The organism is Veillonella infantium, from assembly GCF_002959895.1.
Taxonomy (GTDB): domain Bacteria; phylum Bacillota; class Negativicutes; order Veillonellales; family Veillonellaceae; genus Veillonella; species Veillonella infantium.
Genome location: NZ_PPDD01000012.1, coordinates 57,672 through 115,342, shown reverse-complemented (window position 1 = coordinate 115,342; position 57,671 = coordinate 57,672). Strand labels below are relative to the sequence as shown.

The following is a 57,671-nucleotide window of genomic DNA, read 5'->3' as shown; positions in this document are numbered from 1 at the left end:
CCAATGAAGACTATTGGTACAAGACTCGCTAAAAGGCCGATACCAAAAGTCGAAAGACGTCCTTTTTCTATTTGACGTGCCATAAGTGTCAAACTCACCCAGAAACACCAAATATAGGCTACTACTTGGAGTATCCAATAAGAGAACCCAATAATATATAAGATAATATCAGGCGCATAAACATCTAAATTAAAGCCATAAACAATAAGGACCAAAATTGCTTCAACAATAGATAGAACAAGGGATATAACCATAGAATATGCACTTTGGTACCAACAAATCTTTAATATAGACTCATAATTGGTATGAGCCCCAAATTTATTAGCTATTAGACTAAAAATAACTGAGTAAATAGCTAATATAGCAAATGTTAATAATGCATATAATACTAATACAAAAAATCCGGCCCCAGCAAGAGCCCCCAACGCAGCTCCTAGCTGTGGAGCTGAAGCCCCTAAGGAATAAGCCATTCCAGCTTGTATAATCCAACTCACAAGCAGACTAATAGCAAGCATCCCCATGGCACATGCAAAACCGCGTTGAATTGTACCAAATTCAACAATCTCCGGAATACCACATTTAAAAGGCTCTCTAATAAGAGCCCAAAGATCAAAATACCATTTTCTTTCCATATGTTCCCCTCCAAAACATCTAAAGCACATATTTCTATCATTTTATCACAATATATATTTAAAATAAATATAAATTTATTTTAAATCAATTTGCAACCAGGTTTAACAAACAAAAAAGGTTGGCAGCTGCCTTAACAGAATCTACCAACCTTTCAATTACATATGTATTTAAGTTGTCATGAATAACATAATACCGCCAGCACCAAAGATGAAGGATACTATATAAAAGGAAATCCCCGTGATCCAAGGACTTACTCCAAATTGCTTAGACATAAGCTGGGCCATAACAAAGACATTAAAGAGCTCCATCGTACTTAATCCGCCCGTACCACCTCGAATACGTAAGTCTAACAAGAGATAAGTAGGCGCAGCAACAAGTGCAAATATCAAATGAATCCAGCTGGCAATACAGCTACTTAAAAGCAAGTCCGCCACTAGTTGCTTATAGGTAACTTGCCCCTTAAACACCTTAAAAACACCATATAAAATACAAGAGGTTACAAGAATAAAGACTGCAATTCCAAGTACATAGCCAATAATAGAAACTACCTCAAGTTCTACAGGACTGATAACCTCCCAAATAAGAGTTTTAAAAAATGGACTCTTTGGGAAAAGCAACATCAATATGTATAAACCCAAATCAGTTATAATTAGAGATCCAATAGCTAGTAATAACATGTTTTTAATGGTCACTAAATGCATCCATTTTTCTATATAAGCACCAAACAAACCCTTCATAATACTATACCTTATAAATCCTCACTCTTAAATAATTGATACCCCTCAAAGTAATAACTATGATCAAGCCCCTTCATAAATAGTTCCCGATTATTGATATCGTCAGTAAGCGCCGCTGCTAATACAGCTTTAATTTCTAAATCATTTACAGGGCTGCGCTCCATAGCAGATAAATATTTTTCCTTATCAATTTGACTCCAATCAATAGTTTTTTGTAGTTCAACACAAAGCATATGATCAAGCCACAAACGCATACTACGTCCATTACCCTCTCTAAAAGGATGAGCTACATTCATTTCTACATACTTCTCTACAATTTCATCAAATGAATTTTGTGGCATGCTTTCAATAGTTTTAATCGCTTCAGATAGATACATAACAGGAACAAAACGAAAGTTCCCTTTAGAAATATTTACAGTACGTAGCTCACCAGCAAAATCATATATATCTTGAAATAATACCTTATGGATGTCTTGTAATGTAGTCCAAGTACCACTAGACATGTTATTAAGTAGGTTCTGCTCAAATAATCTAGTCGCAGATTTTTTACTTATTCGTTCTTCTTCTCTAGCCAAAGTTGGAGAATCAGTAATGCCTAATTTATTAGTGATAACCATATTGGACCTCCTTTTTATTTTATCTCGTAATATATATTATACTATATTCATAAAACTTTAGTTGAAACTAACATGGCATACAAAATAAAAAGCAGCCCTTTGATTTGTACCCCCTTTACTGGTTGTCCAGTAAAGGGGATGCAGTTAATTTAGGGCTGCTTTTCGTTCATCTTACATCAAAGATGCTGCAATTTTTGTAAGGTTTTCATCCATACGTTCTAAGTATGTCTTGTTATCTTCATTGCTTTCGATTGTGTAAATAGTTTCTACCTTAGCACCAACTTCATTTGCCAATGTTTTAGAAACTTCTGGGCTAGCCATTTCTTCTGCAAAGATAGTAGTGATATTGTTTTCTTTACAATACTTAATGAGCTCTGCCAATTGTGCTGCGTTTGGTTCGCCTTCAGCAAATACATCTTCTACGCTATTTTGCTCTAAACCAAAGTCACGGCATAGGTACGCAAATGCGGCATGGCCTGTAACGAAGTTTTTATGAGGAGCTTTAGCGAATTGCTCTTCATATTTTTTAATCATAGCATCTAATTTTGCTACGTATTCAGTGTAGTTCTTTTCGTAGTAGTCCTTGTTAGCTGGGTCAGCTTTTACAAGAGCATCTTTAATGTTTTTCACTTCAATTTTAGCATTTTTCAAAGATAACCATGCGTGAGGATCTTCTGCGCCATGTTCCTTAATTTCTTCAGGATCAGTATTTTTAATAGGTTCTATACCATCTGTAGCAACAACAGTGATGAGTTTACTATTTTTAGCTGCATCAATCGCTTGTTGTGCCCAAGGCTCCATGCCAAAACCGTTATAAACAAATACTTGAGCTGTTGCCAATTGTTTCATATTTTCTGGTTTCAACTCGAAATCATGTGGCTCTACGCCATCTGGAATAATAGTAGACACCTCTACCTTGTCACCGCCAATAGCCTTTGCAAATTCAGCCATTGCATTAAAACTTGTTACCACTTGGATCTTCTTACTTGCTTGTTCCTTCGGTGCATCATTACCACAGCCTGCAAATAGAGCGGCCATCATGATGCCTACAACTAACAAAACCAGTTTCTTGACCATCGTAGTCCTCCTTTTGTTAATCCTGAACGCTATGCCTTCATAGAATACTGTTTATTCTTTTATTGCAGTTGCGACTCAGTTGCATTTGTAATATAGTTATAGTATAAACTTACTCAAGATTTTGTCAATTAGAAAAGTGGTTTTTTATATGTTATCTATTGAACATCTTTATTTTTCCTATCAAGGTCAGCCACCTTATGTGTTGAATGACCTTAACTTACATATTCACAGTGGTGATTATATATCCATCGTTGGAGACAATGGGTCTGGTAAAAGTACCCTTCTACGTCTCATCTTAGGGTTCTTGACACCTGTAAAAGGCTCTATCAAGCGAGATACAAACAACATTCGCTACGTATCTCAAAAGAATGATTTCTCTCATGCAGGCTTTCCTATTACAGTAAAAGAAATTCTTGATTCCTACCGTAAGCTATTAAAAATTAAAGATAAACATGAAGTAGATCGTGTCTTAGAACTCACCAATATGACGGAATTCAAAAACCGTTTAATTAGCAAACTATCTGGTGGTCAAGCACAACGCGTATCTATCGCTCGCGCCCTCATCGGTAATCCTGATCTTATCATCCTTGACGAGCCATCTACAGGTATCGATAGAAAGAGTCAAGAAGGTATTTATGGCCTCCTTCGAGAGTTAAATCAAGTACATCATATTACAATTATATCTGTAGAACATAACCTTGAAATGGCCCTTGCTAATTCAACCAATATCTACCACATCGCAAATGGCAAAGGCCACCTTTGTTCCCCTGAACAATACGCTAGTGAAATTATGCACAGCACAGGACGCAATCCTATGGATCACGAAAACTGTGCTTGCTTCACAGATGTAACAACTCAGGCTCAGGCTCAGGCTCAGGCTCAGGCTCAGGCTCAGGCTCAGGCTCAGGCTCAGGCTCAGGCTCAGGCCGATGATACTACAACCGAGGAGGTGCGCCATGTTTAGTTATGATTTTATGCAAAACGCCTTCTTCGTAGCCATCTGCATTTCCCTCTTATGCCCCTGTATCGGTATCTTTATGGTACTACGCCGTTCTAGTATGATTGGCGATACCATGAGCCATGCCTCACTAGCAGGTATTACATTAGGCTTATTAACAAATACGAATCCTATCTTAGGAGCATTCATCTTTACCGCTATCTGCGGTGCACTTATAGAGTTCTTGCGGAAATACTTCTCTCACCATCTCGATTTGATTCTTACTATTATTTTATCTCTTAGCATCGGTACAGCTATTACTCTTATTAGTTCAGGTAAATTAAAAGCTAATGCCAATGTATTCTTCTTTGGCAGTATCTTAACTGTGAACGCTACGGATATGATTAGTATTGCAGTGCTAACAGTTTTATCTGTTCTTACATTGTATTTCTTGTACAATTCACTCCTTTACATCGCTTATGATGAAGAGGCGGCCCGCGTAGCAGGCGTTAAAGTAGACTTTATTAACTATATTTTTGCTATCTTAATGGCTGCTGCCGTATCTATTTCTATTAAGATTGTCGGTGTCCTCGTATTAAGTGCTATGATTGCCTTACCGGTAGCATCGGCATTGCAGTTGGAAAAAGGATTTAGAACAACATTACTCTGTTCTATTGGATTTAGTTTACTAGCCATGGTTATTGGCCTATTTGGATCCTACTATCTCAATGTAGCACCAGGTGGTTTTGTGTCTCTTACATCGGTGGCAATTCTCCTAGTAGTATTAATCATTAAAAACATCCGTACAATCCTACGTCGTATGCAATTTAGTAGATAAACCCCAATAATAATCAATATGTATCTAGATATTCAATTAGCACTATTAGTTACCTATATAAGTGTATAGCATATTAGTATTAACACAGAATCGAAAGAGAGTTATGAAAACAACAACTTGGCCTGAAGGCATAAAAAAGACCAAACAGCGCGAAGCCATTTGGTCCGTATTAACAACTACAGATAAACCCATTACCGCCATCGAAATTGCAGAGAGATTAGGCACCGGCAGCACTACATGGATGTCTACTATTTACCGCACTCTTGAGCTGTTAGAAACAAAGGAAATCGTTACCCGTACAACACTCATGGGTAGCGATATGGCATATTATGAAATTACACCACATACACACCGCCACTATGCAGTGTGTACAAAATGTGGAGCCATGATACCTCTGCACACCTGCCCTGTAGTAGAAATGCCACAGGAATTAATTGATGCAGGCTTTACGGTGACGGAGCATCATTTGGAAATTTCAGGAACATGTAAGGATTGTAAGAATAAAGGTTAATAAAAACTCTCTAAATAAATCAAACAAAAAGGACGTAACTTTTGAAAGTTACGTCCTTTTCTTATTTGAATATATTTGAATTAGCCTTATTTAGCTTTTACCAACTATAGCATCAATGGAGCCACAACGAAGCCAAGTGCTACTGCGATAGCGATGGCAAGCACACCAGGGATGAAGAACGGATGGTTAAATACGAGTTTACCGATTCGTGTAGATCCGGTGTCATCCATTTGTACAGCCCCCAAAAGTGTTGGGTATGTAGGCAATACGAAGAGTGCAGATACAGCTGCGAAGGATGCGATAATAATATATACGGATCCTGGGTTCTCTGGAGTAATACCAAGAGCTAAAATTACAGCAGGTACCAATGCCTGTGTAGTTGCCGCTTGGCTGTACAACAATGTACTTGCAAAGAAGAATGCTACGGCTAACAAGAACGGATATGCCGTTACCATGCTAGAAGCAAGCGCTTTGATTTCAGGAATATGACCTTTTACGAAAGTATCGCCCAACCATGCTACACCTAGTACGCAGACACATGCGGATAAACCGGATTTGAATGTGCTAGTATTAACAAGTTGTGCTGTATCAATCTTACAGAAGTAAGTGATTGCTGCTGCAATAATCATCATGAAGCCGATGATAGCGTCATTTCGACCAAAGATAACTGGTTTAACAAGACCAATGTTTTTGGAGATTGCAGTTGCATAGAATACAATACAAATAATACCAATTAAGAAAATCAATACAGAAGTTTTTGCGCCTGGTTTCAAATGGAAATCGGCATTTTTTTCACGAGGTGGTGCCACGTGACCTGCTGCCAAACGTTCTTGGTATACTGGATCAGAAGACAAATCATTATTCGCAAATGTAGACATAACAAAGGCAGTAATCATAACTGCTACAAATGTTGTAGAAATACAAATAGCGAGCAATGTTGGATAGTTTACGCCAAATGGTTCAAGAAAACCACTCATAGCAACAACTGCTGCAGATACTGGGCTCGCTGTAATAGCGATTTGGCTCGCTACAACGGCGATAGATAAAGGTACAGATGGCTTGATGTTTTCACTTTTTGCCACCTCTACGATTACCGGAATCATAGAGAATGCTGTATGACCAGTACCAGCCAATAGAGTTAAGAAATACGTTACTGTTGGTGCTAAATAGTTGATGTGTTTAGGGTTTTTACGTAAAATATTTTCCGCAATACGCACCAAATAATCAAGACCGCCGGCTAACTGTAAGGCACAGATGGCAGCGATAGCAGACATGATGATGAGAATTACATCCCAAGGAATCTGTCCAGGGAACATACCCATACCAAGGCTTAACAATACTACCCCAAGGCCGCCAGCGTAACCGATGCCCATACCACCGAGGCGAACACCAAGGAAGATGGCACCAAATAAAATAATAACTTGCATAATTACATAAATGTCCATACGATGACCTCCTTTATACATATATAGTATCATAGATATGCAGAAATATCATCGAATTTTCACAATGTATAGTCTATAGTTTAAAGACATAACTAAAACATCATAATAAATAAATATAAAAAGCTATATATGTCGACGACTCTACTCACGTAGCATCATGACATATATAGCTTTTCCTTTTAGCCTAACTCTTTATAAAATACTTAGGCATAAATCGTTATAGAATAATTGGCCGTAAATCTTCGAGAATCCCCTCTTCTTCGGTAGCTCGTTGGATACTTTCACCAACGATGCGAACCATATCCTCTAATTGTTCCACAGTAGACGCCAATGGAGGCATGAGAATTACTACATCGCCGATAGGACGGCAAATAAGGCCTTGTTCACGGGCAAGAATAGCCACCTTAGCCCCTACCGCATCATTTGGACGATATGCTTCATGAGTGGCCACGTCTTTTTCAAGTTCAATACCTACGATGAGGCCTCGTTGACGAACCTCTTTCACATGTTTTAATTTTTCAATAGGTTTTAATGCATTGGTGAAAGCCTCGATTTTTTTAGGCAATCCTTCGATGACCTTCTCTTCGCGGAAAACTTTCAACGAAGCCAATGCAACCGCACAAGCTAAGGCGTTACCTGTGTAGGAGTGACCATGATAGAATGTTTTCTTTTCTTCAAAGGTGCCAAGGAATGCATCAAATATACGTTGTGTAGTCAATGTTGCAGCAAGAGGCATGTAGCCGCCAGTAATTCCTTTAGACAAGGTCATAAAATCTGGGGCCACCCCTTCATGTTCGCAGGCAAAGAATTTACCAGTACGACCAAATCCTGTAGCAACTTCATCAACAATGAGGAATACATCGTGTTTTGCAGTTAATTCACGAACGCGTTTCAAGTATCCATGAGGCATGACGAGCATGCCTGCTGCAGCTTGTACTAGTGGTTCCATAACGAGAGCTGTGATTTCATCACCCTCTTCATTGAGGATGCGTTCTAGTTCAGCCAAAGACTCTTCAAAGGCCTTTTCTCGATCTGCTACGTCACGATATACGCCAGGGCTTGGCAATGTCAAAGGTTTAAATAATAGATTATGGAATACTTGGTGGAATAATTGAATACCACCTACAGATACAGTACCTAATGTATCCCCATGGTAGCCTGCATTAAGGGCGATAAATTTAGTTTTTTTCGTTTGTCCCACTAGTTGGCGGTATTGGTAGGCCATCTTAATAGCAACTTCAATAGCTGTACTACCATCATCAGACAAAAATACTTTATTTAAACCTTCTGGAGCGAGCTCTACTAATTCTTTACACAATTGTGCAGATGGCGGGCTTACAAGACCGAGCAATGTGCTATGAGCAATTTTATCCACTTGTTCCTTCAATGCTTGGTTTAATACAGGATGGTTATGACCATGAATGTTAACCCATAAGGAGGACACGCCGTCATAATACTTTTTACCGTTCTCATCGATGAGGTATACCCCCTCACCACGTTCGATTACGACTGGTTCTTGTGCCAACCAATCTTGCATTTGTGTAAATGGATGCCATACAAACTCATGATCCCATTGTGCTGCTTGTGAAAGCTGTTTCTCTGCCATTTCGTCACCTCATACGTACAATTTTACAAACTATAATTCCCTATCCCTATAATGCTCTACTACCATAACAATCTATTAATATAAATGATTAGGCCAGATTAAATTACAATATCTAACTACTATATGCCTAGTACTGTATTCCATACCTTCTTAGAATCCACAAAGGACCGAGCCCAACCTAGCTGAACCTTTTGGATATCTGGGCCTTGGTATGGCGGTACTACAGCCACTACAGGAATACCTGTATATCGTTCCATGTCTTCCACATTTGTTTTCAACAAGAACGGATCCACTGCAGTCGTATCATTAACAATGATAGCTTTCACTTCAATACCATGCATCTTCGCGTATTCACAAGTTAAAATAGCGCGGTTAATGGAGCCCAACCGTCCATCAGCTACAACGATGGCTGGTAATTTAATATCTTTCATTAAATCCGTGAATGTTTTATCACCGTAAAGAGGTGTTGTAATACCACCAGCACCTTCTACAAAGGTTAGATCATAGCGATTAACAACATCTAATGTATGAGCTACTACACCATCATAATCGATTTCTATACCAGCTAATTCTGCTGCTAGACGAGGAGAAAAATCTCCAGCAATAGCATATGGATTAACCTCGTGACGGCGCGACTCAGGAATGCCCGCGGAACGCATCAAATGTGTAGCATCCTTGCTTTCAAGATCCACATTATAATTATCCTCATCCATCGTTACACATTCAGGAAAAGGTACCGCACTAGAGGACACTGGTTTAACCATACCAACCGCAAAACCATCATCTACAGCCATGGCCCCTAACAGCCCTGTCACAAATGTCTTGCCTACATCTGTATCTGTACCAATTATAGAAATACCTAACTGCTTCATACATGTCTCCTCTCAGCGATACTTAACGCCGCATAGGTTAACTAATTTATGTGAGTAAGTTTACAATCTAATTACAATATACAGCTAAACGGAATATATAGTCAACCTATTATTCCGCTTAAGGTTTACCGTAATAGGACTATATGGGGCCCCCATACATTAGTGCAAGCCTTGTTAAAAATCACAGAACCTAGCTCATCGCTCCAAAGCGAGCTAAGTCGCTCTTTACTAGGTTCTGTGATTTTTATGGCTGTACTTATGTAACAGTCCCATATAGTCCTATCTACAACCATAAATGCGAGAATAGTAGGTTGGCTATATATGGAGAAAAGAGAAAAAGAGTGATGACTAACCGATTAGCGACTTAGCTCGCTTTGGAGCGTAGAGATTAGTCATCACTCTTTTTTATCTAAATGTAGCTATGTAGAGGGGCCCCATTAATTTCCCCTCTCTCGATACAGCGAAATTACGCTAACTCGTTAATGGCATTCAGATTTGATGGGACTAATTCATAGGTACAGTAGGAAAAAGGACGAGAACTTCTCCCTCTTACTTATTTGATACAGTGAATTTCGTTTTATTGATATATGAATAGACTCGATGGGACTAGTTCATAAATACAGTTATAAAAAGAGTGATGACTAACCGATTAGCGACTTAGCTCGCTTTGGAGCGTAGAGGTTAGTCATCACTCTTTTTTACCTAAATGTAGTTATGTAAAGGGGCCCCATCGAGGCCACTACTAAATCTCAATATAACGGAATTCGCCTGTATCAGGATCCATCATCCCTCCATAGAATCCCATTCCTTTTGGGAATAGTGGGTGGTTACGCAAGAAGTTAACGGTATAGATTACATTGTCTTCGGATATGTGGAAACGATCCATCCAATCAATAAGTCCTGGTTCGATCATGCGAATCGCATCTTCACTGATACCTTTTTCTTTCATGGACTCCATAAAAGTTGTAGCAGAGAAATCAATCATGCCGCAGTTCTCATGGCCGATGACTAATACATCTTCAATTTCCATACCATACGTAGCAACTAGCAAGCTTTGTACAATATTATCGATAGGTTGCGTTACACTATTACCAGCTGTTTTTATAACGATGATTTCACCACGGTTAAAACCTAATGCATCTTCTAGCATGCAGACTAAACGCGTATCCATACATGTGACAATACCTAGTTTTTTAGTAGGATGGCTTGTTAATCCTGCTTTTGGTAATTCTGGGTGGTTTTTCACATACTCTTTATTGGTTTCAATTATTTGTTTAATATCAATCATAAGGTACCTCTTTTACATTTCTATCTTTAAAATAGATGCTATTCATTATATACAATATATTCACTACAAAACAAGTGATTTTTATCACTCATAAATATTAGTTATGGTCCATAACTTTCACAAGAATCCGATAATTCTCATATTAATTCTATATTTATAATTAATATTCATTTATTATACTTTTCAACCTTATACATTCACAAAAATAAATATACCGTATTTTTCTTACATTACTAGTAGATTTTAATTCCCCCAATGTGGTACTATTAAAACCATAGAAAAAAACGCCACATGATACCAAATATGACGTGAACTGTATGTACAGTAAGGAGGTTTTTATAATGGGTATTAATCAAAAAACACTGCCAGGCATTTTGCTCTGTGCGGTCCTCGCTATTCCTTGTTGGCTATTAGGTCTTGAATTTCATCTAATCGGTAGTCCAATCTTTGCTATTATCCTAGGTATAATTATTGGCTCTGTATTCACATCTTGGAAGCGCGAAAAAACTGGTGCCGGCATTGGATTTACATCCAAGAAGATTTTACAATGGGCTGTTATTTTATTGGGCTTTGGCTTAAATATTACACAAATATTACATGTAGGTTGGATTTCATTACCTGTCATTATTTCAACCATCGCTACATCTTTAATCGTGTCCTATATTATTTATCGCCTTACTCATATGGACTCTAATACAGCCGTACTTATCGGCGTAGGTTCATCCATTTGTGGTGGTTCTGCTATCGCTGCAGCTGCACCAGTCATCAAGGCAGAGGATCAAGATATTGCCCAAGCAATCTCCGTTGTATTCTTCTTCAATGTAGTAGCAGCTTTTGTATTCCCGCCATTTGGCGACGCTATTAGCCTTTCCAATATGGGATTCGGTCTATTTGCCGGTACTGCAGTAAACGATACATCCTCTGTAACAGCTACTGCTGCCGTATGGGATAGCATGAAAGGCACTGGTACACAAGTTCTAGAATATGCAACAATCGTTAAATTAACACGTACCCTTGCAATTATTCCAATTTGTTTAGGCCTTGCTAGTTACCAAGTATATAAAGCAAAACAAAATGCTGCTCAAACTGATGGTGGTAGTGTTAGTATCGCTAAAATTTTCCCTAAGTTTGTTCTATACTTTGTAATTTGTTCTTTAATTACTACTGCATTATCCTATGCAAATATAGATATTCAATTCTTAAGCGTGTTCAAAACTATTTCCAAATACTTTATCACCATGGCTATGGTTGCTATCGGTCTTAACACAAACATCGTAAAATTGATTAAATCTGGTGGCTCTGCTCTTGCATTAGGTGCTTGCTGCTGGATTGCCATTACGGCTGTCAGCCTTGTAACACAACATATGATTGGTTTATGGTAAAAAATATACACGCCTATTTTAATATGATATAATTGTATATAGTTAGAATAGTAATAACCCCTCCAGCAATGGAGGGGTTTCGTGCTACTATTCACCTTATTAGTACTTTATCATACCATAGTTAGGAGGGTTAACATGTACTTCTTACAAGGACTTCTTGTCGGTCTCGCAACATTTGCCCCTGTTGGCATGCAAAACCTCTTCATCATCAACACAGCATTGGTACAGCCTATACGTCGTATCATATTGACCCTTATCATATTGGCACTATTTGATATGAGCCTCAGTACGGCAGCCTTCTTTGGTATCGGCGCCATTCTTGAAATGTGGCCTCTTACAAAGCTTATCGTACTCCTTTTTGGGGGCCTACTGATTGTATACATGGGCTTTAATATATTCAGAACTGAACCAGATATACGCAATGTAAATACGAATATTCCAATTCGTAAAATTATCCTATCCGCTATCGCTGTATCCTGGGGGAATCCTCAAGCCGTTCTTGATGCAACTATGATGCTCGGCGCCTTTCAAGCTAATATACCTGAAGAAGGTATTTATTATTTCTTTGGAGGCTTCCTAGCTATGACCCCAATGTGGTTTGGAGCCTTGGCTGCCACCATGCATTTATTAGCTAAAAAAATCAAAATTACCCATATGGCTTGGATCAATCGCTTCTGTGGTGCAGTACTCGTCATTTATGGTATAAAATTATTCATCGATGGTGTTACAATGCTCTTGGAATATGTTTAATTAAACGATCCTCAATAAAGCAATATTCAAACAATAAAGCCGTTAGCATATGCTAACGGCTTTTATATTGTAATTGTTTATTTGTTATATGACGATTAAATTTATTTTACATAATCCGTCTTTGATACATTAAAACTCTGCTAAAACTTGTTTAAACATTTCTCTAAAGGCTTCTACATAGGTGTTACTTTGATTTTGTTGCGATACAAAGTAGTAATTGCGCTCCATCGATTTACCATGGTTAGTCAATACCTTGCGCTCAATACCTGGCATGGAGTCGGTTAAATATTTAAAACGATCAAGCAGCAATAGTCCTTGTTGACCTGCTACTAAATAGCGAGCCTCCTCTAATGTACGAGCATATGCAAAGGCACCAGCATAACCAATGGCCTTACGATAATGTTCTTCCTCAGCTAGCGTATACTTACCGCGACATACTAAGATAAGTGGTAAATCATCAATAGTTTTAATTTCGACGCTACCTTCCTTTGTATAACCTTGTGGCACTTCAATTACAGTGGTCGCCTTATCAATCAAATGACTTTCATAATCATCAGATAAAATCTGCCACTGATCATTAAATATTACATCTACGCGACGATCATCTAACATGCCATATAGTTCCTCATGGCTGCCACTATACATGCGGATATCTAGGTTTTTATAGCGTTTAGCCATACGAATGACCGTTTGCTGCATAGCCATCCCACTATAGCGATTTAAATAGCCAATTCGTAAGCTAACACGTGCATCTGTACCAATCCGGGTTGTTTCTACCTTAATATCGTGAAAGCGTTCTAGTAATTTTTTACCAGATCGATATAAATATTGCCCTGCTGGTGTTAGGTGAAAGCTTCGTTTTTCTCGTACCATCAGCTCCACGCCTAAACTTATTTCAAGGGCTTTAATTTGTTGTGAAATAGCAGATTGAGACACATACTGCTCTGTCGCAGCTTGAGTAAAACTATTATTATCAACTACACACACAAAATACTCTAATTGTTTCAACAACATAACGATACACTCTCATCTCTCTTATAATTAGTAGCCTTACTCTATCTACTAGCCCACTACACAACATACACCGACCCCTCTCATTGGTATTTGCTACTCACATAATATTTTTCTCTACAACTACAACTACAACTACAACTACAACTACAACTACAACTACAACTACAACTACAACTACAACTACAACTACAATTATTATATTTCATTGAAAGTAGATTCACTATGATGAACTGCTTTCACGAGACATAACTAAATTACGATATACAAACCAGGACGCCACAAAGAATATTGTCGCCGTAGACCAAAACACAGCACCATATCCAAAGGCACGCGCAATAATACCACTAATAACAGGGCCTAAAACATTACCCATCATGGCTACGCTAGATACGGCACCAAAGACAATGCCGCGTCGCTCAACAGGGACGGCCTTGGATATCAGCGTATTTGCAATTGGCGTAATAAAGCCCATAAAGAATCCGGCTATAGCACGGAATACGCCAAGTCCCCATATACTAGGCATCAAGTATTGCAAAATAAATAAGGAGCCCACCGCCCATGTAGCAGTAAAGATAATACGAGGCATGGTCAATCGTTGTGTTACCTTACCGATTGAAATGGATGCTAAGGCGCTAAACAAACCAGCCCCAAAGATAATAATCCCTACAATGGTAGCAACAAATTCATCATTCACGGCCATATAGTGTTTGATATAAAGCGGTAAGATGGGACCAATACCAGTAATACCAAAGTTACATAAAAACTGCATCGCCACTAATAGACGAACTCGGGGTATCATTAAAAATGATTTAATCAAAGAAATCTGTGATTCTTGAGCATCTACCTTATGCTTAAACTGTAAATTAGGCATTAAGAAATAAATACCTAATAAGCAAATTCCAGTCAATCCAGAAAATACAAAAAATGGTGCTCTATAGCCTAATAAATCGGCCACTAATCCCCCCATAAGAGGACCAAAGACGAGTCCCATTACCATAGAGGCCTGATACAGCCCCATCGCCCATGGAACCTTTTCCTCAGGTGTTATGAGCACAATAATAGCCAGTCCTATCGGTACGTAGCCACCAACTACACCTTGCAAAATTCTTAGAACCAACAGCTGAGACGGGGTTTGTGTGAAAGCACAGGCCCCCACCGTAACCATTAAAGTGAATAAGATAAACATCATTACCTTACGTGGCCCAAGCTGGTTTGCCTTGCGCGACCAATACGGTGCACTAAGCGCTACCATACACGGCGTTACACCGGATACAATACCTGCCCACATAGCAGCTTCACCTGGATTATGTAGACCTAATTCTATAAGAAATAAGGGTAGGAATGATAGTACCCCTATAATTGTTATTCCCCCACCGATCTGTATAATACAGATTAAATAGATAATTCGTTTCCAAGAAGAATCCATAGTGACCTTCTTTCTTATTAGTATATACTTACACAAAATAATAGAATATACTCACAATAATATTGTATCGTAAACTACAAAAAAAGACCATCTCTTCCACATATAAAGGGTAGAGATGGTCTCTTTTTAGTTCTATGATTATACGACTTTTATAAGAATAAAAGTACGTATACATCATTTATTTTTGTTTAAACATCCAATAGATGTAGTAAATAACAAGTGCATACGTCACTACATCAAATACAGGCAAGAATGGTACCATTTTAGACAAACGTCCAAAACCATGAACATGAATATTTGCTGCAATGATAGCAATAAGGTTCAAACGATGAATCCAGATTGCTTTTTTACAAGATACAGATTTTGCCATATTGCCTACCCAAGGCGTTAAGTACAATACGGCAAAGATAAGAGCAATAAACATGGCTCCAAGGGAGATATAACCGCCCCAGAATCCTAAGAAGGACTTCAATGCTTTCAAGAAGTATACATACCAATGTGCACATACAAGAACAACACTAACGATACCTACGATGCGATGAACTTCAAACATTTCTTTTGGATTATATCGTTTGATAAACCATTTTGGTCTTGTTGCAATATATGTTAATACAAGCCATGCAACATAAGGAATAAGACCTAAGTGAACCTTCCAGTTACCAAATGATCTACCGCTTGTTACATAACCATATTCTACCATTCCCATAAATATTAGGGATAAAACCGCAATCCATATTAAAATATGGTATTTACTCTTAAACTGTTTTTTTACTACTTCTGCCATATAAACCTCACTATTTCTTATACAAACTACCAGTATATATCTAGTTGGCCTAATGTAGCATGCTAACAATTTCAATTCACATAGCATTCTACTTAGAACTTAAAACTAATTAGTTATTAAATCCAGATCCATCCTAAAATTAGAACTAGAATTTGAAGTTGAGGTCTGCACGGTAGTAATCATTTACACGGTTACCATCTTGTGTTTTCGCATGGAAGCCATAGTAGGCATTAATACCAATATTTTTCTCTGGTGCGTAAGATGCACCTAATTGCCATGCTTTATAACCTTCATACCGTGTTTTCTTTAATAAGTCATTAGATTCATATTTTTGCGTTTTAAATACTGGGGCATTTTTAGCTTGATCGTAGTAATCTAAGCGGATATCCCAAGAATTCTTCTTGTTAATTTTATAATCGCCCCATTTAACGCCTACGTTCCAAATATCGGAATCACTCAAGCCAGATGCTTTTACCCACTCGCCATCAATACCGAATTTACCAACATTATATTTAGCATTAAAGCCATATACATTATCGAATTCGTTATTTTTCTTGCCATTACCCATACGTACATTTGTTGTACCTACATGAGCAAACATACCGCCAAAGCTAAAGTGATCATTAACAGCTACATGGGCATTAATAAGACCTACATCACCATTATCTTCTCTGCTAGTCTTAGCAAAACGGCCTGCTGTCATATAACCATATGCACCATTTAATGTAACTTTATCACCTAGCTTCGCTGTAGCGCCTACACCATCAAAGTTAGAGCTATAAATCAAGCCACCACCAAATTTTTGGGTATAACGACCAGCATCAACGACAACATTTTTACCGAATTTATGCTCTACATATGCTAAATCCCAATTAGCTTGAGCCTCTTTAGAGCTATCACCTAACTCAATAGAGCCTGTTGTAATACGCGCTTTCACAGATGTATTTTTATTAACCTTTGCATCTAAGCCTAAACGTACACGGGCTGTAATTTTATCTTCGTAATCATAACCATCGATACCATCTTTACCGATGTAGTTGATACGAGCATCACCAGTTACTTTAACATTGCCTACGCGGTCTTCCAATTTAGCTACACGCACACCGAGTGTATTCAATTCATTGGAGAACTCGTCAGCCAAGCGGTTCAACATAGCTTGTTGTTCTGCATTAGCACGATCTTGATTAGCCATGCCTTTCGCAATCATTTGAGCCATTTCGTAACGAGTAATGTTATTTTGACCTTTAAAAGTACCATCAGGATAACCATTGATAATACCAGCTGTAGCCAATTGATCTACTGCTTGGTATGCCCAACTATCGGACGGAACATCGGAAAATGGATTAACAGCAAACGCTGTAGCCACACCCATCATGGCTGCCACTGCAAAAGCACTAGTCATTTTACGTTTAATCATAATAAACCTCACACAATAAATAATGATTAATAAAAAATGAATAAATAATGAATTATATGACTATAATTATCATTATCATATTTAACATACAAATAATAGCAATTTTCATTATGTGAGTAAAGGGAGAATGTATATCAATCTCATAATCAATTATGCATTAAACTGATAATATAGAATATTTTATTTCTTAGAAAATAAAAATATAACGAAAAAATCCCTTCTGTATAATACAGAAGGGATTTGTATGTATCTTATTATTTCTTTTTAAACATCAAGTAGATACAATAAATCACAAGACCATATGTAATGATATCAAACACTTGAAGGAATGGTACCATTTTGGAAATACGATTAAAACCATGAATATGGATATCCGCAGCAACTAATGCTACGAGATTTAAACGATGAAGCCAAATACCAACATTACGACCAGATGGTGTAACTTTTCTAAGTTTTGGCGTCAAGAACGCAAGGCCAGAAATAGTACCAATACCGAAGGAAGTAAGGGCTACATAGCCACCCCACCAACCGAGAACGGATTTAGCAGCTTTACCGAAATAGAGATACAAATGGAATGCAATAACAGCTACAGATGCAATACCTAATGCACGGTGAACCTTGAACATTTCACATAAATTATAACGACTTGTAAACCATTTAGGACGAGTTGCCAAATAAGTCATCACAATCCACGTACACCAAGGTACAAGGCCTGTATAGACTTTATAGTTCCCGAAGGCACGACCACCTACGATATAGCCCCACTCTAGCAAACCGATCATAATTAAGGAGAATACTGCAATCCATATAAAGATATGGTAAATACTCTTATACTGTTTCGTTTCCACTTGATTCATCATAAACCTCTCTAACATAATTCCTGAAATATCAATTTTACTTAACATATTTTATCATTTAAATCGAAATTTGCAGATTACTTATATTAGATAGGTAGCATTCATTATAAGAATAATTCTAATTTAGTCTTTCACTTTAACTATATAAACAACTCAAAAGTGTTTCGGTAAAAGCTAGGTAATTAAATCAGAAATAGTGTTATGTTATGTTATCTAAACTACTCTAACAAAAATTAATAAATAAAAGCCCCTTGTAGTAGTGAGCATCAGCTTTCACTATTACAAGGGGCTAAGATTAATTTGTCATATCATGAAGGGCATACAAATCAATCATCATCCTAATTATTTTTCGTCACGTTTACGATATACAATGAACGGACGTGTTAAGTAGTTGAGTGGAACACTCAAGCAGTGTACCAAACGGCTGAATGGGAAGATAATAGCTACCACCATCCACGCTAACATATGGAATTTAAACATGAATGGTACGCCTTCCATCAAGGATGGATCAGGCATAAAGGATAGTAAGCTACGGAACCAAGGACCGATAGATACGCGGTAATCAAAGAAACCAGATGCATTAAGCAATGTACCAGCCATACCGCTGAAAATGGCTAATGTTAAGAACAAATATAACCATTTATCAAGACCAGATGTATTAACTTTCATAGCAGGCACAGTAAAGCGACGTTTCATCAAAAGCAAGAAGCCTACGATAAAGATAATACCAGCTACAGCACCCATGTATAAAGCACCTTCATGGTACAAATGGTCATTAATACCGATTGCAGCAGTCCAAGTTTTAGGGATTAACACACCTACTACGTGACCACCGATAACGCAAAGCAAGCCAAAGTGGAACAATGGATTGGCAATGCGCAATTGTTTTTTCTCTAAAAATTCACTCGATTTTGTAGTCCAGTTTCTTTCAAAGTAGAAGAAACGAACCAAAGTACCTACGATTAAGAAGGTGAAAGCGATGTAAGGCAAAGCGCCCCAAAGGAATAGATTCATCGTGCACCGTCCTCCAATCCATTTGCAACAGACAAGATAATATCAAACAAGAATGCATAAGGCAATTTAGCCTCAATGAAGCGTTCTCTAATGTATTCCAATTTTGGCTTACAATAGTCGTAAATTTCTTTTGCTTTTTCATCATCGATAACGGCACATAATTCAAGAAGTGCTGGAATATAGTCTGGCATTTCTTTTGGCAAATCATAGTCGTTTTCTAGGAAGAAAGCTTTAAATTTAACGAGTTCTTCTGCTTGTTCCCCAGTACCTTGTAATTCATAAGTCGACAAATACATTGTTGTATTTTGACTAAAATCAAAGGTACGAACATATTGGTCTTCAAATTCTTTTTTATCGGATTCCTCTACATAGTCGAAGAATTCTAATAAACCTTGGCGAAGTTGAGGATGCCCAACAGATTGGGCGTCCTCTCTCCATTCAGGTAATTCGTTATACCATTGTTCATCAGGATAGCGTAGAAGAAATGACGCAATAAGAGCGATTTTCTGAGCATCCTTCATTATTGACATCCCCCTGTAGGGCAAGCAAAGCCGCGATTATGTTGCATTTCAAGGCGACCTTCGCGAGATACTTTTACATCAGATGGAATAACAAAGCGATCATTGTATTTGGACAATGCCAACAATTTGTACATACCGTACATTTGATCCTCTGTTAAATCAACTTTATGTTCAATAGGACCGTCACCGGTTTCACGACGGCGCATGTATTCACGCATGTCGAGAACACGTTGCAATGTACGAGCTAAAATTTCTGTATTACCTGCTGTAAACAAGTTAGCAAGGTATTGTACAGGTACGCGCATTTCATGTGCATCTGGCAAGTATACATCAGATGTTACACGTTGCAAGATTGGGCTGAGTGGTGGTACATACCAAACCATTGGCAATGTGCGATACTCAGGATGCAATGGCAATGCCACGCCCCATTCTTTTACAAGTTTGTATACAGGAGATTTTTGAGCTGCTTTAATCCATGCTTCGGAGATGCCTTCTGCACGAGCCGCTTTGATAACCTCTGGATCATGAGGATCCAAAATCAAATCTAATGTATTTTCGTAAATATCTTGTTCATTTTTTGTAGCCGCCATAGCTTCTACTTTGTCCATGTCGTAGAATACAACGCCAACATAGCGCATACGACCTACACAAGTTTCAGCACAGATTTGAGGCAAACCATTTTCTAAACGCGGGTAACAGAATACGCATTTTTCAGCTTTATTAGTTTCCCAGTTATAGAAGATTTTTTTGTATGGACAAGATGGAACACAATGTCTCCAACCGCGGCATACATCTTGAGATACGAGAACTACACCATCTTCGTCGCGTTTATAAATTGCGCCGGATGGACATGCAGCTACGCACGCAGGGTTCAAGCAGTGGTTGCAAAGACGTGGCAAATAGCGCATGAATACTTCTTCGTAATCAAATACGATATCTTGACCCATCTTAGTTAAATTCACATCAGATCGAGCATGTTGACCACCAGCCAAATCGTCATCCCAGTTAGGGCCCCAAGTAACTTCCATTTTTTGTTTCGTTACAAGAGAGCGAGGACGAGCAACTGGTTGGTTATTTTTACGACCACCATGAATCAATGTTTCATAGTCGTAAGTCCAAGGTTCGAAATAATCCTTCAACTCTGGTTGTTCAGGATGGAAGAATAATTTCATCAAACGATTTGTTTTAGAACCTGTAGAAAGAGCTAATTTACCAGAGTTATCAAGCGTCCAGCCGCCCTTCCATTTTTCTTGGTCTTCCCAATTACGTGGATAGCCTACACCTGGGCGAGTTTCCACGTTATTAAAGTACATATATTCCGCGCCTTCGCGGTTCGTCCATGTATTTTTACAAGTGATAGAGCATGTATGACAGCCTAAACACTTATCCAAATTTAGGACCATGGATACTTGAGCTTTAATCTTCAAGCCAATCCACCTCCTTCAACTTACGAGCCACAATTGTCATATCACGTTGGTTACCAGTTGGGCCATAGTAGTTAAAGCCATAGCTCAATTGACCATAACCGCCAATCATGTGTGTCGGTTTCATGTGAATATGAGTTGGTGCGTTGTGTGTACCACCGCGACGGTCTTTCTTAACTTGCGTACCAGGAACGTTGATGTGACGATCTTGAGAGTGATGCATATAGGAAATGCCACGAGGAATACGTGGAGATACAACTGCACGAGCTGCAACTACACCATTTTTATTGAAAGCTTCTACCCAGTCATTATCTTTAACGCCAATTTCTGCTGCATCATCTTCGTTGAGCCAAATAGTTTGACCACCACGGAACAATGTCAACATTTGTTGGCTATCGAAGTACATACTATGAGTAGACCACTTATTATGTGGTGTTAAGTATTTCAATGTAATTTCTGGAATACCTTCTTGTTTGTAGTCACCTTGTACTGGTTTGTAGGACAATACAGGTTTGTACAACGCCATAGCTTCACCGTAATCGCGCATCATTTCATGATCGCAATAGAAGGATTGACGACCTGTTACGGTACGGAATGGTACTTTATCTTCTGTAGATGTTGTGAATGGGGAATAACGACGGTTTTTATCGTTTTTACCAGTACTTGTTACAGAGCTAATAATGAAGCGTGGTTGGCGAACCATGTCATCAAAGGTAATTTTTTCTTGTTCACGACCTTTTGCATTCTTTTCAAGATCAGAAAGACCTGTTTTTTCTTCCATTGCCTTCCAAGAACGAACAGCCAATTTACCATTTGTACAAGAAGACAATGTCAATACAGCATTACAAGCTTCTTTACATTCGTAAATGCTTGGACGGCCATGAGAAATGAATTCCGGATTATCAATTGTACCATTTTGTGCATACAATGTTTGATATTCATCAGATACATCCCAAGCTAAGCCATGAGCCCCCATTTTATTTTCGATGTTAGGTCCCAAAGCAATGAATTTTTCAAAGATTTGGCTATAGTCACGTTTTACATGAACGAGGTTAGGCATTGTTTTACCAGGAATTGGTTCACATTCGCCTTTGCTCCAGTCAAGAACCTTACCTTCTGGTTGAGCCACTTCACCTGGGCTGTCATGACCAAGAGGCAATGCTACGATGTCTTCGTATTCTGTGAAGCCAGACTCTTTTGCTACGCGAGATACTGTTTCTGCAAGGGTACGGAATGTATCCCAGTCAGATTTAGTTTCCCATGCGCAATCAACAGCAGCTTGGAATACGTGTACATATGGATGCATATCTGTAGAAGACAAGTCTTCTTTTTCATACCATGTAGCTGCAGGGAATACGATATCAGAGTACAAGCCTGTAGAAGCCATACGGAAGTCGATGTCGATTAAGAGGTCAAGTTTACCTGCCCCATCAGCTTCACGCCATTTGATTTCTTCTGGACGTGTAGGTGCATCGTCATCTTCTAATACCGCATTTTTAGTACCTAATAAATGTTTCAAGAAGTATTCATGACCTTTAGAAGAGGAACCGATGAGGTTCGCACGCCATACGAATAAGTTACGTGGATGGTTTTCTTTAGCCGCTGGATCTTCTACGCAGAATTGTAAATCTTTATTTTTCAACGCTTGCGCCACATATTGGTTAATTTCTGCTTCTGTACCAGCACCAGCTGCACGAGCATCATTAATCAATTCTTGGCTGCCTTTATTGAAAGTAGGATACGATGGTAACCAACCTAAACGAGCCGCTAATACGTTGTAATCGCCAGGGTGACGATAACGAGGCTTAGCTAATTTAGATACGCGGTCTGCCAAGTCGATGCAATCAGAACGATATTGTTCTGTAGCAAAGTAGAACCAAGATGTACCGTTTTGCAAACGAGGAGCTTTACTCCAGTCGTTAGCTGTCATGATACCGCCCCAACCTTCAACAGGACGAAGTTTTTCTTGACCTACGTAGTGAGCCCAGCCACCACCATTAACACCTTCTGTACCACAGAACATGATAAGGTTCAAAATTGTACGGTAAATCACGTCAGCATGGTACCAGTGGTTGATACCACCGCCCATGATAATCATGGAACGACCTTTAGTTTTTTCTGCATTATCAGCAAACTCACGAGCTGTAGCAATAGCGATATCTGCTTTTACGCCAGTAATTTTTTCTTGCCATGTAGGTGTGTAAGGAGTGTCATCTGTATAAGATGTTGCCACTTCACCACCGATACCACGGTCGATACCATAGTTAGCAAGAATAAGGTCATATACAGTAGTTACTTTTACAGGACCATCTACAGTTTGTACTGTAATTGTAGGAATAGCACGTTCAATAACGCCTTCATGTTCTTCATCGCCAAAGTATGGCAACTTAACAACAGTCACATCTTCACGTTGATCAAACACGGATAAGCGAGGATCGATTTTAGCCCCTGTATCGCGGTTTTCAAGGCGTAAGTTCCATTTTTGTGGATTTGTGTGACGTTCGCCCATTGTACCATTAGGGATAACGATTTCATTAGTTGTATCATCGATTAATACCATTTGGAAGTTAGCGCCTTCCTCTTGGCGACCCAAATCCTTAGCATTTAAGAAGCGGCCTGGTTGTACAGTGCCGTTGATTTCTTCAACGCGTACAAGGAATGGCATATCTGTGAACTCTTTAGCATACTCTTTGAAGTATGGAGTCTCTTTATCGATGTAGTATTCTTTTAAGATTACGTGGCCCATTGCCATAGCAAGAGCCGCATCAGTACCGGCTTTTACATTGAGCCAAGCATCGGAAGAAGTTGTAGATTCCGCATAGTCAGGGGATACGGATACTACTTTAGTACCTTTGTAACGAACCTCTGTTAAGAAGTGAGCGTCTGGCGTACGAGTCAATGGTACGTTAGAACCCCAAGTCATGATGTAACCAGCATTGTACCAGTCACCAGATTCAGGTGTATCAGTTTGTTCACCCCAAACTTGAGGGCTAGAAGGTGGTAAATCGGCATACCAGTCATAGAAGGACAATGGTGAACCACCCATTAAGTTAAGGAAACGAGCACCTGCTGCATAGGATAACATGGACATCGCTGGAATTACAGAGAAGCCTGCGTTGCGGTCAGGGCCGTATGTTTTTGCAGTATATAATAAGGATGCAGCAGTAATTTCTGTCGCTTCATCCCATGTGGAGCGCACAAAGCCACCCATACCACGGGCAGATTTGTATTTTTTCGCTTTTTCAGGATCTTCTACGATAGATTTCCAAGCTTCGATTGGGTTCTTAGCATGCTTTTTAGCTTCTCTCCAAAGCTCAGCCAATTCGCCGCGCACATATGGATATTTTACGCGCAATGGGCTATAGAGATACCAAGAGAATGTTGCACCACGAGGGCACCCACGTGGTTCGTAATCCGGCATATCATCTGGTGTTTCAGGGTAATCAGTAGCCTGATTTTCCCACGCTACAACACCATTCTTAACGTAGATATTCCAGCTACAAGAACCAGTACAGTTTACGCCATGCGTTGTGCGGACAACTTTATCGTAAGACCAACGGTCACGATAAAAATTTTCCCACTCGCGACCGCCATCTTCAGTTATTTGATGGCCGCTTGGAGATACGTTCTTCTTGCGAAGAAACTTAAACTTTTGAGACAACAAGCTCATCTCGTGTCCTCCTTCAAAACTACAAAAAAATCCTTTGTGCTAGCTGAGCTAACACAAAGGAGAAAATACTGTTATTCGATATTACTAATATTAGGGTCTATATTATCAACCTCTAAATCAAGCAATCCGATTAAAGCATCAAAATCACAGATTACTAGATGGTGTTTGTCATAGGCTACATAGCCCAACTTACGCAACTCACTTAGCATGCGATTTAAACTTTCTCTTGATGTGGCAGCAAATTCAGCCAACTCTTGATTTGTTAGGGCGATATCGATAAAGATACCATCCTCGCGCTCTACACCATAACTATTGGCTAAGCGCAACAAGGTAGAATAAAATGCTCCCTTCTTGCCATATAGTAGCAAGTCTCGGTATTTTGCCTGTTGACGACGCATATGTAATGTGTAGATTTGCATCATCGCAATAGCCAATGAATGATCTTTTGCAATAGCTGGCTCTAACACATCATAGCGAATGGAATAAACAGAGCAATCCTCCCGAGCGATGGCGTTGAACACATAAGTTCTTGTGTTCTCCTCATACAACGGAACCTCACCAATTACATTATTCGGACCTACTAGACGCAACGCAAAAATGTGCCCACTAGATTCGAATTTCTTAATGCTCATTCTACCTTTTAACACTACGTAAAAGTGTTCTGCCTTGTCCCCCTCGTGGAAGAGAAAATCACCTTTTTTAAGATGGAGTTCCTCGCCCGGCAAAGCAAGTAATTGGTTAATTAAATTTTTATCCATACCTTCACCACTCCATTGTACTTTTAAAATAAAATCCATTAGTTATACTAATCTATTTATAGTAAAAGCACATGTATTATATACTTTTTTGTATATATAAGATTATTATAACTTATTAATTTCAGAATATGTGTGTTTTATGTCACATTCACAAAAAAAATTACAATATATAATATATTTGTGATATAAGACATTGCAAATTTTGTTGATACAATAATTATAACTCAGTTCTCTAAGTAATTCGAATATTTTCTATAGAAATTCTATAAATTGCAATATTCATATACATTGACTGATAATTGTATCTTCCATGTCTTCATTGCATGTATAGTTTTTTAGTAAGGAGAAGTTCAAAATGAGCGAACTAAAAATGCCTCAAGTAGGGGCAAGCCGTAGCGAAATTGTGGCTAATTGGCAACCAGAAAATCCAGAATTTTGGGAAAAGTTTGGTAAAAAAATTGCTAAACAAAACTTGGTTATATCCACAATTGCATTAACCCTTTCATTCTGTGTATGGTATTTATGGGCAACCATTGCAGCACAACTAAATGGCGCTGGCTTTAACTTTACAACAGATCAATTATTTACATTAGCCGCATTACCAGGTCTTGTTGGTGCTACATTACGTTTTGTATATACCTACATGCCAGCATTAATCGGTGGTAAAAACTGGACATTTATTTCCACACTTATTTTATTAGTTCCTGTTGTATGGCTTGGCTTTGCCGTTCAAGATACAACAACTTCTTATACGACATTCATGATCTTAACAGCCCTTATCGGTTTAGCGGGCGCCAACTTCTCGTCCTCCATGGCGTACATTGGCAACTTCTTCCCTAAATCTGAAAAAGGTACAGCCCTTGGTATCAACGGCGGCGTTGGTAACCTTGGTATCTCCGTAATCTACTTCTTAGCTCCATTCGCTATGGGCTCTGCCGCACTAGGTAGCGTATTTGGTGTAACACCTGCTATTATTAAAGGCAACGCCGTATATCTTGCCAATGCAGCTTTCATGTGGGTCGTACCACTCGTTGTTATCCTTGCATTGATGACTCGCTTCATGGATAACCTACCTCTAGAAAAACCAAATCCTAAAAACCTTGTACAAATCTTTGGTAACAAACACACTTGGGCACTTACATTGTTATATACATGTTCCTTCGGTGCTTTCTCCGGTTATGCTGCAGCACTTGGCTTATTAGTAGGTAAAGAATTCCCTGAAGTACCATTTGCATCCATCGCATTCGTAGGTCCCCTTGTAGCAGGTGCTCTTCGTCCTGTAGGTGGTTGGTTATCCGACAAAATTAACAGCGGTACAAAAGTTACTTTTGTTAGCCTCATTGGCTTATGTGCTACCACTGCATTGATCGCAGTTGGTGTAGATATGCACAACTTCCCATTCTTCTTTGCTATGTCCGTGTTGACATTCGTATGCTGTGGTTTCGCAACAGGTGCAACATTCCGTATGATTCCACACGTATTTGGCAATCCGTTGTTATCCTCTTTAATTACTGGCTTCGTTGCTGCTGTAGCTGCATACGGTGCCTTCATTACACCTAAAATCTTTGGCTTTGTATATTCCACATTCGGTAATATTCATCCAGCCTTTGCTGTATTGTTAGCCTTCAACCTTGTAACTGTAGCTGTGTGCTTCTGGTTCTATGTACGTAAAAGTGCAAATATGAATGCATAAGGTGTAACAGAAACTATAATTCACAACAAAATAAGGTAATAAAAGACTCCCTCAACAATCCTCCATGCGAATTAGTTCTGCGGCCATAGGCCTTGAACCCGCAAGTCGGATTTTATGAGGGAGTTCTTTTATTAAAAAATAGATATGAACCAGCATTTTAGCGTAATGTGAATTATAGTTTCTGTTTACAATTATAGCCTTCATGTTAGTGGGAAGGAAAAAGGGACTGCTTGGCAGTCCCTTTTATTATCCAAAGATTTCTTCTAGTAGTGCATCGTCGATGATGGTACCAACGTAGAAGTCGCTGAAGATGCCGTATTTTGCACTAGCTACTTCAAAGCGCATGTCGTATACGATTTTTTTGAATTGGATGTCATCATTACTGAAGATTGTAATGCCCCATTCCCAGTCGTCTAGGCCACAGCCGCCTGTTGTAAATTCGGATAAAACGTCTAAGTATGTTTTACCAAGTTCACCGTGAGATTTCATCAACATGCCTCGTTCTTGTGGTGGTAGCATGAACCAGTTGTCATCACCTTCACGTTTTTTACTCATGTTATAGAAGCAGATGTATTTGTCACGAGGTACATGAGGATATAATTTTTGGTTAACTTCTTCTGTATCGAGTTTAGCTTTAACGTAAGCACTTACTTCTGTTACAGATGTATAAGAATATGTTTGAACTAATACGCTTGCAATCGCAAGACGACGGAATTTGCGTTCTACTTGTGCCAAGTATTCAAGGGATGGACCAAGGATCCATAGAATCAAATCCCCTTTTGCGCCATTGCAATCATAGAATGCATAGCTACCTTCTTTAGCTTGATGTTTAGCTTCAAGATCTGCTAAAAATGCTTTTAATTCGTTGCGTGCTTCTGCTTTTTCTTCATCTGTAAAGCAGTTCCATGCACTGAAATCCATAGCGAATACCATGTGTTGGCTATGCCAACCTTCTACTGTAGGGATTGCTTTTCCCATTGTGATCACTCCTATCTATAGTGATTATATTAAAATGATATATCTTTTACTTTAAGAATCGAAAAGACTCCATATACTATTATAGCATATGGAGCCTTTTCTTATAATTATTTATTAATATTAATTTTCATTACTATCCACAATAGACTGTACTAATTCTTTCGCTTGCTTCACACCATCAGGAATACCGATGCCATCAAATGGTGTACCAATGAGATGTAAATTTGGATAGTGTTTTGCCACATGTTCACGCACTGCTGTGATCCCTGCGCGATGGCCCACATTATATTGCGGCATACAGTGAATAAGACGATTGATACGCACCCATTCTGGTTGCGTGGAGAAACTCATAATGCGTTGAATTTCTTTTACTGCTAATTCTGAAAGTTCTTCATCACTATATTGTTCTACCACATCATTGCCTGGTTTACCGATAAAGACGCGCAATACAATTTTATCATCAGGCGTTGTTTGAGGCCATTTTTGATTAAGAATAGTACACGCCGTAAGAGGCGTATCTGTGTTGCGTGTAATCAAGAGGCCCGAACCTTTTAATTCACCATCAAATGTACTTTTGTCAAAGGCCATAATGGCAATAGCACAACTAGACTGTTCCATGGAGCGCAGGAAATCAAAGCCGTCATCATCTTTAAACCATTGATTATACGTCGCCGGCGGTGTAGATATAATCACATGATCCGCCATAGCAGGAGCTTTATCAAGAAGTACCTCTGTAGCTGAATCTGTAGCTAAATCTGTAGTAGAATTGCTAGTTTCAACCCTATTATCAGCGTTAATAGAATCAGTTTTAATGGAATTGGAATTGGATTTGAAATTAGAATTAAAATTAGCATTAGCACTAGCATTAGCTTCACAGCCACAAGCATCGTTTCCAGACTTCACCACATCGATAGCATACATACCTTCAACATAGCGAATATTAGAAACTAGTGTCCCTGTATGCAAGTGCACATTACTAGGCATAGCATCAACAATAGCGGTAATCACGCTTTCAAGACCACCTGTTAACTGGCGGAACATACCAGATTGAGCTGCTGTCCCCTTTCGGCTCGCCATATCTGCTTGTGCTTTAGTAGACTTAGCTTCATGACTTTCGAATTGACGGTCTGTCATAGTCCCTTTACCAGCACGCGGTACGTCGCCTTCAGCTACGGCGCCTTTAGCCGCTTTAGTAACCCCCGCTTTAGAGTGGCCCATCTTAGCAGCCATCATGCCTTTTACCATATTCCCATATTTTTGTTCTACTTGAATAAAATGAGGGAATGTAGATAACAAGCTAATTTTATAAATGTCGCCGCCATAGATACCTGCCAATAAAGGCTCGATGAGTTTATCCATCATTTCTTGACCTAAATGGTATTGAAAGAAATGACCAATGGATACGTCACCATTTTTATCGAGCTGATACGGCTTTTTAAAGTAATCTAAACCAGCTCGCAATTTGCCAGGCCAAGAAATAAGCGTTGCTTTCACAAAAGGCATCATTTCCGTAGGGATGCCCATGATAGAGCCCCCTGGAATAGGATGAATAGAACCTTTGTCATACACAAAGGCTTGCCCTGTTTCATTCGATACAAGGGTGTCCCCTAAGCCGAGATCATAGACGAGATCCGTCATTTCCGTTTTACGGCCTAAGTAAGAATCAGGTCCCAGCTCTACTACGAAGTCATCGACGCGTTGTGTTTGTATTTTCCCACCAAATCGTGGTGCTTGTTCATAAAGAGTAATGGTCCAGTCCGGCTTTGCACGGCCTAAATAATAAGCCGCTGTCAATCCTGTTAGGCCACCGCCCACTATTGTTACATTCACGAATGAATCCTTTCTATTATTGCACTCGCCATCGCTTGCAAGAATGTTTCATCACAATTCGGCATTTCTGCACGCATATATACAGCGCCGCCAGCATCAACGAGTTCTTTGCACTCTACATCATTATCGTACAACACCTCTACATGATTGCTTACAAAGCCAAATGGTACAAAGGCTATATGTATCGCACCACTACGCAAAGCTTGATTGATTGCTTCCGCTACGGTTGGCCCTAACCATTGCCCATGAGGGGCTGCGCTCTGCCAAGCTACAGACCACTGTTCTAAATCGCAACGTTGAGCGATTTCTTTTGCACTTTCCTCTAAGGCCAAAGCATAAGAGTCTGCATTATGACTATTAATAAGAGGTATGCTATGAGCACTAAAAATGACAAATACATCTTTAGTGTCATTGATGCAGTCTGAAACTGCTTTTACCCAATACTCGATAAAGGAAGGTTGATCCCACCAAGCACGAATAACATCAAAGGTTACACCTTGAAGGTCACCAATTGCAGCCTGTACTTGTTTCTCATAAGCGCCAGTACCAAGAGACGTAAAGAATGGAGCCGTTACAATAGCGATAATATGCTCTACACCTTGTTTGACTAATGCATCTACCGCATCAGCAATGGACGGCTTCATATGAAGATATCCAATAGCCGATGGTATGGATGGCAACAAAATAAGCAGTCTATTATATTGACATTCTGCCATCGTTTGTAATTCTACGTTGGACCACTGACCAATGACATCATAACGATGGGTAAGATTTGCAACTTCAGCATCGGTCGGTACGCGACCATGACGAATACTCGTCATGTATGGCACTAAATCATCCTTACTTGAAGGGCTACCATAGGATAAGAATAATAATCCTTTTTTCTCGATGTTCACTAGCTTACCCCTCTTGTGCCCATAATTCACGACTGCGTTCATGTACATAGTCTGTAAGCCAATGAAGCTTTTTAGGATCTGCCTCGGGGAATACGCCATGACCTAAGTTAAAGATATGACGGCCATAACGAACACCATCAAGTAAGATGCGATCCACTTCGTGAGCTAATGTTTTTTCATCAGCGAATAAGTAGGCTGGATCGAGATTACCTTGTACCGTTTGTGTTACGCCTCGTTCATTAGCCATAACGATGGAGCTACGCCAATCAAGAGCGATTACATTCAATGGCAAATGAGACCAAATAGATACGAGATGATCCGTACCAACACCATTCATGGCCATAGGCAAGTGAGGGTATCTCTCCTTTACAGTCTTAATAATGCGTTCCATATGAGGATAAATACCTTGTTTATATTGGTCCGCATTCACTGCACCAACCCAAGAGTCGAAGATTTGTAGTGCGTTCGCACCGGCTTCAGCTTGCATAGACAAATATTCAATGGACATATCTGCTAACTTTGTCATCAATGCATTCCACACATCTGGTGCACCGATGAGCATGCCACGGGTCTTATTATAATTCTTTGTTGGTCCCCCTTCGATGAGGTAAGACGCAATCGTAAATGGTGCGCCACAGAACCCAATGAGCGGTACATCGAGCATACCAGATGTTAATAGAGTAATCGTTTTTCCAATATAATCTACCTTTGTAGGATCAAAGGTAGCTAATTTATCTACATCAGCCATGGAGCGAATTGGTGTATTAAACACAGGGCCTACACCAGCCTTGAGCTCTACGTTTACATTCATGCCTACCATAGGGCTCATAATGTCCTTATAAAGGATAGCTGCATCTACGCCGTATTCTTTTACAGGTAGCTCTGTAACACGAGCACACAACTCAGGCTCTTTTGTAATTTCAAAGAGCGTATATTTTTCTTTGATTTTGCGGTATTCCGCTTGGCTACGCCCAGCTTGGCGCATATACCACACAGGTGTTACACCAGGGTTCTTACCTTGGATCATATCTAAATATGCTGTATTCAAGTACTCAACCCCTTTCTTTCTAATTTATACTAACACACTATGATAACTAAAACAGTTACTTTAGTTACATCACATATATCATCACTATGAATATTCCCTGTGAAAGCTAAACACCTTCACAGGGGTTCAATTTAGTTATGACTTAATCAGTGGCAATCAATATTTAATTACGACTCAATCTATGGCAATCAATGCCTGTAATAGATTGAGCCATATCAAATACAGAACGTTGGCACGTGAATAGCCAGATTTGTTGGTTCTTTCCGATTTCAGCTAATAATTCTAACGCGCTACGTTGACGGTTTTCATCAAAGCGCACAAGAATATCATCTAATATGATTGGCAAGGATTCAACTTGGTAAGAAAATACCTTCGCTAGTGCTAATCGCAATGCCAAGTATACTTGGTCAGCCAAGCCGCTAGACCAGTACTTAAGCTCTAATCGCTCTCCATTGCCATTAACCAAGGCTACGCCTTCGTTGATACCAAGAACATCAAAGGTATACATACCACCAGTTAACCGTTCTATATAAGAAGATGCAAGTTCTAGCATATGAGGCTGTTTTTCTTGCTCGTACGATTGTTGAGCCTTATCCATGCAGTGACTCATCAACACTTGTGTAGCCCAATCCTCAAGAGCAGCTTCTAGTTCATTTTGTAATGCTTCACGTTCTTGAAGCATTTGGTGTTGCTCTTGGTCAGAACCTAGGGCACGCATAGACTCCACAATTTGACCACGGCGCTCATATAAGATTGCCAACTTATCTTCAATGGATGCTATTTCTCGTTCAGAATGAGCTAATTCATCAAGCCAATTATCCTTATTGCCTTCACGCAAGCGGCGATAGAATAAATCTCTATTCTCCGCATCAGGAGCTAATAAATCTAACTGAACCTGACTTTGTTTGTAAATGGTTTGCCATTGCTTGTATTGGTCTTCATCAATAAGATGTTGACGATACTCGTTGGAGCTTTCCATACCCGCCTTGTGCAAGAGCTCTTGTTGACGAAGTAGTAATTCTTTTTCTTTGCGGTGCCAATTATCGTACTCATTGCGGAAGCTTTTACGTTGTGCTTCCTTTTGTTCCCATACAATTTTATTTTGTTGGAAGTTTTTGTATTGGTTATAAATACGTTTTAACTCTGTAGGAGATACAGGCGCCTCCACACCAAGGTTATACCACAATGTCATCGCTTGGTCTTCAATAACGCGCAACCCTTCTTTATGCTCAGCTAATCGCTTTTCATAGCCTTCAATGGTGCGTAATTGTTCATGATATTGATCATACTCTTGTTTGAGACCAAAGAAATCATCTTCGTTAAGGCTCTTCGCCGCACCTTGAGGCAACCAATTCTGCCAAGCTGCAAGGGCTTCATCATAAATAGCTTGCAACGTATGACCTTCTTGGACCCAACGATCAAGATGTGCTGCACCCTCTATGGATGGAATTGGGCTCGCTACAGGTGTTGCGGCTTTAATGATTGCCTCTAGCTGATGCTCTACATCAGATTTACGAGATGACAAGATTTGTAACTCATAATTCAGTTTAGACACATCAGAATTGCCGTTATGACGTCTCCATGTAGCATACCAGAACAATGCCATAGATAGGATTAATAGTATAAAGCCGCCAATCGTATAGAGTACAGACTCTAATACTAATAAGCCTGCTAATACGAGCAAAACGCCAATCACTGCAGCTACGCCACTAATGCGTTGTAACCACTTTGGCAAATTGGTCGGTTGTGCATCAGGACCATAGCTATCCCGTTTCTCTGTAACTCGATCAATATCCATCAAGATAAGCTCTAGTTCACGTTCGAGATGCTCTTTTTTCGCCAAATCCTCTTCGCTGTAATTTGGTAACGATGCTCCGTCGAGATTGGCTACTGGCAAATCATCAGAAGCCTCAGCAGGCTTGCGATCTTGCCAATGTAATAATTGATCTTTAGCAGTGCGCAAGCGACTTGCTAAGCGCTCTCCTTCAAACCAATTCACATCATCAGCCATCGGCTCATCATCACGCCACGCAGAATGCATAGAACGAGAAAACTCTAATTGTTCTCGTACCTTAAAGATATACGCATCCCCTTCTTCACACTCCCGGCGCAATTGTTCCCACTTGGCGCCTTGTTGAATAAGGTCTTCAATATCTTGACCATACGTACCAAATGGACTATCTGGGCTAAAGTTAGCTGGCATCAAGGCCGCTTCCTTTTCCTGCCACAACTGCATATTATCTCGAGCTCGTTTGATTTCCTCATCGATACGAAGGAACTCATCACGACTCAAGGCAAGCTCACTATTGTACTGTTGCATATGCATACGCGCTTCTTCGCTACGGCGATACGTATCCCATGCGCGCAATACGACGTCTATACCATCGCGGTATTCCTTCCACTCTTGCAACTGACCTTGTAATTCTGCTTCAGTCTGTTCCGTACTGTGAAAGGCTTTTTGCAATTCTACATATTGCGTTTCATGTTCGGCTAAATGGCTTAACTTTTGACGATTTTCTTTAAGCTCATCCATCAATACATTGATGCGGCGTTTACCATTCGAGGAAGCTACTAATAGATCAGTAGCGCCTTTTTCCACATCTTTTACGACAGAGCCTAAATGCTCGCCCCCTTCAGCGCCGAAGAAACGAGACCTAACCTCTACCTCTTGTAGAACATCGAGGCCTTGTAAATCATCAAGGGTCAATGCAAAAATGCGGTTATATGTCTTTTTGTCGATACCATGCCACCAGTGTTGAGCTGGCTCCTCATGAATGGCTGGATTTCCTGGACTGTAAAAGTCTAGTTGTTTACCCTTACGACCAATGTAGTAGCTTTCACCATTACGCTCTACATCGAGGGCACCCGTCATAGGACCATAAGCCTTATGAGTACCACCAAATAGAAGTGTGCGCATCCCTTCAAGCAAAGAGGTTTTGCCACTTTCATTAGGTCCATACATGAGCTGAACACCATGATTTCCCGTAGTGAAAGACCAGTTGCGATACGGGCCAAATTCATCAAATCGTATGCGTTTAATGTTCATCGTTAGCCCCCATCAATACAGTAACACCTTCAATTTCACAGCGCTTCAAGGCGCGAAGCAATAATTCATCACTCAACAAATCGGCATATACACCTAAGCGTTTAAACTCAGGTCGTTCTGCCAAAATTTGACGTACCGTCTGTACCGCATTGCCATCAACCATACCATCATAGGCGCGTAAATAATCCCCTACTACATCGGATAACAATCTACGTTCAGCCAAATTAATGCTAGGTCGCGTATTACACATCATGCGATAAGGCATAACAAATATAGACTTGCTTTTCTCTTCACTTTGAGACTCTTGCAACCATAATTTGCGCACACCTTCTTGTGTACATAAACGATGCAATGGACCTGTGCCTACGAGAACAATGGAAAGCAAAATATTTTTCTTATACTGTTTACGCAAGTTTTCTTTTTTATGGCGTAAAATTTCTAAGAATTCTGCTTCAGTTTTCATGCCTGCAATATCAATTTTGATTTCTTCAAAACGGATAGCACTGGTCTCAATAAATCGAGGTTCGCAATGACCATTATGGGATACAGAGACGAGATAGCACCCCTTAGGGCCTATTTCTTTGCGGTGTAAACCTTGGGGATTACCGGAATAAACAACAAGAGGTTCCTCGCTAAGAACTTGAGATTTGTGAATATGTCCTAACGCCCAATAATCCATAGCCGCTTCTGCAAGATCAGTTAAACTGCACGGGCCGGTCACATTATGGTTTTCAGAGCCTGCACTAGAACCGACTGTGCCGTGCATGACAGCCAAAGAAAACTCATCACGTTCAAAGGCACGGTATTGGCGCGCATAATTGTCGCTTTCATTACCATGGCCACAGCTAATGCCGTAAACGCCACCAATTTCTATATTGTTAACAATTAATGGAAAACGTTGTACTTGTTCACTAGAGAATACATGCACATTATCTGGCATTTGCAGTTGCGCCTTCCAGCTTTCAGCAGGGTCATGATTACCTTGCACCATATATACTGCAATGCGATGTTCCGCCAAACGATACATGGCGCGCACAAAGCGCACCTGTGCTTCTAGATTATGATCTTCGCTATTATAAATATCACCAGCGATGACAACAGCATGAACATGCTCATCAATAGCAGTGTCAATAATTGTATCAAAGGCTACATAGGTAGCTTCGCTCACGGCACGATCAACGGCGCGGCTAATACCTGTAGCGTATTGAAAGGGTGCCCCTAAATGCAGGTCACCACAGTGTATAAATCGAAATGGCTGCATCTATATCCACTCCTTGTATTAGTACTTTTATTATAGTTATATATAGTAATTACAATATTTTATTATACTACAAAACCGTAAAGATTACTTAAAAATAACTATCAATCAATCTATCTAAATAGATACTAAAATATAGTATCTCCCATTAGATTCAAACTATAGGCCTTACCTGTATTTAAAATGGTCTAAAACCTACTGCGACATTTTTGTTAACTTAAAAATACATTAAGTTGACAATTTATACACGAACGTTTACAATCAAATTGTCAATATTTTATGTTTTTATTAAGTTAACAATTCTTGGAGGCTATTATGGCTTTGCCTACAGATCAACAATCAACCCAAGTGGGTACATACGAAAAAATCCTTACTATTGCCAACCGCATTATGAACGGCGGCGAAATCACTAAGAAAGAAGCAATCGAGCTGATTCATACTTCAGATGATGACACTATGATTTTACTTGCTATGGCCGATAAAATTCGCCAGCATTTCAATGACAACTCCGTGGATGTATGCGCCATTGTAAATGCACGTTCTGGCAAATGTCCTGAAAACTGTAAATTCTGTGCCCAATCTGCCCATCACGAAACAGGTGTTCAAGAATATCCGTTCATGGATGATGAAAGCATCCTCGATGCGGCGCGCAAAGCTAAAGAAGCAGGCGCTATTCGTTTTTCTATCGTAACGAGTGGTCGTAATACTAATAACCCAAATGAATTTAACCAAATCATTCGCGTATTAGACCGTATTAAAAATGAAGTAGGTCTCGAAATTTGCTGTTCTCTTGGTTTGTTAACTTACGAACAAGCTCTCAAATTAAAAGAAGTGGGTGTAACTCGATACCACTCCAATATCGAAACAGCGCCTAGTCACTTCCCAGATATTTGTACAACCCATTCCTACGAAGATAAAATGTCTACTATCGATAATGCTCAAAAAGCAGGTATTCGAGTTTGCTCTGGCGGCATCTTCGGTCTTAATGAAACATTAGAACAACGCGTAGAGATGGCATTCGAGCTTAAACGTTTGCATATTGACTCTGTACCACTCAACATTTTAAATCCTGTTAAAGGTACACCATTTGAAAATAATAAAGCATTACGTCCTCTAGATATTTTACGTACCTTCGCTGTGTTCCGTTTCATCTTGCCAAACGCATTGATTCGTACAGCTGGCGGTCGTGAAGTAAATCTTCGTGACTTACAAGCTTATGCTTTAAAAGGTGGTCTTAACGGCATCATGGTTGGTGGATACTTAACAACTGGTGGTCGCTCTCCACAAGACGATCTCCAAATGATTCAAGACTTGGAGCTAAGTCGCAATTCTGCCCAAGTTTAAATTTTCGTATATACCATTCTCGTTTGAGAATGTTGTATATAAAAAATATTCCTAAGATTTATAAATTTTTTACACATATAAAAAAGAACCATCTAGTTTGCTGTGCTAGATGGTTCTTTTATTGCCACAATAAATTATAAATGGCTTGACCATTTGTATTGCCTTCAATAGGTTCTGGGTTTTCATTATACTCTACATTTTCATAAGGTGTACCGTCTGCCATGTACGCATCTACCTTTAACGTTTCCATGGTACGATTATATCTACTTATATACACTTTATATCGCAATTCGTCGCCACCCAGTTCATTGACCCGCAGCCACAAAAGCGCATCATAATCACTTTTTTGAACACTGTCATTGTCAATAAATAATTGGTTTCCTGACGCATCTGGTCCAACATAATACCAGTCCGTTGCGTTAGCGGTCCCCCCTATACTGAGTAGCCACAAAAGGGACAATATGGTTAATATTTTCCTCATATGACTGCTCCTCTCATGCCTAAGAGCTGTATACTTTATAAAACTTTAATAGCCATTAAACCTTTATAAAATATACAACTTCTCCTTTATATATAATACCAAAATTGTCCCATATTTATCAACAATAATTAAACTTAATTATTATCTTTTTTAGAATTTCAAGAAATTAAAAGAAATTTCTTAAAAAATTTCATTTTCAACTCATTTTTTGTTCTTATAATGACAATGTCAAATGATAAATAGAGGTAACAATTCCCTGGTTACCATACGTGTATTTATCTCCCGACAAGTATTACTAACCCCAAACCTACTACTTGTTTAAATACATGGTTCATTTGATATTAATACTAACACTCCCCTTACATGAAAAAAGGACTCCAGTTGGAGTCCTTTTTTCGTTGTATAAAACTTTAATGAATCTCAAAATATAAACGTGTATAAATTCTATCTACTTTGTAATCCACGATAAACTAGTTCAAAAATAATTTTCTGAGCTTCTAACCACTCATCGCTCTGAGACCACTTATATTGTTTATTAACAGCATATAGACCGTGTACTAAAAATACAAAAACGGATACCCCCACATCAAACGAAACGCCAAGAGATTCTGCCATAACGAGCCCTTGCCGATCTTTTTCACGTTCTATAATGCGTTGTAATACATATTCTGAAATTTGTTCATCTAAAAATAAAGGTAAATACTTTTTATGTCGTATAATACGCTGACATAAAGGCAATCTATCAAAAATAGAATCGTATGCTTCTCTCAACGAAACAGAATTAGAAGCAGCTGATAAGGTGTTAGCTATGGTTTGTAAATTGTTGTTATCTACCATTCCTGGCTTTGAATAAGCGATTGCATCATCCACTAAATCATCAACAATTTCCATGATATTACTATAGTGTAAATAAAAAGTAGAACGAGTTATACCCGAAGCTTTACACAACGATGTTACTGTTACAGTCTCAAAAGAATTGTTTGCTAAACAACTAAGCAAGCCTTCTTTTAACAACATACGTGTCATTTCTTTTCGAGTTATCATATAACCTCCAATATAGACACTTTTATACAATGTGTCTATTAATAAACATAGTGTTAATTATTGTTGAGACTAGTATAACAAAACAAGGTACACTAGTTCTAGAGATTAGAAATAATAATCTATTCAATTAAATCGACAATAATTTAATTAAGGAGATAACTATGACACAATATACTCACATTCGAAATGCTACAGGAAAATTAACAATAAAAAATACAACATTCCTTATTGATCCATTTTTAGCACCAAAAGATACTTATCCTGGTTTTGAAGGAACATTTAACTATCAACAAAGAATGCCTATGGTTGATTTACCTCTATCAATGGACAATCTATTAAGCAATGTAACTGCAGTGGTAGTTACACACACACATCTTGACCATTGGGATGAAACGGCAATTAATGCTATTCCAAAATCACTTCCTATTTTTGTACAAAATACAGCGGACAAAGAACTTATTACTTCACAAGGCTTTAATGATGTACGCATCATTTTTGAAAGTCTGGAGTTTAATGGTATCACATTAAGAAAAACAGGTGGCTCCCACGGCACGGTAGAAATGTATGCAAATCCAGTTCTCGCACCATTAGCAGGCGATGCGATGGGCGTTATTTTTGAAGCAGCAGACGAACCAACTGTGTACCTTGTAGGCGATACAGTTTGGACAAGTGATGTAGAGAAGGCCCTCCTTCGCTTCGACCCTAACGTTATTATTATGAACACTGGATATGCTCAAGTTTTAGGCTTTGAAGATAGTATTATTATGGGTACAAAAGATATTGGCCGCATGGTGGTACGCAAACCAGAGGCAAAAATTATTGCGGTTCACATGGATACAGTTAATCACACAGCAACAAGCCGTGAGGATGTGCGCAAATTTATCAAAGGCAACAACATTGAAAGCCATGTAGCAGTGCCTGAAGATGGTGAAACCATCACACTTTAGTAGGTCTAAAACAATTAGTACATTATACTACGGCTAATACAAGACTAGTAAAAAATCTATCCACAAACAATAAAAAACACCCTCTTAATTCTAATAGTCATAATAACTATAAGATCTATAGAGGGTGTTTTTATACTTAACTACAAATTATTATCTATCAAAAGATAAACTATTTTACTTCAGCCCAACCTAAAGCAGCGCGTTTAGCATCGATATCAGCTAAGATTTTTTCAGCTACTTTAGCAGGATCAGTATTTACATACATAACAGAACCTAAGATATCCTTAGTGTCTTCTTTAAGCCATTTTGTAACAGCATCAGAGCCTTGTGTAGGTGGCTCAACGCAGTGGTAAGAGTTGATACCCATCAAGCGGAAGCCAAGGGATGCATCGATACCTTTTTCGTTAGACCATTCAGGGCTAGACATTGCAAATGGCATTTGTGGTAAGTTAAGACCTAATTCACCGGCAATACCAGCAAAGATACCGGAAGAACGAGCATTATCTACACATTCGCCAACATGCCATACTGGTGGTTGATCATCGCCCAAGAACTCTTGCAATGCAGGGCTACATTTCTTAATAGCATCTGTATTACAGTAACCAAGTTTCATCAATGGGAAGGATGCACAACCATTTGTTAAGATGATACAGCCGTTTTTGATAAGTGTATCAACGATATCTACAGTTGCTTTTTCGTAGATAACGCGAGGGTTGGAACAACCTACTACGTTTACGATACCACGAACTTTACCAGATTTTAAAGCCTCTGCCAATGGTTTGAAGGAACCATAATGTTTAACAGTGGATTCTGGAGAGAAACCAACTTCAGCAGTGATTTCGTATGGCGGAATGAATACAGGCATACCTTTACGCAATTCATGAGCTTCAAGAGCGCGATCCAAGATTTTGCGAGCCAATGCTTTTGTTTCAGACAAGTTAGTGTGATGGTGATCGTAACCGATGTGTTCTGCACCTGGTAAACGAGCTGCATCAGATGTAGTAATAACTTTTGTGTTGAAGCAACGTGCTACGTCCATGATAGCAGGGTAAACGTCTTGAACGTCAGCTACCCAGCAATCAAGAGCGCCTGTACCAAGTACAAGTTCCGCACCGATAGCATTACACAATGGAATAACGTTTTCGTAGCGGTACATGCTGGACAAACCAGAGCAGCAGATACCGTAGAATTGGATACCTTTAGCACCGATAGCTTTTGCTTTTTCTAAGTACTCTTCAGAAGCACCAATTTTACAAATTTGGGATACTAATGTTGGCAAGTGACCATGAACAGCGATGTTAACATAACCTTTTTTCAAGGCACCGATGTTAACTTTGGATGTACGACGACCACCAAGACCGAACAAGGCATCTGTTGCGATGTCCGCTGCTACTACGCCAGTGAATGTGAAAGCAAGGCCACAACGCAAGAATTGTTTCATATTGCTTTCCCAATCGCCATCTGTACCTACGCAAGTACGATGATATGCATCAAATGCTTCATTATACGCAGAAATAGGCAAGATATCCAAGTTTTTCCATACTTCACGACGTTCAGCTGGAGCTAACGCTGTAATTGTTTTATATTCGCCAGGCAATGCACGGCTCAAATCTTCGAGCAATACATCTGCCAAGTCATTAGCCACTTCTTTTAAGGAACGGCCTTCTTCAGGGATGTTGAAAGCTTTACATACAGTACGAATTTTTTCTTCACCCATAATTGGAATATCCAATTGGTCATTAGCGGCAGCTTTCAAAGAAATCAAGATTTCACGAGCATGTGCACCATGTTGAGTCAAGCCACCTGCAGCAGCACGTGTCATATTACGAGCTACGATAAGGTCAGCATCAGCACCGCAGACACCGCGAGGGCTCTTAGGTGTAATTTTACATGGACCCATGAAGCAGATACGGCAACATACGCCAGCAATACCGAAAGTACATTGTGGTTGTTGTTTATCGAAACGGTCAAATACTGTATCGCAACCAATTTGCTCCATGCGAAGAATCATTTCGCGTACAGCTGGATCTGGTGTTTGTTCGATAACATCTTGTTTTGTAGGCCAAGTTTTACGATATTCTGCAACGGCTTTCATGTAGTCGTTTACGCCATGTTCATGAGGTACCCCTGGTTCATGAGTGTGTGGCACCCATTTATCCGTAGGCAACGCTTTGCCATGACTATGGTCATGGTCATGATGGTGATCATGGTCGTGATCGTGATGGTGACCGCCACAATGGCAGTGATCATGGTCATGATGATGGTCATGATCATGATGGTGATGATGTTCGCCATGGCTGTGATCATGGGTATTTTTATTTTCCACATCTTTACTCATAATAATCCTCCTAGGGGCCTACGTAGGCCAACTAATACTAATAAGAAAACATATTCTACTTTTATGCAAGTTAATTCCACCTCAACGATGGGTTTTAAATCCTATCTCCAAAATATGTTTTAAACTACTATAAGTATATTTTCTGAAAGGACATTTGTCAATTAAATTTTGAGAAATTTTTGACCCATTTATACTTATAAATCATTATAATAACTACATTTATCAAATTCGATACTTTCAGATTTTCTTCATAAAACAAAGAAGGCTAATTCCTAAATTTTATAGGAATTAGTCTTCTTTATCTATATAATACTATAGTTGATATTGTTTTATATGAATTATTATTTGCAAACAGTACTTAACACTCTAACATTCCATCTGTGTAATTTATAAGAATTGTTGCATAATTTGAGCCACTTCAGGCAAATGGAATCGCTTTGCTCTATCTGATCTCGCTACAAGAACTAATTGACGGAAACATAGTTTTGATGCTAAAGGATAGAATTTAACTTTATCATCATCGCCCTTCCTATTTAATGTGCTTGGCAAGAATGTAATACCATAGTCATCCTCCACCAAGGATCTACAAGTATCCAGATTTTCAGAGCCAATAACTGCTTTAGGTACAAAGGATTCAGCCTGACACAAACGGTTCACCAACGTCCGTAACTTAAGACCTTCTCGGAGCAGAATAAACGGAAACGCGCCAAATGGTGCTATATCATGTATACCATCTAGTGTCATAAGCGAATCAGCAATGGCTATCGCCTTTTTATTCTCTACACTAATGGCCAATAAAATTTGTTCATCTAATACAGGATAACTTTCAAGATCTTGAGAGTAAATAGGCGTTGGAAATAGCCCTACGTCTACTAAACCATCACAAATTTGTTGTTCCAAAAAATGAGACTCCCCCTCTACCACATGGAATTCCCAAGACGGTTCAATTTGTTGAAAGCTCTTCAATGTTTTGCCCAACATATGATGACCATAGAATTGAGACAAGCCAATACGCACATGATAAGCCGCATCAGACCCTTGATTAATGATAGACTGCGTTAAAGCCTCTACCTTTCGAACTAAAGGCATCCCCTCTTTAGCAATTTGTAACGCTGCAGCTGTTGGTATAACCTTTGTACGATCTCGAGCAAATAACGGCACCCCTAATTCAGCCTCAATGCGACGAATACTTTGACTCAATGCAGGCTGAGAAATATATAGTTTTTTAGATGCCTTTGAAAATGATACCATCTCGACGATAGTACTTATATATTTAATATCCTTTATATCCATATAAACACCTTATAACAAAACATTATTGATTTATCATAAGTATATATTACCACAAAATAAAAAGCCCTCCACAAGGAGGGCCTTTTATTTGAGCAGTTAGACAGTCTCAATATTATATTGAGGATTTAATAAATTTTGAGACTACATTAGAGTTTTCAATACATCCAATACTTCTCGGGGCAATTCGTTTTTATGACCAATAAGTTTTTCTACATAGTCATAGCGGAACTCGAAAGCTTTGTGTAATTGGTGATGGTATTCACGCACTTGGAATGGTGGTTCAAAACCAGGAACCTCAACATAAGAGAGGTTTTCATATTTATAGAATGGTTTGAAGTCCAATGTACCTTCTACCAAACGTTCTAATAAATCAAGAGTTACCTCTTTAGGAATTTTGTCTTCCAAGAAGAAGCCTGTGTTCATAATGTAGCATTGTACACCACATTCAGAGAATAATTTTTTGTAGCTTTCATAGTCACGAACCAATGGATATGTACGGAATGGATTTGCATATGGTTCGATAACAAGTGCATTTGGATCAACGTGAGCATCCAGCTTTTCAGCAGTAGAGCGACGTGTAGCTAGTGTTGCACCCATTGTAGATGCCAAAACAGGGTCATCAATTTTAAGGATTGGTGGTAATGTTTTATCCTTCATAAGCCATACAATAGCATTAACTGGTTGATCTACGTAGTTTACACGATTATCTGTCCAGAATTGAGATTTAATAGCGCGACCATTGTTATTACGCACATCTTCAGCCAACACAACCTTACGGCCATCCTCATCCATAGTTACGCCTACGTTTTGTAGTGTTAACAAGAATTCATTAGCCGGATGTTCCACAGGGTAATCTTGCATTTTGTCGAAATATGTAGGTTCAAGAGCAATAGAACTCAAGTCATTAGTATTGATGATATACGCATCGTCATGCAAGATAGAAATATCATAACGACCATCATGCTTTTCATGAGTTAATGTGGATTTACCAGAACCGGACAAGCCAAATACACCGATTGTATAGCTTTTACCATTGTCAAGATTGTAACGTTTCATACCACCGTGGCATGCTACATAGTCGAAGCGGTTCGCCAAGGACCACGCCAATGTAAGGGTACCTTTTTTATGTTCACCGAAGTAGCGCATACCAAGAATCATAGCGCAGTTATGAGCTGGGTCAAAAATAGCAAGCCCACCTGGATGGCCTGGTACCACATAGTCAGGATCAGAATAGATATAAATGTCGCCTTCTGGAATTTCTACGCTATCATTGTAGAATTCTTTTACAGCTGCATCAAAGAACTTAAAGTTCATGATCCAAGAATACAAAATAGATGCGTGATCTTTTGGAATCATCAAATGAGCACGAGCAGTAAATTTTTTATCAAGACCTACGATAGTATCAGCAGAAATCCATTCTTTACCGCGGCTATCATAGACTGCATCACGTGCAATATTAGCGAGTTCCACTTCGTCAATGCCTTCATCGCCAATAATGCGACGAGCTTTTGCATAGCGACCTGTAGTTTTACCATCGTTTGTAACAAGTACCTTTGCATCAGCTGGCAAACCTTGCTCGCATGGCTTATATACAGGCATATCGAGGACGATAACGCCAGGTTCTTCAGTGGCAAATTGATACGCTTGTGCCACAGATGTAATAGGCGTTACATTGTTTCCATAAAATGCAGTTTCAATAGTACTGCGCATCTTAGAAAATAATGGGTTTGTTTTAATTTCACTTTGCTTCCAAACGCGTCTTGTCGACATAGTATCCAGATCCTCACCTTTAATATATACGTAATTTCTCTTGTAAAAGTAATTTAAGATAAGAAAATACTGCCTCGGCAAATACTTTCATTATATTTTATTGTACCCTTTTCAAACAAATTTGTATACATAAAATAGATGAATAATAGTAAATTATTGTATGTTTATTTCAAATTAGTGCAACACATTTATGATAACAAAAATTGATAACCAATCATTGCTTAATGCTACAACCAAAGCAAACAACATATGATTCAATGTTCATAGTCACTGCATAATACTAATAACAAAATAAAATGAGGCAAGGTCATGCGACCCCGCCTCTTTCATATGTATAAGTTTAATTATTTCTTATTTTTGTTAATAAATGCGTCGATTTTACCAATCAAATCATCTATATCAAAATCACCGCGCTCCGCAATCATCTTGATGGTTGCCACCTTAGCCATAACCTTTACCATCGGAGTTTTCAATTTCTCAAACTTAGGGTTCAAAGAAATTAAATAATCTACCACTTCAGGACTTTGTTTGATTAAGTTAGATAGCGTAGTCTTCGCATCGATATGGAATCGACCATCTGCATCAGCTGTTAATGGTTCTTCCTCTACCTCTTCTGCAGCCTCTTGAGCTAAAGATTTTTCTTTACTACTATCGCCTACAAAATCAGTTTTATCCCAAGTCAACAATGTACGGGACCCTTCAAGCTCACGGATATGCGTACAATCTTGCATCATTTCCAATACGCCTCGGAATTTACCATTTTCATCGCGCACAGCCGTATAGATAACATAGATGAACAAGCCTGGTTTATTGATCCAAAATTCTGCTTGGCTTTGTTCACCAGAGCGGAATTTCTCTACGATTTCTTCTACTACATGAACAGACTTCGCAGGATGACAGTTTTTCACCTCACGGCCAATAACGTTAGCACTGCGAGGGAAAATGCGATGTGGCGTATCACTGTAGAACTTAACAAGTTCATTTTCATCTACATAGGATAAATCTACTGGAAGATGACGGAATAACAAATTGATCTGCTCCAATGTTAATTTGCCAGTGGCTACATCTAGAACAGCATCCTTATTTACAGCTGCACCGCCTACAGGACCCACATATTTGGATAATAGTCCTGCTAAATCGTTTAGGAACTCGTTAGATACAGCACCGTTTTGACCGGAGTTATTGGCATTTAGTTGCGCTGCAGAATCATTGATGCCTGGCACTACATATAGACCTGGCGGATTAATGATAGCGTAACCAATTTCATGGTCATTTTTGCTCATGCGCACAAACTCTTCATCGCTTAACAATTTATACGATGTCGGCAATAGTACTTCCAACTCTTTAGAGTTCAAATCGCGTAACTTCTCTAACGTTTCTGGTACAGACGCTAAGAATTCTTCGTATTTATCCTCCCGTAGCAAAGCATAGGATGCAGAGATAGCATCGCGTACGCCGTCATCAAAGGTCCACATAATACGTGTTGGACGATCAAAACCATGATCCTCTAGCATTGGATACAGTTGATTTTGCTTACGAGACAAATGCGTTCTCCATTGCGCTAAAGAATCAAAGATACCAAGCCAAGGGTTCTTGATAAACTTCTCTTGCTTTAATAGTCCGTCTGCTTCAAAAGCGACCTTTTCAACAGCATTGATTTCTTCTAAGTACACCCACAATGGATGATTTTCAGGATACTCATTTTCTGCGCGAACTAATACGCCATCAAACAAGTTCAATAGGTCATCCATCTTATCTAGGATTTCTTCATCCTTATAAACACCTTTTAAACTTTGCTCAGCATAGGCAAACTCATCAGGCGTACAAGTGCCTAGTTTTTCTTTTAAAATACGATTGCCCTCTTCCAAGGACAATTTGCCGTCTAAATAATCTTCTTTAATGGACACAATAATTCTGTAACGTTCATTGTTAATGTCTAGCTTTTGTTTTAATGGATTCATATGTGTATACCTCCAAGGGCTAATTGATGATTATGTTTCTATTATATCATTTTGAAAGTAATTTTCAGTTGCTATGGATACACATTTAAATATATTTGAAAAATTCTACATATATAACTCCAAAATAAGCGATGATATTTAATATTTCTCCATTCAACTTTTAGCTCGACTTACCCGATATAATTGAGCCATAAAATACTTTCACCAGCACATAAAAAGGCACCCATACAATGAATGAGTGCCTTCTATTAATTTCTAAAATCAATATATTCAGTTTTAGAAGATGCTACTGGATTACCATTGGAATCTGTAGCAGGGGTAAAACGCCATGTAGAAATTTTTTCAACAAGGGCTTCATCAAGAGCACTAACGCCACTAGATTTTACGACCTCTATATCCCCTACAGAACCATCTTCATTAATGGTAAAACGCACATCTGCACTATGAATCGAATCGCCATAACCAGCAATATTAATTTGATCTACAGATGGTGTAGATATGGCTACAGGCAATTGGAATGGAGCCGCCAACACAGAGGCTACCATACTAGTTACAAACAATGCGCTTAACACAGTACAACGCAACACTTTATTCATCATTATCTCCTTATTTAGCTGTTACAGCATTCTTAGGTAGAGTAATTGTCATTCCAATAATAGATTCATGAGCCTTTTGGTCTACACCAATAGCAGGTGTAAATTTCCATTGTAAAATAGCTTTTTTTACTGCTTCATCAACTGGTGCATAACCAGAGGAACGTTCTACGAATACGTTTTTTACATTCCCTTTTTTATCAATCAAAAAGCGTACGCGCATATTAGGTGCTACGGTAGCTGTTTGAGGAACCTCAGGTAACTCAGGTTTTACAATTTCCACTTCGCGCGGAGATTCTAAGAACTTAGCTGCATCAGCTGTATAATTACCTAATACGCCAAAAGATGCAACAAGTAAAGCCGCCGCAGTGAATCGGAATAATTTATTCATAATAAGCCTCCTAAAATAATTATTTTGAGTCTATGAATAATATCATACTAAATAAAGATGAATATTTAAAGAACATTTTCTTATTGATAAAATTTCTCATTTATGATATATTGAATACAAGATAACTGTTCGGACTGACAACATATCAGGTAGATATGACAAAAACTACACAAAGGAGGTTTATCATGAGACGTAGAAAGCGTATTCAAATGAAGGTCATGATGGTACTTGGTATCGTTGCCCTCGTTGGGCCTAACCATCTACAAGCTCTCATCCACTAATGGATCATGACCCTAGCAGACGAACGTATAACTGCCAATAGCCGCTACGTTAGTAGCGGCTAGTTTTCTGTTTAAATCAGGGTAGTAAATCACCTTTTCAAAGCATTTTATCTGTTAATTATGTATTCTTAATTATTTATATTGGTTTTTCTACATTATCATTACATCATTTTTGTATTAACAAGATAACTAAAGTTTTTAAATTCACTAACTATAAAAAGGAGTTTTATTATGAAATTCAATCGAGTCGTATTAGTTGTCTTATCATTAGTACTTATGTTATTAGCCCTTGCAGGCTGTGGTAAAGACACCGCTCCAGATAGTCAGAAAAAATTAAACGTCGTTGCCACAACCACAATGTTAACGGATTTAGTAAAAGAAATTGGCGGCGACCATGTATCTGTACAAGGTCTTATGGGCCCAGGTGTAGACCCACACCTCTACCAAGCTAGCGCCGGCGATGTAACAACTATGTCTAAGGCAGATGTTGTGGTGTACAACGGCATCCACTTAGAAGGTAAAATGGGTTCTATTTTCGACAATTTAACAAAACAAAATAAAGCTACCATCCGCGTATCTGACGCTATTGATCCAGCCACTCTACTCGATTTTGACGAAGAAGATGGGGTAAAAACAAAAGATCCTCACATTTGGTTCGATGTAGCTAACTGGAAACTAGCTGCCAAAGCTGTATATGAAGGTCTTGCGAAAGCAGATCCAGCTCATAAAGAAGATTTCAAAAAAAGATATGATGCATATCTTACAAAATTAGATGAAACTGATGCGTATATCAAAGCACAAGCAGAATCCATTCCAAAAGAATCCCGCGTACTTGTAACAGCTCACGATGCATTCCAATATTTTGCTCGCGCTTATGGCTTTGAAGTAAAAGGTTTGCAAGGTGTAAGTACTGCTACAGAGGCAGGCACACAAGATGTAAATGAACTTGTGCAATACATCGTAGATCATAAAATTAAAGCTATCTTCGTAGAATCTTCCGTACCACACAAAACAATTGAAGCCGTTCAAGAAGCAGCTAAGGCTAAAGGCTGGAATGTTGCCATTGGTGGCGAATTATACTCTGACTCCCTCGGCTCTGAAGGCACTGAAGGCGGCACATATATCGGCATGGTAAAAGCCAATATCGATACAATTGTTAAAGCACTTAAATAAAGGAGGTCTCCATGGAATGGGCCGTTGAAGTTGAAGATATGACCGTAGCCTATACGACAAAACCCGTATTATGGGACGTAGATATGAAGGTACCCATCGGCTCTTTAGCGGCCATCGTCGGCCCTAATGGAGCCGGTAAATCTACATTATTAAAGGCCATGTTAGGCCTATTAACAGTTATCTCAGGTAGTGTTAAATTTTATATCGACCACCACTTAGCGATGGACAAAACAGATTACAAGAAAATTGCCTATGTTCCTCAAAGCGGCAGCGTAGACTGGGACTTTCCTACTACCGTATTAGACGTTGTACTGATGGGCCGCTATGGTCATCTAGGTTGGTTCAAACGACCAAGTAAAAAGGATAAGGAGCTCGCCCTCTCCATGATTGAAAAAATGGGCATGAGCGACTATGTAAATAGGCAAATCCGTCAGCTTTCAGGGGGCCAACAACAACGTGTATTCCTCGCGAGAGCCCTCGTACAAGAGGCAGATATTTACCTCATGGACGAGCCCTTCAAGGGCGTCGATAAGACGACGGAGCACGCTATTATCTCCCTTTTACAAGAAATGAAAGCGCGGGGCAAAACGGTCATCGTCGTTCACCACGATTTAAATACGGTGCCTCAGTATTTCGACTGGGTAACGATGGTCAATAAGCAAACTGTTGCTTACGGGCCTGTGGCAGAGACCTTTACAGACGAAGCCATCGAGCGCACCTACGGCAAGAGGAGGATTGTATGACTATACTCCAATCCTACACGACGCAGATGGTATTGCTCGGCACAGCGCTCTTAGGCCTTGCCAGTGGTATTGCAGGCACCTTTGCAGTACTGCGCAAGGAAAGCCTCATTGGTGATGGCCTCTCCCACGCGGCACTACCTGGTATAGTCATCGCGTTCTTGCTGACCGGCATAAAAGACATTGAAGTACTGATTATAGGTGCCGCCCTGTCCTCTATCACTGCGGCGTGGCTCATTACCATCACCGTAGAAAACAGCAAAATCAAATTCGATGGCGCTCTGGCTACTATACTATCTGCTTTCTTTGGTCTTGGTATGGTTCTACTCACCTACCTTCAAAGTCTAAACAATGCAGGTCAGGCGGGGCTTTCAAAATTTATATTTGGACAGGCCGCCACCATATTAGCCCGCGATGTGTACATTACATCGGCGGCAGCACTCATCATTATCGTTTTAACAGCTTTATTTTGGAAAGAACTAAAACTCATCTCTTTCGATGTAGAATACGCGAAAACATTGCAAATTCCCGTCACCTTTACACTCATTTTATATCGTTCACTATTGATCATGACCATCATCATCGGCATTCAATCAGTAGGTGCTATCTTAATCAGTTCTCTCCTCATTGCCCCAGCCGTAGGGGCCCGTCAGTGGACAAACAAGCTAAGTACCATGTGCACCTTAGCAGGATGTTTCGGCATGGTGTCTGCCATGGGCGGTACCCTTTGGAGCACAACAGTGCAAAAACTGCCTACAGGACCTGCGATCATCGTCATTCTGTCGGCTATCGTACTATTGAGCCTCATGTTTGCACCTAATAGAGGCATGTTGTGGCAATTCCGGAAAAGAGGTGCCCCATGACAGTACATACAGAGATTTTACTCATCGCCATTGCAGTATCCATCGCGTGCGCTATCCCTGGTGTATTCCTCGTGTTGCGCCGCATGTCTATGATGGCCGACGCCATTACGCACACAGTATTCCTGGGCATCGTGCTCGCTTTCTTTGTAACAGAAGACTTAAACTCACCTTTGCTTCTAGTAGGGGCAACCTTAGTCGGCGTAGGAACGGTATGGCTTACAGAGATGGTTCATAACACGGGCCTCGTCAACGAAGACGCGTCCATTGGTATCATCTTTCCGCTCCTCTTTTCCATTGCCATCATCCTCGTCAGTCTCTATAGCGGCAACGCACACCTTGACGTAGATACGGCACTTCTAGGGGAAATCGCGTTCGCTCCATTCGACAGATGGATTGTAAACGGCATCGACTTAGGTCCTATATCACTATGGATTTCCCTTGGGGTAGCGGTCATCAACCTCGTATTAGTTATGCTCTTCTACAAGGAATTGCAGCTCTCTACCTTCGATCCACTATTGGCAGGGCTTTTCGGCTTCATGCCCGCCCTCATCCACTACGTGCTCATGACCATGGTATCCCTTACCGTTGTGGCCTCCTTCCAAGCGGTAGGCGCCATCCTCGTTATTGGCCTCATGATTGGGCCTGCGGTTATCGCTTATTTATGGACGGACTCTGTGAAAGCCATGCTAACTAGCAGTATCATCATCGGCATTATCTGTGCCGTCATCGGTACGGAAGTCGCTTTCACCCTAGACGTATCCATTGCAGGCGCTATCGCAACGACGATTGGTGTCGCTTTATTAATTGCCGTGATTTGTACGCCAAAGACGGGCTATATCGCAACCTATCTTCGCCAACGCCACTTGCGTCGTCACTATCGAGAAACGATGATGCTCTGCCACATCTATACCCATATGAATACACCTGTGGCGGCCATCGAAAACGGTATCGGCACCATTCACGAACACTTGAACTGGAAGCCAGACTATACACACCAAGCCGCATTACACCTTAAGAAACAAGGCTTGTTGTATGTAACAAATGGATACTATATGCTGACCGATAAAGGCGTGGCACAAGTTAAAGAAATCATTTAATGAACCATATGGATTTTGGAATACATAAAGATAAGCAAATCCGTATAGTCTAATTAAATGAATTGTAGAAACTTAATATTTTTCCCAACAAAATAAGCTGAAATCAATGCACTGCAAAGATTTCAGCTTCTTTTTATGGGAACTATTATATTCAGTTTTATTGTAAAACCATAAATAGTTAATCCCTACTCATTTCTACGCACCTAAAATACAATCCGCATTTGATACCATTTGGCACCACCATGATCAGACTCAGACTCGCCTTCATTTAGAAAACCAAACTTGGCGTAATAGGGAATCTTTTCTTCCTTGCAGGTTAGAATTACACCCTTACGGTTTTCCTCTCTCGCAAGGTCGATAAATGCCTCAATTAACTGACCACCTACACCACGATTGCGGTATTCTGGCATCGTATTTAAACCAAATATCATCTGCCATGCGCCGTTAGGGTTATGCAAAGAAGCATCAGCGAACATCTCATCCGTTAAGATTTCATCATCCGTTACAAATCCATCGATAAAACCAATCGGTGTATCGCCGTCAAAGGCAATTAAAAACTGACCTGCATAATGGTCTAAGCGCTCCTTAAATGCCTCACGAGGTGCCGCTTCAGCAGGAGGAAAGCAAGTTGCTTCTATACGTGTCACTAAATCTAAATCAGCAGTTGTCGCTTTTCGTATTAATATATTCATATCTTTCTCCATCGTATCTACATATCTGTTTTAGTATATACTGTTTATAAAACAAAGGCTACACATTCCATGAGTGATGTGTAGCCTTATATTAATAATCTCACAAATTACGTTCCATATAGATTATCTAACAATTATTTTTCCGTATATTTAGGCACATTACGATATTGCATCGGCAAGGAATTCTCTTTCACCTTAAAGCCGTGCTTTTCGTAAAATGGTGCATTCTTGCTATCGCCAATCATAACATTGATGTACAAGTAAGACTTGTAAGCGTCTTTCACCATTTCTAGCAAATGACCTGCAATACCTCGGCCATGATAATCGGGATGAACTAGCACATAATTGATGAAGCATACCAGCTCGCTGTCATCCATGACGCGAATAAGACCAACTAAACGATCGCCATCCCATGCAGAAATCACACGAGATGAATTCATAAGAGCCTTATGTAATCGGTCAGGATACTTACCTACTACCCAACGGACAGATAGAAATAGATTTGCTACTTGCTGGGATGTAAAATTTCGCTCCTCAGTATATGTAATCTCCATAAAAGCTCCTCCAATGAATCCCAAGATAGCTCTATCAATCGAGTTCCTTGCTCATATAGATAACATCATCCATGGGGTTATGATAGTACGGTTCACACTCAACAAAACCATGCTTCTTATACAAATGAATCGCTGCTTTCAACGGTTCAATTGTATCTAGCACCATTTCTTTATATCCAGATGCCTTAGCATGGTCCATGATACTTTCAATGAGACGATCACTGAGCGCATGACCACGCCCTTCGGGACGTACATAGAGGCGTTTCATTTCACAACGGGTATTGCTATGCTGATAATACGCCACCATGCCGAGCACCACATCATTATCATCAATAGCAACCAATAATTCACCATTTGGTGCCGTATATTTTTCTGCTATATCTGCTAATTCCTTATCTAAATTCTGAAAGGACAAATCGCGACCAAGCCAATGAGTGTACTCTTGAATTAACTCTTTTACTTGATCTAAATACGGTTTGCCATCAACTATGTTAATCATATAAACTCCAATGGATACAATCCTCTACAATCATCTTTTCCCATGTGGTTTATGTTGAAAAATTTCTTTTACAACCCCTTCTCCAACAATAGCACTGCTCTCCATAATAAGAAACTCCGTACCTACTTGTAGTGCAGAATAATCTATATCTTCGTTTACTGGCAACGCATTGGCACGTATGGGTTTATTAAAGATGACATCCTCACCATCAATAAAGTTTACACCTAACAGCTGATCAGAGCCCTTTACAACAAGATGAGGGCAATACTTTCCATTATTCAGATTCGGTGGAGTTCTCCTCTTCTTAGTAAAGAAAGTAACTGTACAGCAAATAGTAAAATCTAAATCGCTCATTTCAGGCCTCATTCAACTACATATACCATATCACCTTTAAAGTATATGTTCATTATACAGTGTACGGGATTTCCTTCGGTCCATAACCAACCTTGCAGCACAGCTCGTCCCCAGTTATAGGTCTCTGTAATAACCTCGAATTCACTTTCACCATATTCCTGCTGATACTGAGGCAGCTCAATTCTTTTACCTGTGAAAGTATCTAATATTGTACTATTAAAGACGAGAATTTCTAAATCATCTATATCGCACGTCTCAAACACAACTTGAGCCTTATGAGTTTGTTCAACACCATTCTCATAAGAGAAAATGTACTCAAAAGTAAGAATCAAATTATCATCTTTATGTTCTATTTTTTGAACCCTTGCATCGTGGAGAGAATATTTGGGATACTCGCCAAAAGATTTTGTTGTTTTCATAGTTCCTCACTTTCACAATCTAAAAGCTGAAACATAATATTTATTAACCTAAAATCAGTATACCAATTTTTTCATATTACATAAAAGCCAATAGATTGTATAATCTATTGGCTTAATTATTACGTTAGGCACTAACAATTTCCTTTGTGTTCCACCAGATTATAGCAGCCCGAGAGGAAATCAAGCATTTATTACGGCAAAATCAAGTGATTGTTGTGCCAGAGGAAACCTCCTGATTTAATATATCTAAATATCTTAGCTAAAAATCTCGTTATATAATACTATCACTTCTCTTGCATATTTCGCAGCCCTAGGAATACGCAATCTTTTATAATAATCAGCTAATATTTCTTGATGATTCTTCAAAATATCAAATTCAATGATATACATAGCAACACTTGTTTTAGAATAGTTGCCTACTTCAATTGTAGTTGATACATCCTCTTCAGATATTTCCTCTCCTTTTGGGAATTCGCCATCAGGATATTCCTCAATAGCATCGTCGTTACATTGCCAAAACTTCTTAGTCCAAAGGATAATATCGCTTCCATAATCTTCTATCATTTGCTTGTAAAACTGAACCGTCTCTTTGTCTGAAAGCACCTTGCAATTAAAGCCTTCAAGTAAGAACTGCCTTTGTTTCAATCGATTTTTTAGCTCTTCTATTTCAACACTTTGTACGTCTTGATTAAAGTTGTCGCAACCTAGTTCTTTTATAATATCTAAATATATGTCACTATCTAAAAATTCTTTTATAGTTTCCATACCATTATTTCCTTAAAGATATCTACTAGTAACAAGAAAATAGTAAAAATAAATTAGAGCAACTACTACTTTTACAAAAGGCCTCTCACCATAACGATGAAAGGCCTTTATACATGTATTCTTTAAATACTATATTTTATAATTCTTATTCCCACTCAATTGTAGCAGGTGGTTTAGATGTAATATCGTACACAATACGGTTGATGTGTTGTACTTCGTTTACGATACGACGGGAGATTGTGTCCAATACGTCGTAAGGAATGCGCGCCCAGTCAGCAGTCATGAAGTCTGTTGTTGTTACGCCACGCAATGCCAATGTGTAATCGTATGTACGGAAGTCACCCATAACGCCTACAGTACGTGTAGATGTTAATACTGCAAAGTATTGGTTGATGCTACGATCTAGACCAGCTTTTGCAATTTCATCACGGAAGATGTAGTCCGCATCACGCAAGATATCGAGTTTTTCTTTAGTGATTTCGCCCATTACGCGAATTGCAAGACCAGGACCTGGGAATGGTTGACGCCATACGAGGTAGTCAGCCAAACCTAATTCAGAACCAAGTTCACGTACTTCGTCTTTGAAGAGATTGCGCAATGGTTCGATAAGGCCTTTGAAGTCTACAACTGCAGGCAAGCCGCCTACGTTGTGGTGAGATTTGATAACTTCTGCTTCACCAGTACCGGACTCAATAACGTCAGGGTAAATTGTACCTTGAGCCAAGAAGTCAACAGAGCCGATTTTACGGCCTTCATCTTCGAATACGCGGATGAATTCTTCACCGATAGCTTTACGTTTAGCTTCTGGATCTTCAAGACCAGCCAATTTATCTAAGAAACGTTTTTCTGCATCGACGCGGATGAAATGCATGCCGGAATCTTTGAAAGCAGCTTCGACTTCATCGCCTTCGTTTTTACGCATTAAACCATGATCAACGAAGATACAAGTCAATTGGTCGCCTACAGCTTTAGAAATAAGAGCTGCCGCAACGGAGCTGTCTACACCGCCGGACAATGCTAACAATACTTTGCCATCGCCTACAGTGTTACGGATTTCATCAATAGCAGTTTTTGCATAGTTTGCCATTGTCCATGTGCCTGTGAAGCCACATACTTCATACAAGAAGTTGTGAAGCATTTCTTTACCATGTTCAGTGTGCAATACTTCTGCATGATATTGCATAGCGTATAATTTGCGTTCTTTATTTTGCATAGATGCAACAGGGCAGTCTTTTGTATGTGCAATAATTTCGAACCCTTCAGGAACTTTTGCTACATAGTCAACGTGGGACATCCACACAACTTGGTCTTCGCCCAAGCCTTTGAACAATGGAGATGTAGTGTCCACTTTAGTAGGTGTTTTACCAAACTCACGGTTGTCCGCAGATTTAACTTCGCCACCCAATGTATGCGCCATAAATTGCATACCATAGCACATGCCAAGAACTGGAATACCAAGTTCAAAAATCTCTTTTTCGATTTTTGGAGAGTTTTCTTCATACACGCTGTTAGGGCCACCTGTGAAGATGATACCTTGCGGTTTTAATTCTTTAATTTTGTCCAGCGCTTTGTTGTATGGATATACTTCGCAGTATACGTGATTTTCACGAACACGGCGCGCGATCAATTGATTATATTGACCACCAAAGTCAACAACAATAACAAATTCCTTGTTTTCCATGCCTTCCTCCATATGCATCTATTTGTGAAAGTATATTCACTATTTTTTAATGCCCATACATTTC

The 57,671-nt window shown here is 39.3% G+C and carries 51 protein-coding genes (1 of these 51 only partly in view); 12 read left to right on the top strand and 39 right to left on the bottom strand.

Annotation, left to right across the window (positions count from 1 at the left end):
• From VCHSUH03_RS07805 to VCHSUH03_RS07790, 4 genes are all read right to left on the bottom strand, one after another.
• A protein-coding gene (locus VCHSUH03_RS07805) for a hypothetical protein (RefSeq protein WP_105094627.1) crosses the window boundary here: on the bottom strand, window positions 1–632 show its 5' portion. It extends 40 nt beyond the left edge of the window; only the first 632 of its 672 coding nucleotides appear in the window; the start codon lies at window positions 630–632; its stop codon lies beyond the left edge, outside the window.
• Between the two features lie 168 nt (window positions 633–800).
• Window positions 801–1,370, bottom strand: a complete 570-nt coding sequence (locus tag VCHSUH03_RS07800) for a hypothetical protein (protein WP_105094626.1) — start codon at window positions 1,368–1,370, stop codon at window positions 801–803.
• 11 nt (window positions 1,371–1,381) lie between these two features.
• Entirely contained in the window at window positions 1,382–1,987 is a 606-nt protein-coding gene (fic, locus tag VCHSUH03_RS07795) for a protein adenylyltransferase Fic (protein WP_105085169.1), read from the bottom strand.
• A 171-nt stretch (window positions 1,988–2,158) separates the two neighbouring features.
• Entirely contained in the window at window positions 2,159–3,064 is a 906-nt protein-coding gene (locus tag VCHSUH03_RS07790) for a metal ABC transporter substrate-binding protein (RefSeq protein WP_105094625.1), read from the bottom strand.
• Between the two features lie 148 nt (window positions 3,065–3,212).
• On the opposite strand from VCHSUH03_RS07790, the gene VCHSUH03_RS07785 reads away from it, so the two are divergent.
• The 3 genes from VCHSUH03_RS07785 (at window position 3,213) to VCHSUH03_RS07775 (ending at window position 5,350) form a co-directional block, all read left to right on the top strand.
• Entirely contained in the window at window positions 3,213–4,028 is an 816-nt protein-coding gene (locus VCHSUH03_RS07785; RefSeq protein ID WP_105094624.1) for a metal ABC transporter ATP-binding protein, read from the top strand.
• Entirely contained in the window at window positions 4,021–4,839 is an 819-nt protein-coding gene (locus VCHSUH03_RS07780; RefSeq protein ID WP_105094623.1) for a metal ABC transporter permease, read from the top strand. Before VCHSUH03_RS07785 ends, VCHSUH03_RS07780 begins: the two co-directional genes overlap by 8 nt.
• A 103-nt stretch (window positions 4,840–4,942) precedes the next feature.
• Window positions 4,943–5,350, top strand: a complete 408-nt coding sequence (locus tag VCHSUH03_RS07775) for a Fur family transcriptional regulator (protein ID WP_105094622.1) — start codon at window positions 4,943–4,945, stop codon at window positions 5,348–5,350.
• A 104-nt stretch (window positions 5,351–5,454) separates the two neighbouring features.
• On the opposite strand, the gene VCHSUH03_RS07770 is transcribed toward VCHSUH03_RS07775, so the two are convergent.
• From VCHSUH03_RS07770 to VCHSUH03_RS07755, 4 genes are all read right to left on the bottom strand, one after another.
• A complete protein-coding gene (locus VCHSUH03_RS07770; protein WP_105085164.1) occupies window positions 5,455–6,795 on the bottom strand; it encodes an anaerobic C4-dicarboxylate transporter in 1,341 nt (446 codons plus the stop codon).
• A gap of 217 nt (window positions 6,796–7,012) precedes the next feature.
• Window positions 7,013–8,401: an adenosylmethionine--8-amino-7-oxononanoate transaminase gene (gene bioA, locus VCHSUH03_RS07765; RefSeq protein WP_105094621.1), complete on the bottom strand. Its 1,389-nt coding sequence runs from the start codon at window positions 8,399–8,401 to the stop codon at window positions 7,013–7,015.
• 119 nt (window positions 8,402–8,520) lie between these two features.
• The gene (gene bioD / locus VCHSUH03_RS07760) at window positions 8,521–9,273 is read right to left on the bottom strand and encodes a dethiobiotin synthase (protein WP_105094620.1); all 753 of its coding nucleotides are present in this window, start codon (window positions 9,271–9,273) and stop codon (window positions 8,521–8,523) included.
• Window positions 9,274–10,015: 742 nt separating this feature from the next.
• Window positions 10,016–10,561 (bottom strand): beta-class carbonic anhydrase, encoded by a 546-nt coding sequence (locus VCHSUH03_RS07755; protein WP_105085161.1) that lies wholly within the window; start codon window positions 10,559–10,561, stop codon window positions 10,016–10,018.
• 341 nt (window positions 10,562–10,902) lie between these two features.
• On the opposite strand from VCHSUH03_RS07755, the gene VCHSUH03_RS07750 reads away from it, so the two are divergent.
• Window positions 10,903–11,943 (top strand): YeiH family protein, encoded by a 1,041-nt coding sequence (locus VCHSUH03_RS07750; protein ID WP_105094619.1) that lies wholly within the window; start codon window positions 10,903–10,905, stop codon window positions 11,941–11,943.
• Window positions 11,944–12,078: 135 nt separating this feature from the next.
• On the top strand, window positions 12,079–12,693 hold the full coding sequence (locus tag VCHSUH03_RS07745) for a LysE/ArgO family amino acid transporter (protein ID WP_105085159.1): 615 nt from the start codon (window positions 12,079–12,081) through the stop codon (window positions 12,691–12,693).
• A 129-nt stretch (window positions 12,694–12,822) separates the two neighbouring features.
• On the opposite strand, the gene VCHSUH03_RS07740 is transcribed toward VCHSUH03_RS07745, so the two are convergent.
• The 10 genes from VCHSUH03_RS07740 to VCHSUH03_RS07695 all read right to left on the bottom strand — a co-directional run bounded on the left by VCHSUH03_RS07740 (window position 12,823) and on the right by VCHSUH03_RS07695 (window position 25,578).
• Window positions 12,823–13,707: a LysR family transcriptional regulator gene (locus VCHSUH03_RS07740; protein WP_105094618.1), complete on the bottom strand. Its 885-nt coding sequence runs from the start codon at window positions 13,705–13,707 to the stop codon at window positions 12,823–12,825.
• Window positions 13,708–13,927: 220 nt separating this feature from the next.
• On the bottom strand, window positions 13,928–15,133 hold the full coding sequence (locus tag VCHSUH03_RS07735; protein WP_105094617.1) for an MFS transporter: 1,206 nt from the start codon (window positions 15,131–15,133) through the stop codon (window positions 13,928–13,930).
• Window positions 15,134–15,311: 178 nt separating this feature from the next.
• Window positions 15,312–15,917: a ferric reductase-like transmembrane domain-containing protein gene (locus tag VCHSUH03_RS07730; RefSeq protein ID WP_105094616.1), complete on the bottom strand. Its 606-nt coding sequence runs from the start codon at window positions 15,915–15,917 to the stop codon at window positions 15,312–15,314.
• Between the two features lie 145 nt (window positions 15,918–16,062).
• A complete protein-coding gene (locus VCHSUH03_RS07725) occupies window positions 16,063–17,334 on the bottom strand; it encodes a putative porin (protein WP_105094615.1) in 1,272 nt (423 codons plus the stop codon).
• A 254-nt stretch (window positions 17,335–17,588) separates the two neighbouring features.
• The gene (locus tag VCHSUH03_RS07720; protein ID WP_105094614.1) at window positions 17,589–18,191 is read right to left on the bottom strand and encodes a ferric reductase-like transmembrane domain-containing protein; all 603 of its coding nucleotides are present in this window, start codon (window positions 18,189–18,191) and stop codon (window positions 17,589–17,591) included.
• 342 nt (window positions 18,192–18,533) lie between these two features.
• Complete coding sequence (narI, locus tag VCHSUH03_RS07715) at window positions 18,534–19,205, bottom strand: respiratory nitrate reductase subunit gamma (protein ID WP_105081540.1); 672 nt, start codon at window positions 19,203–19,205, stop codon at window positions 18,534–18,536.
• The gene (narJ, locus tag VCHSUH03_RS07710) at window positions 19,202–19,726 is read right to left on the bottom strand and encodes a nitrate reductase molybdenum cofactor assembly chaperone (RefSeq protein ID WP_005381454.1); all 525 of its coding nucleotides are present in this window, start codon (window positions 19,724–19,726) and stop codon (window positions 19,202–19,204) included. The genes narI and narJ overlap by 4 nt, the downstream gene beginning before the upstream one ends.
• Complete coding sequence (narH, locus tag VCHSUH03_RS07705) at window positions 19,726–21,153, bottom strand: nitrate reductase subunit beta (RefSeq protein WP_105094613.1); 1,428 nt, start codon at window positions 21,151–21,153, stop codon at window positions 19,726–19,728. Before narH ends, narJ begins: the two co-directional genes overlap by 1 nt.
• Window positions 21,143–24,820: a nitrate reductase subunit alpha gene (locus VCHSUH03_RS07700; RefSeq protein ID WP_105094612.1), complete on the bottom strand. Its 3,678-nt coding sequence runs from the start codon at window positions 24,818–24,820 to the stop codon at window positions 21,143–21,145. The genes narH and VCHSUH03_RS07700 overlap by 11 nt, the downstream gene beginning before the upstream one ends.
• A gap of 71 nt (window positions 24,821–24,891) precedes the next feature.
• Window positions 24,892–25,578: a Crp/Fnr family transcriptional regulator gene (locus VCHSUH03_RS07695; RefSeq protein ID WP_105086443.1), complete on the bottom strand. Its 687-nt coding sequence runs from the start codon at window positions 25,576–25,578 to the stop codon at window positions 24,892–24,894.
• A gap of 355 nt (window positions 25,579–25,933) precedes the next feature.
• On the opposite strand from VCHSUH03_RS07695, the gene VCHSUH03_RS07690 reads away from it, so the two are divergent.
• The gene (locus tag VCHSUH03_RS07690) at window positions 25,934–27,271 is read left to right on the top strand and encodes an MFS transporter (protein WP_105094611.1); all 1,338 of its coding nucleotides are present in this window, start codon (window positions 25,934–25,936) and stop codon (window positions 27,269–27,271) included.
• A gap of 246 nt (window positions 27,272–27,517) precedes the next feature.
• On the opposite strand, the gene hemQ is transcribed toward VCHSUH03_RS07690, so the two are convergent.
• The 6 genes from hemQ to VCHSUH03_RS07660 form a co-directional block, all read right to left on the bottom strand.
• Window positions 27,518–28,249, bottom strand: coding sequence for a hydrogen peroxide-dependent heme synthase (gene hemQ / locus VCHSUH03_RS07685; protein ID WP_105094610.1), 732 nt, complete (start codon window positions 28,247–28,249; stop codon window positions 27,518–27,520).
• A 120-nt stretch (window positions 28,250–28,369) separates the two neighbouring features.
• Complete coding sequence (gene hemG, locus VCHSUH03_RS07680; RefSeq protein WP_105094609.1) at window positions 28,370–30,079, bottom strand: protoporphyrinogen oxidase; 1,710 nt, start codon at window positions 30,077–30,079, stop codon at window positions 28,370–28,372.
• Complete coding sequence (hemH, locus tag VCHSUH03_RS07675) at window positions 30,076–30,975, bottom strand: ferrochelatase (protein WP_105094608.1); 900 nt, start codon at window positions 30,973–30,975, stop codon at window positions 30,076–30,078. The genes hemG and hemH overlap by 4 nt, the downstream gene beginning before the upstream one ends.
• A 4-nt stretch (window positions 30,976–30,979) precedes the next feature.
• Entirely contained in the window at window positions 30,980–32,023 is a 1,044-nt protein-coding gene (gene hemE, locus VCHSUH03_RS07670) for a uroporphyrinogen decarboxylase (RefSeq protein WP_105094607.1), read from the bottom strand.
• A 163-nt stretch (window positions 32,024–32,186) separates the two neighbouring features.
• The gene (locus VCHSUH03_RS07665) at window positions 32,187–35,069 is read right to left on the bottom strand and encodes an ATP-binding protein (protein WP_105094606.1); all 2,883 of its coding nucleotides are present in this window, start codon (window positions 35,067–35,069) and stop codon (window positions 32,187–32,189) included.
• Window positions 35,059–36,330 carry a metallophosphoesterase family protein gene (locus tag VCHSUH03_RS07660; RefSeq protein WP_105094605.1) on the bottom strand — a complete coding sequence of 424 codons (1,272 nt, stop codon included), beginning with the start codon at window positions 36,328–36,330 and terminating at the stop codon, window positions 35,059–35,061. Before VCHSUH03_RS07660 ends, VCHSUH03_RS07665 begins: the two co-directional genes overlap by 11 nt.
• Window positions 36,331–36,642: 312 nt before the next feature.
• On the opposite strand from VCHSUH03_RS07660, the gene bioB reads away from it, so the two are divergent.
• The gene (gene bioB / locus VCHSUH03_RS07655; protein ID WP_105086429.1) at window positions 36,643–37,671 is read left to right on the top strand and encodes a biotin synthase BioB; all 1,029 of its coding nucleotides are present in this window, start codon (window positions 36,643–36,645) and stop codon (window positions 37,669–37,671) included.
• 118 nt (window positions 37,672–37,789) lie between these two features.
• Here the strand turns inward: bioB and VCHSUH03_RS07650 are convergent, their stop codons facing one another.
• Both VCHSUH03_RS07650 and VCHSUH03_RS07645 read right to left on the bottom strand, forming a co-directional pair.
• Entirely contained in the window at window positions 37,790–38,152 is a 363-nt protein-coding gene (locus VCHSUH03_RS07650) for a hypothetical protein (RefSeq protein WP_005387626.1), read from the bottom strand.
• A 444-nt stretch (window positions 38,153–38,596) separates the two neighbouring features.
• Window positions 38,597–39,196 (bottom strand): TetR/AcrR family transcriptional regulator, encoded by a 600-nt coding sequence (locus VCHSUH03_RS07645; protein ID WP_105094604.1) that lies wholly within the window; start codon window positions 39,194–39,196, stop codon window positions 38,597–38,599.
• 161 nt (window positions 39,197–39,357) lie between these two features.
• Between VCHSUH03_RS07645 and VCHSUH03_RS07640 the strand changes: the two genes are divergently transcribed.
• Window positions 39,358–40,143 carry an MBL fold metallo-hydrolase gene (locus tag VCHSUH03_RS07640; RefSeq protein WP_105094603.1) on the top strand — a complete coding sequence of 262 codons (786 nt, stop codon included), beginning with the start codon at window positions 39,358–39,360 and terminating at the stop codon, window positions 40,141–40,143.
• Window positions 40,144–40,312: 169 nt separating this feature from the next.
• Here the strand turns inward: VCHSUH03_RS07640 and cooS are convergent, their stop codons facing one another.
• The 6 genes from cooS to VCHSUH03_RS07610 all read right to left on the bottom strand — a co-directional run bounded on the left by cooS (window position 40,313) and on the right by VCHSUH03_RS07610 (window position 48,489).
• Window positions 40,313–42,481 carry an anaerobic carbon-monoxide dehydrogenase catalytic subunit gene (cooS, locus tag VCHSUH03_RS07635; protein ID WP_105094602.1) on the bottom strand — a complete coding sequence of 723 codons (2,169 nt, stop codon included), beginning with the start codon at window positions 42,479–42,481 and terminating at the stop codon, window positions 40,313–40,315.
• Window positions 42,482–42,868: 387 nt separating this feature from the next.
• Entirely contained in the window at window positions 42,869–43,774 is a 906-nt protein-coding gene (locus VCHSUH03_RS07630) for a LysR family transcriptional regulator (RefSeq protein WP_105094601.1), read from the bottom strand.
• Window positions 43,775–43,915: 141 nt separating this feature from the next.
• A complete protein-coding gene (locus tag VCHSUH03_RS07625) occupies window positions 43,916–45,544 on the bottom strand; it encodes a phosphoenolpyruvate carboxykinase (ATP) (RefSeq protein ID WP_105094600.1) in 1,629 nt (542 codons plus the stop codon).
• Between the two features lie 344 nt (window positions 45,545–45,888).
• Complete coding sequence (locus tag VCHSUH03_RS07620) at window positions 45,889–47,505, bottom strand: PAS domain-containing protein (protein ID WP_105094599.1); 1,617 nt, start codon at window positions 47,503–47,505, stop codon at window positions 45,889–45,891.
• Between the two features lie 248 nt (window positions 47,506–47,753).
• Entirely contained in the window at window positions 47,754–48,101 is a 348-nt protein-coding gene (locus VCHSUH03_RS07615) for an energy transducer TonB (RefSeq protein WP_105094598.1), read from the bottom strand.
• Window positions 48,102–48,111: 10 nt separating this feature from the next.
• Window positions 48,112–48,489, bottom strand: a complete 378-nt coding sequence (locus tag VCHSUH03_RS07610; RefSeq protein WP_105094597.1) for an energy transducer TonB — start codon at window positions 48,487–48,489, stop codon at window positions 48,112–48,114.
• A gap of 512 nt (window positions 48,490–49,001) precedes the next feature.
• Between VCHSUH03_RS07610 and VCHSUH03_RS07605 the strand changes: the two genes are divergently transcribed.
• Genes VCHSUH03_RS07605 through VCHSUH03_RS07590 form a run of 4 tightly spaced genes read left to right on the top strand, consistent with a single transcriptional unit; the run spans window position 49,002 to window position 52,643 of the window.
• Window positions 49,002–49,943, top strand: coding sequence for a metal ABC transporter solute-binding protein, Zn/Mn family (locus VCHSUH03_RS07605; protein ID WP_105094596.1), 942 nt, complete (start codon window positions 49,002–49,004; stop codon window positions 49,941–49,943).
• An 11-nt stretch (window positions 49,944–49,954) separates the two neighbouring features.
• On the top strand, window positions 49,955–50,686 hold the full coding sequence (locus tag VCHSUH03_RS07600) for a metal ABC transporter ATP-binding protein (RefSeq protein ID WP_105094595.1): 732 nt from the start codon (window positions 49,955–49,957) through the stop codon (window positions 50,684–50,686).
• Window positions 50,683–51,546: a metal ABC transporter permease gene (locus VCHSUH03_RS07595; protein ID WP_105094594.1), complete on the top strand. Its 864-nt coding sequence runs from the start codon at window positions 50,683–50,685 to the stop codon at window positions 51,544–51,546. The genes VCHSUH03_RS07600 and VCHSUH03_RS07595 overlap by 4 nt, the downstream gene beginning before the upstream one ends.
• Window positions 51,543–52,643 carry a metal ABC transporter permease gene (locus tag VCHSUH03_RS07590; protein WP_105094593.1) on the top strand — a complete coding sequence of 367 codons (1,101 nt, stop codon included), beginning with the start codon at window positions 51,543–51,545 and terminating at the stop codon, window positions 52,641–52,643. Before VCHSUH03_RS07595 ends, VCHSUH03_RS07590 begins: the two co-directional genes overlap by 4 nt.
• 203 nt (window positions 52,644–52,846) lie before the next feature.
• On the opposite strand, the gene VCHSUH03_RS07585 is transcribed toward VCHSUH03_RS07590, so the two are convergent.
• The 7 genes from VCHSUH03_RS07585 to guaA all read right to left on the bottom strand — a co-directional run bounded on the left by VCHSUH03_RS07585 (window position 52,847) and on the right by guaA (window position 57,607).
• Window positions 52,847–53,335 carry a GNAT family N-acetyltransferase gene (locus tag VCHSUH03_RS07585; protein ID WP_105094592.1) on the bottom strand — a complete coding sequence of 163 codons (489 nt, stop codon included), beginning with the start codon at window positions 53,333–53,335 and terminating at the stop codon, window positions 52,847–52,849.
• Window positions 53,336–53,469: 134 nt separating this feature from the next.
• Complete coding sequence (locus VCHSUH03_RS07580) at window positions 53,470–53,889, bottom strand: GNAT family N-acetyltransferase (RefSeq protein WP_105094591.1); 420 nt, start codon at window positions 53,887–53,889, stop codon at window positions 53,470–53,472.
• A 34-nt stretch (window positions 53,890–53,923) separates the two neighbouring features.
• A complete protein-coding gene (locus VCHSUH03_RS07575; protein WP_206602793.1) occupies window positions 53,924–54,388 on the bottom strand; it encodes a GNAT family N-acetyltransferase in 465 nt (154 codons plus the stop codon).
• A 30-nt stretch (window positions 54,389–54,418) separates the two neighbouring features.
• Window positions 54,419–54,742, bottom strand: a complete 324-nt coding sequence (locus VCHSUH03_RS07570) for a hypothetical protein (protein WP_105094590.1) — start codon at window positions 54,740–54,742, stop codon at window positions 54,419–54,421.
• 8 nt (window positions 54,743–54,750) lie between these two features.
• Window positions 54,751–55,161: a hypothetical protein gene (locus tag VCHSUH03_RS07565; protein ID WP_105094589.1), complete on the bottom strand. Its 411-nt coding sequence runs from the start codon at window positions 55,159–55,161 to the stop codon at window positions 54,751–54,753.
• A 255-nt stretch (window positions 55,162–55,416) separates the two neighbouring features.
• Window positions 55,417–55,926, bottom strand: a complete 510-nt coding sequence (locus tag VCHSUH03_RS07560; RefSeq protein ID WP_105094588.1) for a hypothetical protein — start codon at window positions 55,924–55,926, stop codon at window positions 55,417–55,419.
• A gap of 145 nt (window positions 55,927–56,071) precedes the next feature.
• Window positions 56,072–57,607, bottom strand: a complete 1,536-nt coding sequence (guaA, locus tag VCHSUH03_RS07555; protein WP_105094587.1) for a glutamine-hydrolyzing GMP synthase — start codon at window positions 57,605–57,607, stop codon at window positions 56,072–56,074.
• Between the last annotated feature and the right edge of the window lie 64 nt (window positions 57,608–57,671).

Excerpts from the sequence above, each read along its gene's own strand:
- VCHSUH03_RS07800 (WP_105094626.1), bottom strand. The coding sequence starts at position 1,370 with ATGAAGGGTTTGTTTGGTGCTTATATAGAAAAATGGATGCATTTAGTG.
- fic (WP_105085169.1), bottom strand. The coding sequence starts at position 1,987 with ATGGTTATCACTAATAAATTAGGCATTACTGATTCTCCAACTTTGGCT.
- VCHSUH03_RS07790 (WP_105094625.1), bottom strand. The coding sequence starts at position 3,064 with ATGGTCAAGAAACTGGTTTTGTTAGTTGTAGGCATCATGATGGCCGCT.
- VCHSUH03_RS07785 (WP_105094624.1), top strand. The coding sequence starts at position 3,213 with ATGTTATCTATTGAACATCTTTATTTTTCCTATCAAGGTCAGCCACCT.
- VCHSUH03_RS07780 (WP_105094623.1), top strand. The coding sequence starts at position 4,021 with ATGTTTAGTTATGATTTTATGCAAAACGCCTTCTTCGTAGCCATCTGC.
- VCHSUH03_RS07775 (WP_105094622.1), top strand. The coding sequence starts at position 4,943 with ATGAAAACAACAACTTGGCCTGAAGGCATAAAAAAGACCAAACAGCGC.
- VCHSUH03_RS07770 (WP_105085164.1), bottom strand. The coding sequence starts at position 6,795 with ATGGACATTTATGTAATTATGCAAGTTATTATTTTATTTGGTGCCATC.
- bioA (WP_105094621.1), bottom strand. The coding sequence starts at position 8,401 with ATGGCAGAGAAACAGCTTTCACAAGCAGCACAATGGGATCATGAGTTT.
- bioD (WP_105094620.1), bottom strand. The coding sequence starts at position 9,273 with ATGAAGCAGTTAGGTATTTCTATAATTGGTACAGATACAGATGTAGGC.
- VCHSUH03_RS07755 (WP_105085161.1), bottom strand. The coding sequence starts at position 10,561 with ATGATTGATATTAAACAAATAATTGAAACCAATAAAGAGTATGTGAAA.
- VCHSUH03_RS07750 (WP_105094619.1), top strand. The coding sequence starts at position 10,903 with ATGGGTATTAATCAAAAAACACTGCCAGGCATTTTGCTCTGTGCGGTC.
- VCHSUH03_RS07745 (WP_105085159.1), top strand. The coding sequence starts at position 12,079 with ATGTACTTCTTACAAGGACTTCTTGTCGGTCTCGCAACATTTGCCCCT.
- VCHSUH03_RS07740 (WP_105094618.1), bottom strand. The coding sequence starts at position 13,707 with ATGTTGTTGAAACAATTAGAGTATTTTGTGTGTGTAGTTGATAATAAT.
- VCHSUH03_RS07735 (WP_105094617.1), bottom strand. The coding sequence starts at position 15,133 with ATGGATTCTTCTTGGAAACGAATTATCTATTTAATCTGTATTATACAG.
- VCHSUH03_RS07730 (WP_105094616.1), bottom strand. The coding sequence starts at position 15,917 with ATGGCAGAAGTAGTAAAAAAACAGTTTAAGAGTAAATACCATATTTTA.
- VCHSUH03_RS07725 (WP_105094615.1), bottom strand. The coding sequence starts at position 17,334 with ATGATTAAACGTAAAATGACTAGTGCTTTTGCAGTGGCAGCCATGATG.
- VCHSUH03_RS07720 (WP_105094614.1), bottom strand. The coding sequence starts at position 18,191 with ATGAATCAAGTGGAAACGAAACAGTATAAGAGTATTTACCATATCTTT.
- narI (WP_105081540.1), bottom strand. The coding sequence starts at position 19,205 with ATGAATCTATTCCTTTGGGGCGCTTTGCCTTACATCGCTTTCACCTTC.
- narJ (WP_005381454.1), bottom strand. The coding sequence starts at position 19,726 with ATGAAGGATGCTCAGAAAATCGCTCTTATTGCGTCATTTCTTCTACGC.
- VCHSUH03_RS07700 (WP_105094612.1), bottom strand. The coding sequence starts at position 24,820 with ATGAGCTTGTTGTCTCAAAAGTTTAAGTTTCTTCGCAAGAAGAACGTA.
- VCHSUH03_RS07695 (WP_105086443.1), bottom strand. The coding sequence starts at position 25,578 with ATGGATAAAAATTTAATTAACCAATTACTTGCTTTGCCGGGCGAGGAA.
- VCHSUH03_RS07690 (WP_105094611.1), top strand. The coding sequence starts at position 25,934 with ATGAGCGAACTAAAAATGCCTCAAGTAGGGGCAAGCCGTAGCGAAATT.
- hemQ (WP_105094610.1), bottom strand. The coding sequence starts at position 28,249 with ATGGGAAAAGCAATCCCTACAGTAGAAGGTTGGCATAGCCAACACATG.
- VCHSUH03_RS07665 (WP_105094606.1), bottom strand. The coding sequence starts at position 35,069 with ATGAACATTAAACGCATACGATTTGATGAATTTGGCCCGTATCGCAAC.
- VCHSUH03_RS07660 (WP_105094605.1), bottom strand. The coding sequence starts at position 36,330 with ATGCAGCCATTTCGATTTATACACTGTGGTGACCTGCATTTAGGGGCA.
- bioB (WP_105086429.1), top strand. The coding sequence starts at position 36,643 with ATGGCTTTGCCTACAGATCAACAATCAACCCAAGTGGGTACATACGAA.
- VCHSUH03_RS07650 (WP_005387626.1), bottom strand. The coding sequence starts at position 38,152 with ATGAGGAAAATATTAACCATATTGTCCCTTTTGTGGCTACTCAGTATA.
- VCHSUH03_RS07645 (WP_105094604.1), bottom strand. The coding sequence starts at position 39,196 with ATGATAACTCGAAAAGAAATGACACGTATGTTGTTAAAAGAAGGCTTG.
- VCHSUH03_RS07640 (WP_105094603.1), top strand. The coding sequence starts at position 39,358 with ATGACACAATATACTCACATTCGAAATGCTACAGGAAAATTAACAATA.
- cooS (WP_105094602.1), bottom strand. The coding sequence starts at position 42,481 with ATGAGTAAAGATGTGGAAAATAAAAATACCCATGATCACAGCCATGGC.
- VCHSUH03_RS07630 (WP_105094601.1), bottom strand. The coding sequence starts at position 43,774 with ATGGATATAAAGGATATTAAATATATAAGTACTATCGTCGAGATGGTA.
- VCHSUH03_RS07625 (WP_105094600.1), bottom strand. The coding sequence starts at position 45,544 with ATGTCGACAAGACGCGTTTGGAAGCAAAGTGAAATTAAAACAAACCCA.
- VCHSUH03_RS07620 (WP_105094599.1), bottom strand. The coding sequence starts at position 47,505 with ATGAATCCATTAAAACAAAAGCTAGACATTAACAATGAACGTTACAGA.
- VCHSUH03_RS07615 (WP_105094598.1), bottom strand. The coding sequence starts at position 48,101 with ATGAATAAAGTGTTGCGTTGTACTGTGTTAAGCGCATTGTTTGTAACT.
- VCHSUH03_RS07610 (WP_105094597.1), bottom strand. The coding sequence starts at position 48,489 with ATGAATAAATTATTCCGATTCACTGCGGCGGCTTTACTTGTTGCATCT.
- VCHSUH03_RS07605 (WP_105094596.1), top strand. The coding sequence starts at position 49,002 with ATGAAATTCAATCGAGTCGTATTAGTTGTCTTATCATTAGTACTTATG.
- VCHSUH03_RS07600 (WP_105094595.1), top strand. The coding sequence starts at position 49,955 with ATGGAATGGGCCGTTGAAGTTGAAGATATGACCGTAGCCTATACGACA.
- VCHSUH03_RS07595 (WP_105094594.1), top strand. The coding sequence starts at position 50,683 with ATGACTATACTCCAATCCTACACGACGCAGATGGTATTGCTCGGCACA.
- VCHSUH03_RS07590 (WP_105094593.1), top strand. The coding sequence starts at position 51,543 with ATGACAGTACATACAGAGATTTTACTCATCGCCATTGCAGTATCCATC.
- VCHSUH03_RS07585 (WP_105094592.1), bottom strand. The coding sequence starts at position 53,335 with ATGAATATATTAATACGAAAAGCGACAACTGCTGATTTAGATTTAGTG.
- VCHSUH03_RS07580 (WP_105094591.1), bottom strand. The coding sequence starts at position 53,889 with ATGGAGATTACATATACTGAGGAGCGAAATTTTACATCCCAGCAAGTA.
- VCHSUH03_RS07575 (WP_206602793.1), bottom strand. The coding sequence starts at position 54,388 with ATGATTAACATAGTTGATGGCAAACCGTATTTAGATCAAGTAAAAGAG.
- VCHSUH03_RS07570 (WP_105094590.1), bottom strand. The coding sequence starts at position 54,742 with ATGAGCGATTTAGATTTTACTATTTGCTGTACAGTTACTTTCTTTACT.
- VCHSUH03_RS07565 (WP_105094589.1), bottom strand. The coding sequence starts at position 55,161 with ATGAAAACAACAAAATCTTTTGGCGAGTATCCCAAATATTCTCTCCAC.
- VCHSUH03_RS07560 (WP_105094588.1), bottom strand. The coding sequence starts at position 55,926 with ATGGAAACTATAAAAGAATTTTTAGATAGTGACATATATTTAGATATT.
- guaA (WP_105094587.1), bottom strand. The coding sequence starts at position 57,607 with ATGGAAAACAAGGAATTTGTTATTGTTGTTGACTTTGGTGGTCAATAT.